Genomic DNA, 57,021 nt, shown 5'->3' on the forward strand with positions numbered 1-57,021 from the left:
GGCTGTGACCGCATCGTGCCGATCGACATCTACGTGCCCGGCTGCCCGCCCACGGCGGAAGCGCTGCTCTACGGCGTGCTGCTGCTGCAGAAGAAGATCCGCCGTATCGGCACTATTGAACGCTAAGGTTTCAGGTATGGACGACGGCAAGCTCGACGCCCTTGGGCAGACGATCGTGAGCGCGCTTCCGGGCGCGGCCACGGCGCACTCGGTCGCGTTCAATCAACTCACTATCGACGTCGAGATTGGCAGAATCGTGGACGTCGCCAGGTTTCTGCGTGACGATCCCGGCTGCCGTTTCGTCAACGTCACCGACGTCACCGCGGTCGACTATCCGAGCCGCGAGAAGCGCTTCGACGTCGTCTACCATCTGCTGTCGCCGACGCTGAACGCGCGCGTCCGTTTGCGCGGGCAGGCCGACGAGACCACGCAGGTGCCGTCGATCATCGGCGTCTTCCCGGGCGCCGACTGGTTCGAGCGCGAGACCTACGACCTCTATGGCGTGATCTTCACCGGCCATCCCGACATGCGCCGCCTGCTGACGGACTACGGCTTCGACGGCCATCCGCTGCGCAAGGATTTCCCGCTCACCGGCTTCGTCGAGGTCCGCTACGACGACCAGGAGAAGCGGGTGCTGTATGAGCCGGTCCGGCTCAACCAGGAATTCCGCAAGTTCGATTTCCTTTCGCCCTGGGAAGGCGCGGACTATCCGCTGCCCGGCGATGAGAAGGCCAAGGCGGAGCCGAAGCCATGAATGAACAACCGCAAAACCTTCGTAACTTCACCATCAACTTTGGGCCGCAGCATCCGGCGGCGCACGGCGTGCTTCGTCTTGTGCTGGAGCTTGACGGCGAAGTCGTCGAACGCGTCGATCCGCATATCGGCCTGCTTCACCGCGGCACCGAGAAGCTGATCGAGCACAAGACCTATCTGCAGGCGATTCCCTATTTCGACCGGCTCGACTATGTCGCGCCGATGAACCAGGAGCATGCGTTCTGCCTCGCGGCGGAAAAGCTGCTCGGCATTACGGTGCCGCGCCGCGGCCAGTTGATCCGCGTGCTCTATTGCGAGATCGGCCGCATCCTGTCGCATCTGCTCAACGTCACCACCCAGGCGATGGACGTCGGCGCGCTGACCCCGCCGCTGTGGGGCTTCGAAGAGCGCGAGAAGCTGATGGTGTTCTATGAGCGCGCCTCGGGCTCGCGCATGCACGCGGCGTTCTTCCGCGTCGGCGGCGTGCATCAGGACCTGCCGCCGAAGCTGATCGACGACATCGAGGCGTGGTGCGATCCGTTCCTCAAGGTCGTCGACGACCTCGATCGGCTGCTCACCGGCAATCGCATCTTCAAGCAGCGCAACGTCGATATCGGCGTGGTGCCGCTCAAGGAAGCCTGGGAGTGGGGCTTCTCCGGCGTGATGGTGCGCGGCTCGGGCGCGGCCTGGGACCTGCGCAAGTCGCAGCCCTACGAGTGCTACGCCGAGATGGATTTCGACATTCCGATCGGCAAGAACGGCGACTGCTACGACCGCTATCTGATCCGCATGGAAGAGATGCGCCAGTCGGTGCGCATCATGAAGCAGTGCATCCAGAAGCTCAAGGCACCCGACGGGCAGGGCCCGGTCGTGGTCGAGGACAATAAGATCGCGCCGCCGCGCCGCGGTGAGATGAAGCGCTCGATGGAAGCGCTGATCCATCACTTCAAGCTCTACACCGAAGGCGTGCACGTGCCGGCCGGCGAAATCTATGCCGCGGTCGAGGCGCCGAAGGGCGAGTTCGGCGTCTACCTCGTCGCCGACGGCACCAACAAGCCCTACAAGTGCAAGATCCGCGCGCCGGGCTTCGCCCATCTGCAGGCGATGGATCACATCTGCAGGGGCCATCTGCTGGCCGACGTTTCCGCCATCCTGGGCTCGCTGGACATCGTGTTCGGCGAAGTCGACCGGTGACGATGTCCGCATCCGAACCGCGCGCAATGAGAGTTTGATCGATGTCCGTCCGCCGCCTTGCCCCGAAGGAATTGCAGCCCGCGAGCTTCACGTTCACGGACGAGAATCTTGCCTGGGCCAAGAAGCAGATCGAGAAATATCCGCCGGGCCGTCAGGCCTCGGCCGCGATCGCGATCCTTTGGCGCGTGCAGGAGCAGCATGACGGCTGGGTTTCGGAAGCCGCGATCCGCGCCGTTGCCGACCTGCTCGAGATGCCGCATATCCGCATGCTGGAGATCGCGACCTTCTACACCATGTTCCAGCTCTCGCCGGTCGGCAAGAAGGCGCATGTGCAGGTGTGCGGCACCACGCCGTGCCGGCTGCGCGGCGCCGCCGACCTGATCGAGGTCTGCCAGCATCGCATCCATCACGATCCCTTCCAACTGTCGAAGGACGGCAACTTCTCCTGGGAAGAAGTGGAGTGCCTAGGGGCCTGCGTGAACGCGCCGATGGTACTGATCTGGAAGGACACCTATGAGGATCTGACCAAGGAAAGCTTCGGCAAGGTGCTCGACGGCTTTGCCGCCGGCAATCCGCCGAAGCCGGGCCCGCAGATCGACCGTCAGTTCTCGGCACCCGCGGGCGGGCCGACGACGCTGAAGGAAACCACCTGATGCTGAGCTTTCAGGTGCTGGCAAACGGGCAGGAAAACAAGGCAGGAAGGGGCGCTGCGATGAAGGCCTGGCGCACGATCGCCCTGCATACCGCTGTCGCGGCCGGCTTCATGTTCCTGCTGCAACGCTACGGCCTGAGCGCCACGCTGGAATCCAGCCTGTTGTGGGCCATCGTGTTCGGCGGCTGCGCCGCCGGGCTCGCTTATTCGCAAGCCAATCGGTGATGTTCGGAAAGTTTTGAGCATGCTCGACGACAAGGACCGCATCTTCAAGAACCTCTACGGCCTGCATGATTGGGGCCTCGAGGGCGCGCGCCGCAGAGGCGCCTGGGATGGCACCAAGGGGATCATCGACAAGGGTCGCGACTGGATCATCAACGAGATGAAGGCGTCGGGCCTGCGTGGCCGCGGCGGCGCCGGCTTCCCGACCGGCATGAAGTGGTCCTTCATGCCGAAGGAATCCAAGGACGGCCGTCCGAGCTACCTCGTCGTCAACGCCGACGAGTCGGAGCCCGGCACCTGCAAGGACCGCGAGATCATGCGGCACGATCCGCATCTTTTGGTCGAGGGCTGCCTGCTCGCGAGCTTCGCGATGGGCGCGCATGCCTGCTACGTCTATATCCGTGGCGAGTTCATCCGCGAGCGCGAGCGGCTGCAGGCGGCGATCGACCAGGCCTATGAGGCCAAGCTGGTCGGCAAGGACAATATCAACGGCTGGCCGTTCGACATCTATGTCGCGCACGGCGCCGGCGCCTACATCTGCGGCGAGGAGACCGCGCTGCTCGAGAGCCTTGAGGGCAAGAAGGGCCAGCCGCGGCTGAAGCCGCCGTTCCCGGCCAATGTCGGCCTCTACGGCTGCCCGACCACCGTCAACAACGTCGAGTCGATCGCGGTCGCGCCGGACATCCTGCGCCGCGGCGCCGCCTGGTTCGCCGGCATCGGCCGGCCGAACAATGTCGGCACCAAGCTGTTCTGCATCTCCGGCCACGTCGAGCGGCCCTGCAACGTCGAAGAGGCGATGGGGATTCCGTTCCGTGAGCTGATCGAGAAGCATTGCGGCGGCATCCGTGGCGGCTGGGGCAATCTGAAGGCCGTGATCCCCGGCGGCTCGTCGGTGCGCATGGTGCCGGCCGAGCAGATCATCGATACGCCGATGGATTTCGATTCTTTGAGCAAGCTGCGCTCGGGCCTCGGCACCGCTGCGGTGATCGTGATGGACAAGTCGACCGACCTGATCCGGGCGATCGCGCGCATCTCCTATTTCTACAAGCATGAGAGCTGCGGCCAGTGCACGCCGTGCCGCGAGGGCACGGGGTGGATGTGGCGCGTCTTGACCCGCATGGCCGAGGGCCGCGCCCACAAGCGCGAGATCGACATGCTGCTGGAGGTCACCAAGCAGGTCGAGGGCCACACCATCTGCGCGCTCGGCGACGCCGCCGCGTGGCCGATCCAGGGCCTGATCGCGCATTTCCGTCACGAGATCGAAGAGCGCATCGACCAGTATTCGCACAAGGCCGATCTCGACGATCAGGGCGTTCGCGATCCCATGCACATGGTAGCTGCGGAGTAATGCTGGCGATGACGCAACAGGCCGCATGGTGGCAGAAATACGGGACGCTTGCGCAGATGGCGCAGGCGACCGTAGCGCTGCTCGGCTTTGTTGCAATCCTGCTGCAGATCAACGAAATCCGCACCTCGAACCGCGCCTCCAGCGCGCGTTCGGCGTTTCTCGGCTACACCGATCTCGCATTCCAGAATCCGAAGTTCGCTCAGCCCGACTACGAGGCCATCAAGGCCGCCGGTCGCGAAGAGCGGTCCCAATATGAGAGTTTTGTCTCGTACTTCCTCTATGCCTGCGAGGAGACCTTTGCCGCCTTCGCGGACAAGCGCGAATGGCAGGCATCGTGTGACTACGACCTGAAACCGCATCTGCCGTTCCTCTGCGAGAAGAACCAGGCGCAGCCTGCCTACCTCGCGACCTACGGCGCCGACACCCAGCAATGGGTGAAGACCTCATTGAAAACCGCGAGCGTCGCACCGCCCGACTGCAAGCTCGGAAAGACTTGAGACAGACATGAGCAAGATCATCGTCGATGGCAAAGAGATCGATGTGCCGCCGGAGTACACGCTGCTGCAGGCGTGCGAGGCGGCCGGCGCAGAGATTCCGCGCTTCTGCTATCACGAGCGGCTGTCGATCGCCGGCAATTGCCGGATGTGCCTGGTCGAGGTGAAGGGCGGCCCGAAGCCGGTCGCGAGCTGCGCCTGGGCCGTGCGCGACTGCCGTCCGGGCCCGAAGGGCGAGCCGCCGGAGATCTCGACCCGTTCGCCGATGGTGAAGAAGGCGCGCGAAGGCGTGATGGAGTTCCTGCTGATCAACCATCCGCTGGACTGCCCGATCTGCGACCAGGGCGGCGAGTGTGATCTGCAGGACCAGGCGATGGGCTACGGCGTCGACACCAGCCGTTTCGCCGAGAACAAGCGCGCGGTCGAGGACAAGTATCTCGGCGCGCTGGTCAAGACCTCGATGAACCGCTGCATCCAGTGCACGCGCTGCGTCCGCTTCTCCGCCGAAGTCTGCGGCGCGCCGGAAATGGGCGCGACCGGCCGCGGCGAGGACATGGAGATCACCACCTATCTCGAGCAGGCGCTGAGCTCGGAGCTGCAGGGCAACCTGGTCGACATCTGCCCGGTCGGCGCGCTGACCTCGAAACCTTACGCCTTCGCGGCGCGGCCCTGGGAGCTTGGCAAGACCCAGTCGGTCGACGTCATGGACGGCGTCGGCTCCGCGATCCGCGTCGACACCCGCGGCCGCGAGGTGATGCGGATCCTGCCGCGCATCAACGAGGCGGTGAATGAGGAGTGGATCTCCGACAAGACCCGGCACGTCGTCGACGGCCTGCGCACGCAGCGCCTCGACCGGCCCTATGTGCGCGAGAACGGCCAGCTCAGGCCGGCGACATGGCAGGAAGCCTTTGCTGCCATCGCCGCCAAGGCCGGCCGCAGCGACGGCAAGCGGATCGGCGCGATCGCCGGCGATCTCGCCGCGGTCGACGAAATGTACGCGCTGAAGGAGCTGCTCGCGAAGTTCGGCTCGGTCAATCTGGCGGTGCAGGGCGGCGACGCGTTCGACGCCGAGGCGGGCCGTGGCTCCTACATCTTCAACCCGACCATCGCCGGCATCGACCAGGCCGACGCGATCCTGATCGTCGGCTCGCATCCGCGCAAGGAAGCCGCGGTGCTGAACGCGCGGATCCGCAAGCGCTGGCGCACCGGCGGGCTCAAGGTCGGCATGATCGGCGCCAAGGCCGATTTCACCTATGACCACGACTATCTCGGCGCGGGCACCGATACGCTGGCCGATCTCGTGGCGGGCAAGCACTCCTTTGCCGACGTGCTGAAGAATGCGCAGCACCCGATCATCCTGGTCGGCGCCGGCGCCTACACCAGGCATGACGGCGCCGCGGTGCTGGCGCAGGCCGCCAAGCTCGCCGTCAATGTCGGCGCGCTGAAGGACGGCTGGAACGGCTTTGCCGTGTTGCAGGATACTGCCTCGCGCGCCGGCGCGCTCGATATCGGCTTCTCGCCGGCGGCGGGCGGGCTGACCACGGCGCAGATGACGACCTTCGGCACGCTCGACGTGCTGTTCCTGCTCGGCGCCGACGAGATCAAGGCGCCGGACGGAACCTTCGTGGTCTATATCGGCACCCATGGCGACCAGGGCGCGCATCGTGCCGACGTCATCCTGCCGGGCGCGGCCTATACCGAGAAGTCCGGTATCTACGTCAACACCGAAGGCCGGGCGCAGATCGCCAACCGCGCCGCGTTCCCGCCGGGCGAGGCCCGCGAGGACTGGGCGATCATCCGCGCGCTGTCCGACGTGCTCGGCAAGAAGCTGCCGTTCGACTCGCTGCAGGCGCTGCGTCAGGCTATGTTCAAGGCCTACCCGCATCTGATGCGGCTCGACCAGATCGAGGCCGGCAAGCCTGACGACGTCAAGGCGCTGGCAGGCAAGGGCGGCAGCGTCGACAAGGCGGCATTCAAGCCGACCATCGAGGACTTCTATCTGACCAACCCGATCGCGCGGGCCTCTGCCGTGATGGCGGAATGCTCGCGGCTGGCGTCGGGCCGAATGCTGACGGCAGCGGAGTGAGCGTGACCTGATGGCTGAATTCTTCGCAAGCTCGTTCTGGACCGGCTTCCTTTGGCCGCTGATCATCATGGTCGCGGAGAGCCTGTTGCTGCTGGTCGTGCTCCTGATCGCGATCGCCTACATCCTGCTCGCCGACCGCAAGATCTGGGCGGCGGTGCAGATCCGCCGCGGCCCCAACGTGGTCGGGCCGTTCGGATTGCTGCAATCCTTCGCCGACCTCCTGAAATTCGTGCTGAAGGAGCCGGTGATTCCGTCCGGCTCCAACAAGGGCGTGTTCCTGCTCGCGCCGCTGGTGTCGTGCATCCTGGCGCTGGCTGCCTGGGCCGTGATCCCGTTCGATCTCGGCTGGGTGATCTCCGACATCAATGTCGGCGTTCTCTACATCTTCGCGATCTCGTCGCTGTCGATCTACGGCATCATCATGGCCGGCTGGTCGTCGAACTCGAAGTATCCGTTCCTGGCCGCACTGCGCTCGGCGGCGCAGATGGTGTCCTACGAGGTCTCGATCGGCTTCGTCATCATCACCGTGCTGCTCTGCGTCGGCTCGCTGAACCTTTCGGCGGTGGTCGAGGCGCAGAGCACCCGCGGGCTTGCGCACCTGATCGGCCTGCCGCAGCTCACCATCCTGAACTGGTATGTGTGGCCGCTGTTCCCGATGTTCGTCGTGTTCTACGTCTCGGCGCTCGCGGAAACCAATCGTCCGCCGTTCGACCTGGTCGAGGCCGAATCCGAACTGGTCGCCGGCTTCATGACCGAATACGGCTCGACCCCGTATCTCCTTTTCATGCTCGGCGAGTATGTCGCGATCACCACGATGTGCGCGCTGGCGTCGATCCTGTTCCTGGGCGGCTGGCTGCCGCCGGTCAACCTGCCGCCGTTCACCTGGATTCCGGGCATCGTCTGGTTCGCCCTGAAGGTGTTCTTCATGTTCTTCATGTTCGCGATGGCGAAGGCGATCGTGCCGCGCTACCGCTACGATCAACTGATGCGGCTCGGCTGGAAGGTGTTCCTGCCGCTGTCGCTGGCGATGGTGGTGATCGTGGCCGGCGTGCTGCAGTTCGCCTGCATCGCGCCGAAGTGAGGCCGTCATGAGTGTCAATGTCAACGCAACAGCCCGCTCGCTTCTGCTGTCGGAATTCGTCTCGGCGTTCTTCCTGGCGATGCGCTATTTCTTCCAGCCGAAGCCGACCCTGAACTATCCCTTCGAGAAGGGCCCGATCTCGCCGCGCTTCCGCGGCGAGCACGCGCTGCGCCGCTACCCGAACGGCGAGGAACGCTGCATCGCCTGCAAGCTGTGCGAGGCGATCTGCCCGGCGCAGGCGATCACGATCGAGGCCGGCCCGCGCCGCAACGACGGCACCCGCCGCACGGTGCGTTATGACATCGACATGGTGAAGTGCATCTATTGCGGCCTGTGCCAGGAGGCATGCCCGGTGGACGCCATCGTCGAGGGACCGAATTTCGAATTCGCGACCGAGACCCGCGAGGAACTGTACTATGACAAGGCCAAGCTGCTCGCCAATGGCGACCGCTGGGAGCGCGAGATCGCGAAGTCGATCGCGCTCGACGCGCCGTACCGGTGAGGTGAGGGCATGATCCTTCCGGCGCTGTTCTTCTACCTGTTTGCTGCGGCCTGCGTGGCCTCGGCGGTCATGGTGATTGTCTCGCGCAATCCCGTGCACTCCGTGCTGTTCCTGATCCTGGCCTTCGTCAATGCGGCCGGGCTGTTCATCCTGATGGGCGCCGAGTTCCTCGGGATGATGCTGATCGTGGTCTACGTCGGCGCCGTCGCGGTGCTGTTCCTGTTCGTGATCATGATGCTCGACGTCGACTTCGTCGAGCTGCGCGAGGGCTTCATCCAGTATCTGCCGATTGGCATCGTGATCGGCGGCATCTTCATGTTCGAGCTGCTGCTCGTCGTCGGCGCCTGGGTGATCAACCCGGCCGTGACCAAGACGATCACCGCGGCGATCCCGACCAATGTCAGCAACACCGAGGCGCTCGGCCTCGTGCTCTATACGAAGTACATCCATTACTTCCAGCTCGCTGGCATGGTGCTGCTGGTTGCGATGATCGGCGCCATCGTGCTGACGCTGCGCCACAAGGCCAAGGTCAAGCGGCAGAACATCAACGTGCAGAACGCGCGCACGCCCGAGATGGCGATGGCGATGCGCAAGGTGGCGTCGGGGCAGGGCCTGCAGGATGCCGACGCGGCGGAGTGGGTGAAATGACGATCGGGCTCGGACACTATCTCGCGGTCGCCGCGATCCTGTTCACGCTCGGGATCCTCGGCATCTTCCTCAACCGCAAGAACATCATCGTCATCCTGATGTCGATCGAGCTGATCCTGCTGTCGGTCAACATCAATCTGGTGGCGTTCTCGACCTTCCTCGGCGACATCGTCGGCCAGGTGTTCGCGCTCTTGGTGCTGACGGTGGCCGCCGCCGAGGCCGCGATCGGTCTCGCCGTGCTGGTGGTGTATTTCCGCAACCGCGGTTCGATCGCGGTTGAAGACGTCAATCTGATGAAGGGCTAGGCGCAGTTATGGTTCAGGCAATCGTATTCCTGCCTCTGCTGGGCGCCATCCTCGCAGGCATTATCTCGCTGGTCGGTGCCCACGCGCGCTGCCCGAGCGGCGATACCGTCGACCATCACGACGATGCGCATGGCGACGCCCATGCCTCCGCCGCCCATGACGATCACGGTCATGACGACCATGGCCATGACGATCACCATGTCTCCGAGCCGGCGGCCGCCGGCTCGCGCCTTGCCGAGCTGATCACCACGGGCCTCTTGTTCGTGTCGGCGGCGCTGTCCTGGTTCACGCTGGTCGATGTCGGCTTCATGCACCATGACGCGCGCGTCGTGCTGCTGCCCTGGATCAACTCGGGCGACCTGCAGGTGGCCTGGACGCTGCGGGTCGACACCCTGACCGCGGTGATGCTGGTCGTGGTCAACACGGTGTCGGCGCTCGTCCACCTCTACTCCATCGGCTACATGGACGAGGATCCGAACCGGCCGCGCTTCTTCGGCTATCTCAGCTTGTTCACCTTCGCGATGCTGATGCTGGTGACGTCAGACAACCTGGTGCAGCTGTTCTTCGGCTGGGAGGGCGTCGGCCTCGCGAGCTACCTCCTGATCGGCTTCTGGTATCAGAAGCCGTCGGCCAACGCCGCGGCGATCAAGGCCTTCGTGGTCAACCGCGTCGGCGACTTCGGCTTCGCGCTCGGCATCTTCGCGATCTTCGCACTGGTCGGCTCGACCGATTTCGAGACCATCTTCCATGCCGCGCCCGGTCTGACCGGCAAGACCATCAACTTCTTCGGCTGGCAGGCCGACGCGCTGACCTTGACCTGCCTGTTGCTGTTCATGGGCGCGATGGGCAAGTCGGCCCAGTTCCTGCTGCACACCTGGTTGCCGGACGCGATGGAAGGTCCGACCCCGGTGTCGGCACTGATCCATGCCGCGACCATGGTCACCGCCGGCGTGTTCATGGTGGCGCGGCTGTCGCCGCTGTTCGAGCTGTCGCCGACCGCGCAGGCGGTGGTGATGTTCTTCGGCGCGACCACGGCGTTCTTCGCCGCCACGATCGGCCTCGTGCAGAATGACATCAAGCGCATCGTCGCGTATTCGACCTGCTCGCAGCTCGGCTACATGTTCGTGGCGATGGGAGCGGGGGCCTATTCGGTCGGCATGTTCCACCTGTTCACGCACGCCTTCTTCAAGGCGCTGCTGTTCCTGGGCTCCGGCTCGGTGATCTACGCGATGCATCACGAGCAGGACATCCGCAACATGGGCGGGCTGTGGCGCAAGATCCCGTACACCTTCGCGGTGATGTGCATCGGCACCCTGGCGCTGACCGGCTTCCCGCTGTTCGCCGGCTACTTCTCCAAGGACGCAATCATCGAGGCGGCCTATGCGGCGCATAACCCGTTCGCGACCTACGCCTATCTCTTGACCATCGTGGCCGCCGGCCTGACCTCGTTCTACTCCTGGCGCCTGATCTTCAAGACGTTCTTCGGCGAGCCGCACGACCAGAAGCACTACGACGCGGCGCATGAGAGCCCGGTGTGGATGCTGGTGCCGATCGGCGTGCTCGCCGCCGGCTCGATCCTGGCCGGCCTGCCGTTCAAGGAGCTGTTCGTCAATCCGCACGGCGTGGAAGAGTTCTTCCGCGAATCCGTGAAGATGAACCCGCACATCCTCGAGGACATGGAGCACATGCCGGGCTGGCTTGCGCCGCTGCCCACCGTGATGATGGCGCTCGGCCTGTTCATCTCGTATCTGTTCTACATCCGCAGGCCGTACCTACCGGTCGAGCTCGCGCAGCAGCAGCCGATGCTGTACCAGTTCCTGCTCAACAAATGGTACTTCGACGAGCTGTACGACTGGATCTTCGTGCGCCCGGCGAAGTGGCTCGGCTACACGCTGTGGAAGAAGGGCGACGGCTTCATCATCGACGGCTTCGGTCCCGATGGCGTCTCCGCCCGCGTGCTCGACGTCACCCGCAACGTCGTGAAATTGCAGACCGGCTACCTCTATCACTACGCATTCGCGATGCTGATCGGGGCCGCTGGATTGATCACCTGGTTCATGTTCGGCTTGGGAGGCCAGTAAATGACAACCTGGCCCATCCTTTCGGTCACGACCTTCCTGCCGGCGGTCGGTGCGATCCTGGTCTATCTGCTGGCGCGGGGCGGTGACGAGACCGCGAGCCGCACGGCGCGCTGGATCGCGCTGTGGACCACGCTGATCACCTTCGCGATCTCGCTGATCCTGGTGGCGCGCTTCGATCCGGCCTCGACCGACTTCCAGTTCGTCGAGAAGGCGTCCTGGCTCGCCACCGGCATCACCTATCACATGGGCGTCGACGGCATCTCGCTGCCGCTGATCATCCTGACCACCGCGATCATGCCGCTCTGCATCATCGCGAGCTGGAAGTCGGTGACGCAGCGCGTCGGCGAATACATGATGGCGTTCCTGATCCTGGAAACGCTGATGGTCGGCACCTTCTCGGCGCTCGACCTCGTGCTGTTCTATTTGTTCTTCGAGGGCGGCCTGATCCCGATGTTCCTGATCATCGGCGTCTGGGGCGGCCCGCGCCGGGTCTATGCGTCGTTCAAGTTCTTCCTCTACACCTTCCTCGGCTCGGTCCTGATGCTGCTCGCCATCATGGCGCTGTACTGGAACGCCGGCACCACCGACATCCCGACCCTGATGCACACCGCGGTGCCGCGGTCGATGCAGACCTGGGCGTGGCTGGCGTTCTTCGCCTCGTTCGCGGTGAAGATGCCGATGTGGCCGGTGCACACCTGGCTGCCCGACGCGCACGTCGAGGCGCCGACGGCGGGCTCGGTGATCCTGGCCGCGATCCTGCTGAAGATGGGCGGCTACGGCTTCCTGCGCTTCTCGCTGCCGATGTTCCCGCTGGCCTCGCACGACTTCGCGCCGTTCGTGTTCACGCTGTCCGTCATCGCCATCATCTACACCTCGCTGGTGGCGATGATGCAGGAGGACATGAAGAAGCTGATCGCATATTCGTCCGTCGCGCATATGGGCTTCGTCACCATGGGCATCTTCGCGGTGACGACGCAGGGCGTCGCCGGCGGCATGTTCCAGATGGTCTCGCACGGCATCGTCTCCGGCGCGCTGTTCCTCTGCGTCGGCGTGGTCTACGACCGCATGCACACCCGCGAGATCGCGGCCTATGGCGGTCTCGTCAACCGGATGCCGCTCTACGCGCTGACCTTCATGGTCTTCACCATGGCCAATGTCGGTCTGCCGGGCACCAGCGGCTTCGTCGGCGAGTTCATGACGCTGCTCGGCACCTTCAAGATCTCGCTGCCGACGGCGTTCTTCGCCACCACCGGCGTGATCCTGTCGGCCTGCTACGCGCTCTGGCTCTACCGCAAGGTGGTGTTCGGGGCGCTGGTCAAGCCGTCGCTGATGTCGATCAAGGATCTCACCTTCCGCGAATGCGTGACGCTGTTCCCGCTGATCGCACTGACCATCCTGTTCGGCGTCTATCCGAAGCCGGTGCTCGACATGTCGGCGGCCTCGGTGCAGCAGCTCGTCAATAATTACCAGACCGCCGTGACTGCCGTGAAGGCAGCCGCGCTGGTTACGCAATAAGGCCGCCGTCATGAGCTTTTCCAGTGCAGGTTATCAGTTGCAGCCGGTGCTGCCGGAGCTGGTGCTCGCGGTCGGCGCCATGGTGCTGTTGATGATCGGAGCCTATCGCGGGCAGGGGACGACGCGGCTCGTCACGGCGCTGGCGATCTGTCTCCTGGTGCTGACCGGCGTGCTGGAGCTCTGGTTGCCGGCCGGCAAGCTCGTGACCTTCGGCGGCAGCTTCATCGTCGATGATTTCGCGCGCTTCCTGAAGGTCCTCGCGCTGATCGCCTCGGCGGCAACCCTGATCCTGTCGACGGAGTACCTGTCACAGCCGTCGAGCCGCAACTTCGAGTTCTCGATCCTGGTGCTGCTGTCGACGCTCGGCATGATGGTGCTGATCTCGGCCGGCGACCTGATCTCGCTCTATCTCGGCCTCGAGCTGATGAGCCTTGCGCTCTACGTCGTCGCCGCCAGCCAGCGCGACAACGCCAAGTCGAGCGAGGCGGGCCTGAAGTATTTCGTGCTCGGGGCGCTGTCGTCGGGCATGCTGCTCTACGGCGCCTCGCTGATCTACGGCTTCACCGGCACCGTCAGCTTCGCCGGCATCGCCGCGGCGGCAACCACCGGCAGCATTGGTATCGTGTTCGGCCTGGTGTTCCTGCTCGCCGGTCTCTGCTTCAAGGTGTCGGCGGTGCCGTTCCACATGTGGACGCCCGACGTCTATGAGGGCGCGCCGACGCCGGTGACGGCGTTCTTCGCCTCCGCCCCGAAGGTCGCGGCGCTCGCGGTGTTCACCCGCGCGACGCTGACCGCGTTCCCGGGCATCGTCACCCAGTGGCAGCAGATCCTGGTGTTCGTGGCGATCGCCTCGATGGCGCTGGGCTCATTCGCGGCGATCGGCCAGAGCAACATCAAGCGGCTGATGGCCTATTCCTCGATCGGCCATATGGGCTTTGCGCTGGTCGGCCTCGCCTCCGGCACGGTCGAGGGCGCCCAGGGCGTCCTGATCTACATCACGATCTACGTCGCGATGACACTCGGTTCCTTCAGCATCATCCTGGCGATGAAGCGCAACGGCCAAGCGCTGGAGCAGATCAGCGATTTCGCCGGCCTGTCCCGCACCAACCCGCTGCTCGCCTTCATCTTCGCGATGCTGCTGTTCTCGCTGGCCGGCGTGCCGCCGCTCGCCGGGTTCTTCGGCAAGTGGTACGTGTTCGTCGCCGCGATCAAGGCCAATCTGTTCACGCTCGCCGTGATCGGCGTGCTGACCAGCGTGGTGGGCGCGTTCTACTATCTGTCGATCGTCAAGGTGATGTATTTCGACCAGCCGCTCGGCAAGCTCGACCCGGTCCGCGTCGAGCTGCGCACCGTGCTGGCGGTCGCCGGCATCTTCAATATCTTCTACTTCGCCTATCCGGGCCCGCTGGTGAGTGTGGCCACGGCGGCGGCCAAATCACTATTTTGACGCGTGCGGTTCCGAAATCGGGATGCTGGCTTTCGGAACCAATCATGCGCATAACGCTGACATGACCTTCACGCTCGGGCCCCGGGCCATAGCGGCGGGCTACCGGCTCGCCGCCTTCGATCAGATCGGCTCGACCAATGCCGAGGCGATGCTGCGCGCCCGCGACGGCGAGCAGGGGCCGATGTGGTTCGTGACGCCGGAACAGACCGCGGGCCGCGGGCGGCGGCAGCGGGTCTGGGTCGCGCCGCGCGGCAATCTCGCCAGCACGATCCTCGAGGTGACGGACGTCCAGCCGGCAGTCGCCGCCACCCTCGGCTTTGCCGCCGGGCTGTCGCTCGAAGCCGCGCTGCGGAAGGTCAGCATCGAGGCGGCGCTGCGGCTCGGGCCGGACAGCCCGAAGTTCACCCTGAAATGGCCGAACGACGTGCTGGCCAACGGCAAGAAGCTCTCGGGCATCCTGCTGGAGGCCGAGGCCATCGGGAGCCGGCTGGCGGTCGTGGTCGGCATCGGCACCAATGTCGTCGCAGCACCCGAGGGGACGCCGACGCCGGCCGTATCGCTCGCGGGGCTCGGCATCCAGATCGGGGCGGAGGAGCTGTTTGCCGCGCTGTCGGACGCCTGGGTCGAGTTTCGCGGCATCTGGGACGACGGCCGCGGCTTCCCCGAGATCCGCAGGCTGTGGCTGGAGCGCGCGGCCGGGCTCGGTGAGAAGGTCGCGGTCCAGACCGGCTCGGCGACCCTTGAGGGCACGTTCGACACCATCGATGATACCGGCTGCCTGATCGTCCGCACCGCTGATGGCGAGCGCCTGCCCGTGACGGCGGGCGAGGTCTATTTCGGCTCCGCAGCCTCGGTGAGGGCGAACTGATGGCGCGTCCGGACGAGCTCACCTTTGCGCCGCTCGGCGGCGTCGGCGAGATCGGCATGAACCTGTCGATTTACGGCCTCGGCAACCGCCACCAGCGGTCCTTCCTCGCGGTCGATCTCGGCGTCTCCTTCGGCGATGAGGAGCATCTGCCGGGCATCGACCTGATCATGCCCGACGTCCGCTTCCTCGAGAAGGAGCGCGACAATCTGGTGGGCCTCGTGCTGACGCACGCCCATGAGGATCATTTCGGCGCCATCATCGATCTCTGGCCGAAGCTCGGCTGCAAGATCTACGCGACGCAATTCAGCGCGGCGCTGTTCGAGGCCAAATGCGCCGCCGAGCGCAACCCGCCAAAAATCCCGGTCACGGTGATCCCGTCGGGCGGGCGGGTCGATATCGGTCCGTTCAATGTCGAGTTCATCCCGGTCGCGCATTCGATTCCGGAATCGCACGCGCTGGCGATCAAGACCGATGTCGGCACCGTGCTGCACACCGGCGATTGGAAGATCGATCCGACCCCGATCATCGGCCAGCCGACCGACGAGCGGCGGCTGCGCGAGCTCGGCGATGAAGGCGTGCTGGCGCTGGTCGGCGACTCCACCAATGCGGTGCGCGACGGGCGCTCGCCGTCGGAGACCGAGGTCGCCGCCACCATCAAGAAGCTGGTCAAGGCGGCCAAGGGCCGGGTCGCGGTGACGACCTTCGCCTCCAATGTCGCCCGGGTGCGGGCGGTGGCGGACGCCGCCAACGCCGCCGACCGCGAGGTGGTCGTGGTCGGCCGCGCCATGGAGCGCGTGGTGCAGGTGGCGCGCGAATGCGGCTATCTCGACAGCTCGCATAAATTCCGCAGCGCCGACTACTACGGCCATTTCCCGGCCGACAAGGTGCTGGCGCTGTGCACCGGCAGCCAGGGCGAGCCGCGCGCGGCGCTGGCGCGGATCGCCAATGACGACCATCCGCAGGTCACCCTGAACAAGGGCGACACCGTGATCTTCTCCTCCCGCACCATTCCCGGCAACGAGAAGGCGGTCGGCTCGATCATCAACAACCTCGTCATGCAGGGCGTCGAGATCATCACCGACCGCGAGCATCTGGTGCACGTCTCCGGCCATCCGCGCCGCGACGAGCTGCGCGACATGATCTCCTGGGTGCGGCCGCAGCTCTTGATCCCCGTCCATGGCGAGGCGCTGCATCTGGCCGAACACGCCAAGCTGGCGCGCGCCGCCGGCGTGCCCAAGGTCTTGACCTGCCGCAACGGCGACCTCGTCAAGCTCGGGCCCGGCGAGCCCGGCATCATCGGCGAGGTGCCGGCGGGCCGGCTCTACAAGGACGGAACCATTCTGGAGGACGCCAAGTCGCGCGCCGTGGTGGAGCGGCGGCGGATGGGCTTTGCCGGCTGCGCCTTTGTCGCCATCGCCATGACCGAGCAGGGTGAGCTCGTCGACGATCCCGAGGTTGATCTGGTCGGCATGCCGGAGAACAATGCGGCGGGCGAACTGCTCGACGACATCGTGTTCGATGTGGTGGTATCGACGATCGAGGGCCTGCCGAAGCCGCGGCGGCGCGATCCGGACGCGCTGGGGGAATCGGTGCGGCGCGCGGTGCGAGCGGCGCTGAACGAGCAATGGGGCAAGAAGCCGATCTGCGTCGTGCACGTTCTGACGGTTTGAGCCTAAGCATGATCCGGAAAAGTGCGAAGCGGTTTTCCGAAAAGATCATGCTCAACTGAAGGGAGAGAGAGATGCTGGGCCGGCTCAATCACGTCGCGATCGCGGTCAAGGACGCCAAGCAGGCCGCGAAGATCTACGGCACCGCCTTCAATGCCGAGATTTCCGATGCGGTGCCGCTGCCGGAACATGGCGTCATCACCGTGTTCGTGACGCTGCCGAACACCAAGATCGAGTTCATCGAGCCGCTGGGCGATGCCTCGCCGATCGCGAAATTCGTCGAGCGCAATGCCGACGGCGGCATCCACCATGTCTGCTACGACGTGCCCGACATCATCGCGGCCCGTGACCGCATGATCGCCGAGGGTGCGCGGGTGCTGGGCGACGGCCAGCCGAAGATCGGCGCGCATGGCAAGCCGGTGCTGTTCTTCCACCCGAAGGACTTTTCCGGCGCGCTGGTCGAGATCGAACAGGCCTGAGGCCATATGGCGTACCAGATCTCCACAGGGCTAGCGATCTACTTCGTGCTTTGGTGGCTCGTGCTGTTCCTGACGCTGCCGTTCGGCATACGCAGTCAGCACGAGGACAATGTCGGCGCTCCCGGCACCGACCCCGGCGCGCCGATCCTGGCGCGGATGGGCCGCAAGCTGCTGTGGACCACGCTGATCTCGGCAGTGATCTTCGCGATCGCGATGTGGGCCTATCATTCCGGTTATCTCTCGATCGAGCGGTTGTCGAAACTGATGGGGATGCCGTTCTGATACGCAGAAGTAGCCCGCATGAGCGAAGCGACATGCGGGATCACTTTCCCGGGTATCGCTTCGCTCACCCGGGCTACGTACCGATGGGGATGCTGTTTTAGAAACGGATGCCAATGGAGTGGGGATCAACCTCGCCCTGGCAATGTGGAGGAGGCGACCACGATGAACCTGCAGTCCCAGCCGGGCTCCGGGCAGAGCGCATATCGAATCCTGCGGGAAGCCGATCTGCGGGATTATCTCGCGGGGCTGCCCGCCGTTGTCGCGCAGCTCGGCGGCGCGCCGGCGGACTGGTCGATCAGCGAGGTCGGCGACGGCAATCTCAACCTCGTCTTCATCGTCAAGGGCGGAAGCGGCGGCCTCGCGGTCAAGCAGGCGCTGCCCTATGTGCGCCTCGTCGGCGAGAGCTGGCCGCTGCCGCTGTCGCGGGCGCATTACGAGCACATGGCGCTAGTGCATCAGGCGCGGCTGGCGCCGATGCTCGTTCCGGCCGTGCTGCATCATGATGCGCCGCTCGCGCTCACCGCGATGGAGCTGCTCGAGCCGCACATCATCATGCGCAAGGGCCTGATCGAGGCCACGCGGTACCCGCGCTTTGTCGAGGATATCTCGACCTTCCTGGCGCAGACGCTGTTCTTCACGTCCGACCTTGCGTTGTCGGCCGCGGAGAAGAAGCAGGGGATCGCCGATTTCGCCGGCAACCACGCGCTGTGCAAGATCACCGAGGATCTGATCTTCACTGATCCTTATCGCATCGCCGAGCAGAACCGCTGGACTGCGCCCTATCTCGACGCAACCGCCGCGGCGTTCCGCGAGGACCTCGACCTGCATGTCGCGATCTCCAGGCTCAAGCTGAAATTCATGGCGAGCCCGCAGGCGCTGCTGCACGGCGACCTGCATACCGGCTCGATCATGGTTACAGACAGCGAGACCAGGGTGATCGATCCCGAGTTCGCCTTCTACGGCCCGATGGGCTTCGACATCGGCGCCGTCATCGGCAACCTCCTGATGGCCTACCTGGCCTCCGCCGGCCATGAGCGCGCGCCGGGTGAGCGGGCCTCGTTCGAGGCCTGGCTGCTCGCGACCATCGAAGGCGTCTGGAGCGAGTTTTCCCGCAAGTTCCTCGCGCTGTGGCGCAGCGAGGCGAAGGGCGACGGCTATCCGGTGTCGCTGTTCGTGGGCGAGGCAGGTGCCGCGCGGCTGGAGGCGGAGCGGCAGGCGTACATGGCGCGGCTGTTCGAGGACACCGTCGGCTTCGCCGCGGCCAAGACCATCCGGCGCATCCTTGGTCTCGCGCACAACATCGACTTCGAGTGGATCGCCGACGAGAAGCAGCGCGCGATCTGCGAGGCGCGGGCCCTCAAGCTCGCCCGCAACATGATGCTGGAGGCGCGGTCCTACACGACGATCGGCGCGGTCACCTACGCCGCCCGCGAGCTGCGCCACTGGCAGCCGGATTTTGCCAGGTAGCGGGGAAGCGTAGGATGGGTGGAGCGAAGCGGTACCCATCATTCTGACCGCGCGATAAGGGTTGATGGGTTTCGCTTCGCTCTACTCGTCCTACGCAGCGCGGCTTTCCTTGCGCCCTCTTCAACGCGAGGGCGGAACGAACAGCAAGCTCGGACAAATCATGTCGCGAGAATGCGGATGTTTGACTCACAAGCGATACACACTCGGCGTCGTCCCGGCGAAGGCCGGGACCCATAACCACCAATGATCATTGTTGAGCGACGCTGGAATGACGAGTCCCTTCAACAATACCCGCCGCGGCGTATGGGTCCCTGCTTTCGCAGGGACGACGAATGGAGAGAGCTGTGTGCTCAGCTCCTTCATCCTTAATCCGCCGCCTGTTCCCGCAGACGCTGCGCGTACACGTTGATAATCAGCGCCGCGAGCAGGATCAACCCGCGGATCAGGATCTTCAGGAAGCTGTCGATATTGACGTGGTCGAGGCCGTTGTTGAGCACGCCGAGCACGAACAGGCCGACGATGGTGTTGCCGATGCCGCCGCGGCCCCCGAACAGGCTGGTGCCGCCGACCACCACGGCCGCGATCGAATCCAAGAGATAAGTGTCGAATTCGTTCTGCTGCGCGCTGCCGAAATGGGCGACGCCGAGCATGCCGCCGATCCCGGAGCACACTGCCGAGATCACCATCACGCTGCCGAGGATGAGCTTGACGTTGAGGCCGGCAAATTCCGCGGCCTCGCGGTTGCCGCCGACCATGTAGACGTAGCGGCCGAACCGCGTGTAGGTCAGCACCAGATGGCCGCCGAGCAGCATCACCGCGGCGACGATCACGATCCAGGGGATGCCGCCGATCGAGCCGGAGCCGAGCGTCGTGATCAGGTCCGGCACCTTGTAGGCGATCTGGCCGCGCACCAGCAGCGCCGAGACGCCGGCCGCGATCTGCATCATGGCGAGCGTCATGATGAAGGAGGGGATGCCGATCATGGTCAGCCCGAGCGCGTTGACGAGGCCGAGCAGCGCGCACAGCGCCAGCGCCAGCAGGATCGCGACGATGCCCGGCATCGGGACATTGGCGATGTTGACGTAGGATTCCTGCAGCGTGAAGTACGCCACCGCAATGCCGGTGACGTTGGCGATGCTGGCGATCGACAGGTCGATCTCGGCGCACAGGATCACGAAGGTGAGGCCGACGGCGATGATGCCGGTGACCGACACTTGCGTGAGGATGTTGCCGACATTGTCGATGGTGGCAAACGACGGGCTCGCGATCGCGAAGAAGGCGCTGAGGAAGATCAGCGTCAGGAACGGCGCAATGTTGCGCATCTGCGAGCGCAGGAAGGGCGCCAGCCCGCGCGACCGCTGGTGATCCGCTCGCGCCGTGGCGCCGTCACTGCTTGCCATCATGTCTCTCCATCAAGCGCGATGAGGTGGTCATCGCGCTTTCTCTGTTTGTTTGAGCATCGGAAAACCGCTTCGCACTTTTCCGGATCATGCTCTACGCCGCCTCCAGCAGCCGGTCCTTGCTGACCGCTTCGCCCGCGAATTCGCGCACCACCGCGCCGCGCTTCAGCACCAGGATCCGGTCGGCCAGCGACAGCACCGTCTCCGGCTCGGTCGACAGCACGATGATCGCCAACCCCTTGGCGCGGAGATCGCGCACGATGTTGATCACGTCGTTCTTGGCGCCGACATCCATGCCGCGGGTCGGCTCGCACAGCACCAGCACGCGCGGCGGGTAGGCGAGCCATTTTGCCAGCGCCACCTTCTGCTGATTGCCGCCGGAAAGCATGCCGAGATCGAGGCCGACCACCGGCGGGCGGATCTGCAGTTGCTCGACCTGGCGCTGGGCGATCGCACGCTCGCGCACCGGCTTGAGCAGCAGCGCCGAGATCCGTTCGAGGATGCTGATCGAGATGTTCTTGTAGACCGGCTCCTGGTGGAACAGCATGGCGCGCCGGCTTTCCGGCACCAGGGCAACGCCGGCCCGTCGCGCCGCCGCGGTGCTGCGAAACGTCTTCGCTGCGCCGCCGACCGCAAGTGTTCCGCCGTCGGGTCGCAGCTTGCCGAACAGGATCCGCGACAGCTCCAGCTGCCCGCAGCCCATGAAGCCGTAGATGCCGAGCACTTCGCCGGAGCGGGCCTCGAACGAGACGTCCTGCAGGCTGCGGCGGAGCGAGAGCTGATCGACCTTCAGCACCGCCGCGCCTCCGCCCGGTTGCGGGAGCATCAGGTCATCGGTGTAGCTGTGTTCCAGCGCCTCGCCGCCGCGGCCGATCATGGCCTCGATCAGGGCGCCCTTGGTGGTGTCCGCGGACGCGGTCTTCGCGATCTTCCGCCCGTTGCGGAACACCGTCACCACGTCGGAGACCCGCAAAATGTCCTCGATGAAGTGCGAGATGAAGACGATGCTGGTGCCTTCGTCGCGCAGCCTGTGCAGCGTCGCAAAGAGGCGTTCGACCTCGGGCGGAGAGAGGGCGGAGGTCGGCTCGTCCAGGATGATGATGCGTGCGCCGGAAAACAGCACGCGAGCGATCTCGATCAGCTGCTGCAGGCCGATCGGCAAATCGCCGAGCCGCGTCATCGGGTTGACGTCGATGCCAAACCGGGCCAGCTGCTCGCCGGCCTCGCGCGCCATCCGCCGCCATTGCACGAAGCCGAGGCGGTTGGTCGGCTGGTTGCCGAGGAACACGTTCTCGGCGACCGTGAGATCAGGCGCGACGCTGAGCTCCTGATGCACCATGCCGATGCCGGCGGCGTGCGCGTCGCGGGTGGAGCGGAAGCGGGTCTCCTTGCCGTCCAGCATGAAGCGGCCGGAGAACTCCGGATGCACGCCGGCGATGATCTTCATCAGCGTGCTTTTTCCGGCGCCGTTCTCGCCGACGAGGCCGTGGATCTCGCCGGCGTGCAGCGCGAAGTCGACCCCACGAAGGGCTTCGACACCGCCGAAGGCCTTCGTGATCTGGTGCAACTCGAGGATCGCCGAGCGTCCCTGCGTCATGAGGCCCGCTCAGATCAGGAAATGATCCTCCATCCATTGCATGCCGGCGGCGTTGGCCTTGGTCACGACGGGACCGTCGGTCACGACATTCTTCGGAATGCCCTGGCCGCTCTTTTCGCCGCCGACCACGGCGGCGACGCCCGCGACGATCGCGCCGCCATGGATGCGGCAGGACGGATTGCGGACGGTCGCGAACATGCGGCCTTCGCTGACCGCCTGAATCGCCGGCGGCATGGCGTCGACACCGCCGATCAGGATGTTGGTGCGGTTGCGCGCCTTCATGATGTTGTAGGCGGCGAGCGCCATGTCGTCATTGTGGAAGAAGGCGGCGTCGATCTGCGAGTATTTGGTCAGATAGGTTTCCCAGAGCCGCGCGGTCTTGGAGACGTCCCAGTCGGCGGGCTGGGTGTCCAGCACCTCGATGTTCGGGAACTGCTTGATGACCGAGTTGAAGCCCTTGGCGCGGCCCTGCGCGCCGGTGTGGCCGAGCGCGCCCTGGGTCATGATGACCTTGCCCTTGCCGCCGATCGCGTTGCACAGCGCCTGGGTCACCGAGGCTCCCATGAACTCGTTGTCGGGCGCGAGGAACGAGTGGACGTTAATTTGATCGAGAGGAGCAATAAGCGTGTCCATGTCGATCACGGGGGTGCCGGCGTCGATCATCTTCTGCACCGGCTGGGTCAACGTGCCGATGCCGAACGCCTGGATCGCCACGAAGTCCCATTTCTGCGACGCCATGTTGTCGATTGCGGCGCGCTGCTTGACGGCATCGAGCTGGCCGTCGAACCAGGTCACTTCGACGTTGAACAGCTTGCCCCAGAACTCGGCGGCCTGCTTGCCTTGCGCACACCATGTCGCCTGCAGTCCGGCGTTGGAGAATGCCGCCTTCAACGGCTTTTCCGAGCGTCCCGTTTCGGCGGCGAGCGCGGACGTCGTCATGCCCATTCCGCCGAACAGGCCGGCCGCAGCTCCACCTGCCGCCGCCATCTGCAGAAGGTCGCGCCGCGTCGTCGACGCCTTGTCCATCCCCTTGTCGGTCCCTGGCATTGCTTGCTCCCTCTTCGTTTTTCTGACCGTCGGCGTCTATTGCACGCGCCGCGGATAAAGCGAGTGTGTCACAATCGGAACGGTGACGCTACGGCCTCTCGTCCACGAGATGTTTCTGCTGCAGCACGATGGCTTCGATGTCGCCGAGCAGCTTGTGCCACGCAGCATCGATCTCCGCAGACCATTGCTCGCCGAGAATGTCGCGCAGCGTATCGGCGATCACCGCGAAGAATGCCACGAACAGTTCGCGCGGCGTGCCGTAGGCGTCGTGCGAGAACACTTCCGATTCGATCAGGCGAAAATGTCCGCGGCGCTCGCCGGCGAAATCGAGGATGGCTTCGATCGTCAGCTGTAGCATCGAGCCTTTCACCGGCTCGCTGCCTTCGGTGCGAAACATCGCCTGCGTCTCGGGATGTTCGCGAAACAGGCGGCGATACACGAACGGTGTCAGATCATCGCAAGCCGCTGCTGCGAGTTCAAAGCTGCGTTCGATCGGATTCAATGATGGAGCCATAGCGGATTGCGATCATCACATAAAAAAAGAGCAGGGCTCAAAGCCCTGCTCCAAAAATTGTGTCGACCCTATTTGCCCCAAAAATTCGATTTGATCTTGATTGATGGGGTGACGCTGCTTGTGCGCGTCGGGCTCCTCCCGAGACTTGGACCACCAGGACACACCTCGCGGCTGGCCTGAGCCCGAATTGGTAGACTATCTTTCCAGGCTTGTCATCATTTTCGGCAACGATTGTTCAATTTTCGAGCAATTTGCGAAATGATTGGGATGGCGCCACTGCCGGTTGTGACGGGAGATGCAAAACACGTTGCAGGGTAAGGGGATACGACTGATTTCGGAGTTGCCGTGATGCAAGTGCCACGCTCGGCTATTTCCGTCGGCTGGAAGAAACCGGACGCGTCGGCGATCTCGACTTCCGGCGTCCATGGTGGTTAGTTCCGTCCCGGATGGTTTTGCGATGCGCCGGCGGCTGAAGAATTTTCTGCCCATCGTCCTGGTTGCCCTGCTGGTGCAGATTCTTGCGCCGATCGGGGCCTGCTGGGCGGCGAGCCTTGCCGCGTCCGATCCGCTCGCGGCCGCCACCATCTGCCACGGCGATGCCGGCTCCGGAGCCGGGCAGGGCGACCAGACCGGTCACGACGCCCATGACGGCTGCTGCTCGGCGTGCAGCGTGCTGCAGACCGGTGCGCCCGTTGATGGCCCGCAAGTTACGGCCCAGGCCGTCGAACGCCTGCCGAGGCGGATCGCCTGGCTTGATTTCGCCTCCGAGTTCGATCGTTCGCGCGCCGGCCTCTCGGCGCAAGCCCGCGCGCCGCCGTTGTTTTCCTGACGACCTTGTCGCTGCCGGTGCGTCCCGCGCCGGCAAGTGCCCTTAAGCAAGCCGGCCGAAGTGCCGGTGTCAGGATTCATCCATGTTTCGCTATCACCCGCTGGAGGCGGCAAGCGTGCTCGCGCTGGGCGCGACGCTTTGCGCATTGCCGTCCGCTGCCGAAGCCCAGGCGCCCAGCACAGAGCTGCCCTCCGTCACCGTCGAGGCGCCCCGGACGGCGGCGCGCGCCAAGCCGGCGGCGCAGAAGCCGCGCGTTCGTGCCGCGTCCGTGCGGCGGCCGCCGAAGCCGGCGACAGCGCCAGCCGTGACGGCGGCCCCAGCGGACGGCGCGAGGCCGGGGGAGACGCTTGCCGCGACCCGCGACGGTTTGAACCGGGCGCCGACAGGCCAAACGCAGACGACCATCGACCGCAGCCAGTTCGACAACCGACCGGCGTTCTCCGTCGCCGATGTGCTGCGCGACAGCCCAGGCATCTCGATCAAGCAGGGTAACGGCCCGCGTGATTTCGGCATCTCGATCCGCGGGTCGAATGCGCGGAACGGCTTCGGCATCCGCAACCTCGTCATCTTCGACGACGGTTTCCCGGTGACCCAGCCGGACGGCCTGTCGCGCAGCGACCTGATTGATCCGCATGCCTATGGCGCCATCGACGTGGTCCGCGGGCCGTCATCGGCGCTCTACGGCAATTATGCGACCGGCGGGGCGCTGAATTTCCGGACCCGGCCGGGCGGCACGATCGACGGCGTCGAGTATGGCGTCGACGGCGGCAGCTTCGGTTACCTCAACAACTATCTCGCCGCGGGCAAGAAGATCGGCAATTTCGAGGGCTCGCTGTTCGCGAGCGACGCGCGCGGTGACGGCTACATCGGCAATAGCTGGTTCAACACCCAGACCGTCAATTTCCTCGGCACGCTGCAGGTCACGCCGGACGACCGCTTCACGGTGAAGCTGATCAATAATGACCTGACGACGCGCTTGCCGATCCGCTCCTCGCTGAACCAGTTCTACCAGAACCCGTTCCAGCAGGGTTGCACGACCGGCGCGACGGCCGCGCCGGGATGCGCCACCGTGACGCTGTTCAACAATGGGTTCAACGCGGCGGCCGGGACCGACAGGGAGACCGCGCTTCAGGCGGGCCTTGGGCGCGACGACCGCCGTACCATCGTCGGCGGCCGCTGGGAGCACGACTTCGACAACCGGACCACCTGGCGCAACCAGTTCGTGTTCGACGACCGCAACATCAACCAGCCGACGGGATCGACGAGCGCGATCGGCGACTTCCCGTCCTACAACTACATGAGCGACGTCGTCAGACGCGGCGATGTGTTCGGACTGGATTCGACCACCTATTTCGGCGGCTTCTACAATACGCTCACCGCCTCGAGCGATACGCGCAATGTGATGCCGGGCGGAAATGCGACGCTCGGAAGCCTGTCGAGCAATTTGTTCAGCACGACGACAAATTACGGTGTTCGCGCACGCGAGGAACTGAAGCTCACACCTGCGCTGACCGCCGTTGCCGGCATTGGCTGGGAGACCACCAGTCTGACGGGGCGAAACACCGCCTATAGCTATGCCGGCGCGGCCGGGACCACGACCACGGCGATCACGACGGCGGACCGGCAATTCCAGAATACCGCGCCCGAGCTCGCATTGCTGTACCGGCTGAGCAGCGAGTGGCAAGTCCGTGGGCGAGTGGCAACCGGATACGGCACGCCGCAGGTCGGCAATCTGTTCGTCCTGCCGAGTGGCGCCTCGGGCAACAACACCCAGCTGCGGACGCAAAGGAATCTCGGTTACGATGTCGGTGCCGACTGGACACCGAACAACGCGCTCAAGCTCAGCGTCACCGGCTTCTACGAGTTCTTCAAGGACGAGCTCGTTTCTCAGGCCACGCCGCTTGCGGGCATCTCCTACACGTTCAACGCGCCGCGATCGGAGCATCGCGGCGTCGAGCTGGCCGCCGACTGGAAATTCCTGCCGGGCTGGCGCTTCTCGGCGGCCTACACCTATCTAGACGAGATCTACACGGAGTACGTCGAGAACATCACGAACGGCGCGGTGTTCAGCTTCAATCGCGCCGGCAACAAGATCCCCGGCATCTCACCAAACGAGCTCACGGCGCGGTTGGGCTACGACCAGTTGTCGGGTCCGTTCCAGGGACTTGGCGGGTTCGTCGAAGTGCAGTGGAAGGACAGCTTCTACATGGACAACGCCAACCTCTTGAAGGCGCCGGGCTATGAGCTGGTCAACCTCAATCTGCACTACAAGACCGATCTCGTCTCCGATTGTTTCAAGGCGCTGAACCTCTACATCGAGGTGAGGAACGTCTTCGACCGGACGTACGTGGCGTCGGCGAACAACATCTCAAATTCGGTGACCGCGGCAGGCATTCAAAATCCCGCGAGCGTACTGGCGAACTCGACCAACTCGATCTATGCCGGATCGCCGCGCGCCGTCGTGGCGGGCATGAAGATTGCGTTCAAATGAGGAGCGCATCGATGACCTATCGCAAACCGGTCGCCCTGACGCTGCTCGCAACGCTCATGCTCGCGGCCTTGCCGAACCTTGCCGTCGCGCAGATGAGCCATCAGCACGCCTCCGAAGCGGCTTGCGAAGCGACGGACCTGCGCTGCGCGACCAAGGTCACGCCCGCCTTTGGGCGGGATGGGACATTGTGGCTGGCGTGGATGGCCGGAGGTCAGATCTCCGTCGCGAGCTCAAAAGACCAGGGCAAGAGCTTTTCCACACCGGTGCAGGTCACCCGGGAGCGGCTCAATCTCGATTGGGGACCGGATGCGCGGCCGAAGCTTGCGATCGATGCCAAGGGCAACATCGCTGTGGCCTTCTCGATCTTCCGCGATCAGAATTTCAACGGTCAGGTGCTGACCACGCGATCGACCGATGGCGGGCGCAGCTTCGAGGCGCCGAAGCCGATCACCGCGAGCAATGAGAGCCAACGGTTCGAGGCGATCGGCTTCGATCCTGCGGGGGCGGTGTTTGCCGCGTGGCTCGACAAGCGTAACCGCGTTCCGGCGCAGCAGCGCGGCCAGAAATATGATGGTGCCGGATTGTTTTTCGCGTCATCCGGAGATGGCGGAGCAACCTATTCCGACGCGCGGCTCGTCGCCGACAACACCTGCGAGTGCTGCCGCCTCGCGCTGGCATTCGATGGCGCGGGCCGTCCGGTGGTCGTGTTCCGGAACATCTTTGAGGGCGGCGTGCGCGACCATGCGATCGTGACGTTCTCCGACCTGGCTACGCCCGGCGAGATCCATCGGGTGAGCCGCGACGACTGGCAGATCGCGGCCTGTCCGCATCACGGTCCGAGCCTGACCATATCGCCCGAAGGAACCTACCACGTGACGTGGTACACCAACGGCAAGGCGCGCAAGGGATTGTTCTATGCGCGATCGCGCGACGGCGGCAAAACCTTCTCTGACCCGCTTCCGGTCGGTCAGCCGAACCGCAGCCCTTCACGGCCGCAGATTGTCGCGGGGCCGCAGGGGCTCGTGATGGCATGGAAGGAATTCGACGGGCAGAAGACGACAGTCGACCTCATGACGTCGCACGATGATGGAGCGACATGGTCGAAGCCGACGGTGATCGCGGACACCGCCGACAGTTCCGACCATCCGCTGCTCGTCTCGGACAGCCGTCAGACCTATCTGTCGTGGATGACGAAGGCCGACGGCTACCATTTTCAGGCGATCGAGGGCGAACCATGAAGCGTTATCTGCTCGCGGCGCTGGTCCTGCTCGCAACGCTGACGTCCGCATTGGCGGCGGGAGAGGGCGCGCCAAAGCCGTTCGAACGCGGCAGCTGGCAGAAGCTGCTGCATGCGCATGCCGGTCGTCCGACCCTGGTGCACTTCTGGGGAGTGACCTGCGGACCATGCAAGGTCGAGCTGCCGGAGCTTGGCCAGTTCATGAAGGATCATCCCGGAATCGATGTCGTCACAATCAGCGCGGATCTGGTTCCCAACCTTCCGGAGGCGACGCGATCGATGCTGGATCGCGCCGGCCTCGGCGCGGCCGAAAACTGGATTTTCGACGACGGCTTTGCCGAGCGGTTGAGATTTGAGATCGATCCGGCCTGGCAAGGCGATATCCCGCGAACCATGCTGATTTCCCGGGATGGAACGATCACGACGATCGAAGGGTCGGCCGAAATCGCCGATCTGAACAAATGGTCCAGCGCCCAGTCGGCAGCAACCCGATGACACTTGAATTTCAACTTGAAAGGAAATCCGTCGCCATGAAGACGCTCCCCCGCATCCTTGCCCTCGCAGGGCTGACCGCTGCACTCGTCTCGACGTCCGCGCGCGCCGAGGACGTCAAGGCCGGCGACCTCGTGATCACGCAGGCCTGGACGCGCGCAACGCCGAACGGCGCCAAGATCGGCGGCGGCTACCTGACGATCGAGAACAAGGGGACGACGCCCGACCGGCTGGTGTCAGGCACCGGCGATGTTGCCGGCAAGATCGAAGTCCACGAGATGTCGATGGACAATGGCGTGATGAAGATGCGTGCGCTCGACAAGGGCCTCACCATCGAGCCCGGCAAGACCGTGAAGCTCGCGCCGGGCGGCTATCACCTGATGATGTTCGATCTGAAGAATCCGCTGAAGCAGGGCGACAAGGTGCCGGTCACGCTCGAGTTCGAAAAGGCCGGCAAGGTCTCGGTCTCGCTGGACGTGCAGGCCGTCGGCGCGCAGGGGCCGGGCGGCGGTCATTCCGGCCATGGCGACCATTCAGGTCACATGGACATGAAGAAGATGTGAGGGAGCCATGCGATCACAGACGCTCCTCGTTGCCACGGCGGCGCTGCTCGCAGCGCAGCCGGCGATCGCGCATATCACGCTCGAAGGAAAGCAGGCGGCGGTCGGATCGTATTACAAGGCGGTGTTCGCCGTGCCGCATGGCTGCGCGGGCTCGGCGACGATCAAGATCCGGGTGCAGATTCCGGAGGGCGTGATCGGAGTGAAGCCGATGCCGAAGGCGGGCTGGACTCTCGATGCGGTCACCGGCAAATACGCCGCCCAATACGACTATCACGGCGCCAAGCTTTCCGAGGGCGTCAAGGAAGTCGCCTGGAGCGGTGGCAAGCTTGCGGACCAGAACTACGACGAGTTCGTGATGCAGACGTTTCTCACCGATACCTTGAAGCCCAACACCACGTTGTACTTTCCGGTCGTGCAGGAGTGCGAGCAGGGCGTCAGCCGCTGGATCGATACCCCAGCCGAGGGGCAGGGCGGCGGGCACGACCATGGCAGCAAGACACCAGCTCCCGGCGTCAAGCTGCTGCCGAAGTCGTAAGCGATGCGGCTGGTCGCAAACCTCGCAGCGCTGCTCGTGGCGCTGTGCCTTGCGACCTCAGCCCATGCGCATGCCGTCCTGATCGGCGCCGAACCGGCCGACGGCAGCGTGGTGGCTGAAGCACCCAGGACGGTGGTGCTCCGCTTCAACGAAGCGGTGGCGCCGACGGCGGTCAGCCTGCTCGACGCCGCGGGCAAGCCGCGCGACGTCGCGATCCGCGCCGTCGACCAGTCGGTGGTGGTGACGCTGCCGGCGGGCCTGCCGCAGGGCACGCAGGTGGTCAGCTATCGCGTGGTGTCGCAGGACGGCCATCCGGTCGCCGGCTCGCTGCTGTTCTCGATCGGCGTCGTCACCGGCTCGGCGGCGCCGTCAAGCGACGGCGTGCTCCATGCACTGATCTGGCTGGCGCGGCTCGGGCTCTATCTGGGCTTGTTTGTCGGCGTCGGCGGCGTGTTCTTTGCCGCCTGGATCGGGCAGGGCCCGGCCGGCGAACGATTGATCATGTGGTCGCTGAAGATCGGCCTTGTCGGCGCGATCGCGTCGCTTGGATTACAGGGCGTCGACCTCTTGAACCTGCCGCTCTCCGGCATCGTGACGTGGGCGGCGTGGGCCAGCGCCACCGGCACCAGCCTGTTTCCCGCGCTGCTGCTCGCGATTGCCGCAATGCTGATCGCGGCGATCGCCTGGCGCAGCCCGTCGTTCGGTGCAGCCTTCACCCGCACCGCGATCGCAATGATCTGTGTCGGGCTGTCGTTTGCGGTCAGCGGCCATGCCGCCACCGCCTCGCCGCAATGGCTGACGCGGACCGCGCTGTTCATCCACGGCATTGGCGTGGCGTTCTGGATGGGCGCGCTGGCGCCGCTGGCTGTACTTGCCTGGCAGCGCAAGGATTCATTGTTGCGGGTGCTGCGGCATTTTTCGACGCTCGCGGTGCCGGTCGTCGTCTTGATCGCCTTGTCGGGCCTGGCACTCGCCGTCGTCCAGCTCGAGAGCTTTCACGCGCTGATCGACACCGGGTACGGCAACATCCTGCTTGCGAAACTGGTGCTGGTGGTGCTGCTGCTCGGGCTCGCTGCGCTGAACCGGTTGGTGTTCACGCCGGCCATCGCGCGCGAGTTTCGTCGGACACGGCCGCTGCAGCGCTCGATCGCGCTCGAATTCGTGCTGATGATCGCCATTCTGGGCCTCGTCGCACTCTGGCGCTTCACGCCGCCGCCGCGCGTGCTGGCGATGTCGGCCGATGTTCCGCTCGCGGTCCACATCCACACTGATGCCGCGATGTTCCAGGTGCTGATCGCGCCGGGCAAGGTCGGGCCGAACGACTTCGTGCTGCAGCTGATGAACGGCGATGCCAGCCCGTTCGCGGCCAAGGAGGCGACGCTGACGCTGAGCCTGCCCGAGCGCGGCATCGAACCGATGGAACGCGTCGCCGCGCGCGGTGCCGATGGCTATTGGCACGTGCGCAAGGTGCCGCTGCCGGTGCCGGGCCGCTGGCACATGCAGATCGACGCCCTGGTGACCGATTTCAAGAAAGTGACACTGGAAGACGATTTCGAGGTCAGGTAAAGCCGCGGTCGGCGCGCTCGGTGCTTCGACGGCACGCAATTCGTTCAAATGGCCGAAAATCGCCTGATTTGAAGGGTTTTTCTTATTTGGCGGCCTTGTGTTTTCACAGCCGATCCGGTTTCACTGCAGCTCTTCCCACGCTTTCCTGATTCCCGAGTAACGCCATGCGATTGTCGCGGTTTTTCCTGCCCATCCTGAAAGAAAACCCGAAAGAGGCGGAGATCGTCTCGCATCGGCTGATGCTGCGCGCGGGCATGATGCGGCAGGAGGCTGCCGGCATTTATGCCTGGCTGCCGCTCGGCTTCCGGGTGCTGAAGAAGATCGAGCAGATCGTTCGCGAGGAACAGGACCGCGCCGGCGCGCTCGAGCTCTTGATGCCGACGCTGCAACTCGCCGATCTCTGGCGCGAAAGCGGCCGCTACGACGCCTATGGCCCGGAGATGCTGCGCATCCTCGATCGTCACAAGCGCGAGCTGTTGTACGGGCCGACCAACGAGGAAATGATCACGGAGATTTTCCGCTCCTACATCAAGTCCTACAAGAACCTGCCGCTCAACCTCTACCACATCCAGTGGAAATTCCGCGACGAGCAGCGTCCGCGCTTCGGCGTGATGCGCGGCCGCGAGTTCCTGATGAAGGACGCCTATTCGTTCGACCTCGACGAGGCCGGCGCGCGGCGCTCCTACAACAAGATGTTCGTGGCCTATTTGCGCACCTTTGCGCGGATGGGCCTCAAGGCGATCCCGATGCGGGCCGAGACCGGCCCGATCGGCGGCGACCTTAGCCACGAATTCATCGTGCTCGCGGAGACCGGCGAATCCGGCGTCTACATCAACCGCGATGTGCTGGACCTGCCGGTGCCGGGCGCGGACGTCGATTATGACAGTGATCTGACGCCGATCATCAAGCAGTGGACTTCGGTCTACGCCGCGACCGAGGACGTCCACGAGGCTGCGCGCTTCGAACAGGAAGTGCCTGAGGCAAAGCGGCTGAACACCCGCGGCATCGAGGTCGGTCAGATCTTCTATTTCGGCACCAAATATTCCGAGACCATGAAGGCGATGGTGGCCGGTCCCGACGGCGTCGACGTGCCGATCCATGGCGGCTCCTACGGCGTCGGCGTGTCGCGTCTGGTCGGCGCGATCATCGAAGCGTGTCACGATGACGCCGGCATCAAATGGCCCGAGGCCGTCGCGCCGTTCCGCGCCGCGATCCTCAATCTGAAGCAGGGCGATGCCGCGGTCGATGGCGCCTGCGAGCAGCTTTATCGCGAGCTCTCGGCGAAGGGCGTCGACGTGCTCTACGACGACACCGACCAGCGTGCCGGCGCCAAGTTCGCCGCGGCCGATCTGATCGGCATCCCGTGGCAGATTCTGGTCGGACCCAAGGGGCTTGCGGACGGCAAGGTCGAAGTGAAGCGTCGCAGCGACGGCTCACGCGACAACATGAGCCCCGCCGACGTGGTCGCGAAGCTCGCGGGTTAAAGTTTATTCACGCCGCGCTGATCGGCGGGGTAATCCGGCCACATTTGGCCCGAATCATGGGATTATCGACAGATGGATGAGACCATGAGCGAGCCAGTCCGTACCCCGCCCTTTGCGCCATTCGAATGGCTGCTGTCCGGACGCTATCTGCGCGCGCGCCGCAAGGAAGGCTTCATTTCGGTCATCGCCGGCTTTTCGTTCCTCGGCATCATGCTCGGCGTCGCCACGCTGATCGTGGTGATGGCGGTCATGAACGGCTTCCGCAAGGAATTGCTGGACAAGATCCTCGGCCTCAACGGACACATTCTGGTGCAGCCGCTGGAATCGCCGCTGACCGACTGGAAGGATGTCGCCGACCGCATCAGCCAGGTGCAGGGCATCCGCCTCGCCGCACCGGTGGTCGACGGGCAGGGGCTCGGCTCATCGCCGTTCAACGCCGCCGGCGTCTTCATCCGCGGCATCCGCGCCGACGATCTCAACAACCTCACCTCGATCGCCAAGAACATCAAGCAAGGCTCGCTCGAGGGCTTTGATGAGGGGCAGGGCGTCGCGATCGGTCGCCGCCTCGCCGACCAGCTTTCGCTGCATGCCGGCGACATGATCACGCTGGTCTCGCCGAAGGGCGCAGTGACGCCGATGGGCACCACGCCGCGCATCAAGCCCTACAAGATCACTGCGGTGTTCGAGATCGGCATGTCGGAATATGATTCGACCTTCGTGTTCATGCCGCTGACCGAGGCGCAGGCCTATTTCAACCGCAACAACGACGTGTCCTCGATCGAGGTGTTCACCACCAATCCGGACAAGATCGAAACCTATCGCAAGCTGGTGACCGAGGCGGCCGGCCGGCCGGTGTTCCTGGTCGACTGGCGGCAGCGCAATTCGACCTTCTTCAACGCGCTTCAGGTCGAACGCAACGTGATGTTCCTGATCCTGACCATGATCGTGCTGGTCGCGGCGCTCAATATCGTCTCGGGACTGATCATGCTGGTGAAGGACAAGGGCCAGGACATCGCGATCCTGCGGACCATGGGTGCCTCGCAGGGTTCGATCATGCGGATATTCCTGATCACCGGCGCATCGATCGGCGTCGTCGGCACGCTGGTCGGTCTGCTGGTCGGCTTGCTGATCTGCTTCAACATCGAAACCATCAGGCAATTCCTGTCGTGGCTCACCAACACGGAACTGTTCGATCCCACGCTGTATTTCCTGTCGAAGCTGCCTGCTGAAATCGATTTTGGCGAGACGCTCGCCGTCGTGATCATGGCTCTGACGCTGTCCTTCCTTGCGACGCTCTACCCGTCGTGGCGCGCCGCGCGCCTCGATCCGGTCGACGCGCTCCGGTACGAATAAGGAGCGCACATGGCGGAGGGGGCGGAAGACACACCGGTCGTCTATCTTCATGACATCAAGCGGGAATACCGGCAGGGCGAAGCGACGCTGACGGTCCTGAACGGCGCCAATCTCGCGCTGTGGCCCGGTCAATCGGTGGCGCTGGTGGCGCCGTCGGGATCCGGCAAGTCGACATTGCTGCACATTGCGGGCCTGCTGGAGACCCCTGATGACGGCGAAGTCTATGTCGCGGGCACGCCGACCTCGCAAATGTCCGACGTCGACCGCACCCAGATTCGCCGTTCCGATATCGGCTTCGTCTATCAATCGCATCGGCTGCTGCCGGAGTTCTCGGCGCTCGAGAACGTCATGCTGCCGCAGATGATTCGCGGCCTCAAGCGCTCCGAAACCGTGAAACGGTCGACCGAGATTCTCTCCTATCTCGGGCTCGGCGATCGCATCACCCATCGCCCGGCCGAGCTCTCGGGTGGCGAGCAGCAGCGTGTCGCGATCGCGCGCGCGGTTGCCAACGCGCCCCGGGTGCTGTTCGCGGACGAGCCGACCGGCAATCTCGATCCCGGCACGGCTGACCACGTCTTCAACGCGCTGATGCAACTCGTGAAGGCGACCCGTGTCGCGATGCTGATCGCGACTCACAATCTCGATCTCGCCGCGCGAATGGATCGCCGGGTGTCGCTGTCGAACGGACAGGTTGTCGAGCTCGAATAGTGCGCCATCGCGTGAACTGGCTAGCGATACGCGTGAAGAAGCCGCGCTAAGGTAAGAGAATCCAAAGCCTTTTTCCGTTTCGCTTCGATCGGAACGAAATGCTTCCGGCTCTCAATAAGCGGGGCGAGGCCGTCTGCCGGGTGCTCGCGGCCGCCCGTCGATCGGCGGCCCGGCATAATAGGGATTGTTGATGCAGATCGCCGCGAGGCCGGACGCCGAGGCCTGGCACTGCGCGATCGACGTGTAGCCGCAGTCGGTATCCTCACCGCCCCATCGGTAGTTGGTTTTGCAGACCGGCGAGGTCGAATCGTATTTCTGGGCGCTGGCCGGCGCGGCTGCCAAGGCCAAGAGTGCCGGCAAGAGTGCCAGGATCAGACTGCGCATCAGAAATCTCCTCGTCGGCCCGGCGCCGGCAATGCTGATGCCGAGCGCGCGCGAATAGGCACCTGCGCGCAGCGCCGGATCAACTCACATTCCCGCGCCGGTGTTTGCTGGATCGGGCATCAGTGGATGAACAGGTCGAAGAAATTGCCCTCACGGCGGTCCCGCGGGGACACGTGAAGATACGAGCGCGGGTCGTTGTCGCCGGCATAATAGGGGTTGGCGATGCATTTCTGCCCGATGCCCGAAGCGGTGGCCAGGCACGCCTCATACGATGGATAGGAGCAGTTGCTCAGGCCGGGATAGCGGTCGCCCTGAATGCAGAACGGGTAACGCACGCCGACGGCATACGCGGGCGCAGTCCCCAGCGTTGCGAATGCGACCACAGACGCCGCAGCAGCAAGAATCATCGTCCGCATCTGCATTCCTTTTGCTGCGAAGATTCGACCTTGGCGACGATCCAAATCGGACAAGCCGGTTCCGGTCAACGATCTTGCGCGCAGCTACGCACGCAGATCCGGATTGTGAAGTTTGTGCGGCAACTATGTGGCAAAAGTTCCAGGAAGTGCCCGTAATACAGTATTAACTTCAAATTTGAGGGAAGTCGTTTGGCCCTGCCTGTTGCCGCGAAGTTACAGCAATTCCGCCGGGGGCTGCTATGACGGTGTCTCGCGGCCTTGGGGGCCTGTAGAAAAAGTTGGAACGGGAAAATGAAAAAGATTTTGCTTGTCACCGCCAGCATGCTCGCGCTCAGCGCGACTGCTGCTTCCGCGGCTGACCTCGCGGCTCGCCCTTACACCAAGGCTCCGCCGCCCATGGTTGCCGCTGTTTATGATTGGACTGGCTTCTACATTGGTATCAACGGTGGTTGGGGCCAGAGCCACGACAACCGTTCGGTCGACGGCTTCGGCGGCGTCGGAAGCTTCGACGCCAACGGCGGCACCGTCGGTGGCCAGATCGGCTACCGCTGGCAGGCCGGCGGCTGGGTGTTCGGTCTGGAAGCTCAGGGCAACTGGGCTGACTTCTCCGGCAGCACCGGCAACCTGGTCGTCCCGGGCGGCATCGTTCGCTCGAAGACCGATGCGTTCGGCCTGTTCACCGGTCAGATCGGCTACGCCTGGAACAACGTCCTGTTGTACGCCAAGGGCGGTGCTGCGGTCACCGATCGCAACTTCCAGTTCCTCAACGCGGCCGGCAATCTGGCCTCCGAGACCGGCTTCGACACCCGTTGGAGCCCGACGGTGGGCGTTGGCCTCGAATTCGCCTTCTCGCAGGGCTGGTCGCTCGGCGTCGAGTACAACCACATCTTCGAAGACACCCATGGCGCGACCTTCGTGACCCCGGCCGGTGTTGCCGTGACCGGCTTCCACACCGGTGGCGACACCGACATGGTCCTCGGCCGTCTGAACTACAAGTTCGGTGGCCCGGTCATCGCGAAGTACTGATCGCTCGCTTAATTCAAGCGGCATCGAAAACCCCGGGCTTCGGCCCGGGGTTTTTTGTTGGCCTGGCGGCGCCGCCCCGTCGGCCAGGAGCACGGGACGGGCTTTGCCCGTCCGCTCCGGGATTGGGGTCGGGTTTGATTGGAGGAGGCCTTCCAACCGAACGGTCATCGCCGCATATTCCCGGCATGACGGACCTGCAGCTGACCTCCCAACTGACGTGCCCATCCTGCGGCCATGTCTCCATCGAGACGATGCCGACCGACGCCTGCCAGTTCTTCTATGATTGCAAGGGCTGCGGCACTCGCCTGAAACCGAAAGCAGGAGATTGCTGCGTGTTTTGCTCATACGGAACGGTCCCGTGCCCGCCCAAGCAGGCGGGGGGCTGTTGTGGTAGCTAGCTCCCCGGAGCCTCAAGACACGCTCGTCATCGGATCATTGATGGCGCCGAGACGTCGGCCGGCCGGGAATTAACCACGGAGGTCACTTCTCGAACCGGGTCGCCGGCGTTGCTTGACTCCTAGAACAAAAAAGGAACAATGTTCTGCATACGTTCCAGTTCAGGGAGAGCGGCCATGTTGAAGATTTTCGTGCAGGAAGCTGCAGCGCTGGCATCGATCACGCTGTTCGTCGGGATGATCGCGGTGTGGGCCCAGCTGATCACCCAATTCTGAAAATGCGCCCGCGGGGACAGGGGCATCGCCGGCGGCATGGTCTGCCCCCTGGGGAAAAGCAGGAGGACTTGCCGCCACGCCGCGTTCGGCGTGGACTTGGCAGGGGTCAGGCCCCACCATGGGATTGCGAGTCGGGTCTGACACTTTCGAGTTCCGGCCCTGGCGCTCGCTCCATCCCTGACCCAAGAGATTCCGTAAGCAGCCATGCCGAATGCCGGATTCGTTCACCTTCACGTTCATTCCGCCTATTCGCTGCTGAAGGGCTCGATCAAGATCGCCAAGCTGGGCGAGCTCGCGAAGGCCGACCGCCAGCCGGCGCTGGCGTTGACCGATACCGACAACATGTTCGGCGCGCTGGAATTCTCGGATAAGATGGCCGGCTACGGCATCCAGCCGATCGTCGGCTGCGAGCTGGCGGTGGATTTCGGCGACGTCGATCCGAATACGCGGAGCATCCTTGCGACGACGGGCCCGGCGCGAATCGTGCTGCTGGCGGCGCGCGAGCGCGGCTACCGCAGCCTGATGCGGCTGAACTCGCGGGCGTTCCTGGAGACGCCTGTCAACCAGACCCCGCACATCAAGTTCGATTGGCTCATCGACGACGCCGAGGACCTGATCGCGCTGACCGGCGGCCCCGACGGCCCGATCGCGCTGGCGCTCCGGGCCGAGCAGGCGGCGCTGGCGACCACCCGCTGCGAACGCCTGGCCGGCCTGTTCGGCGATCGCCTCTACATCGAATTGCAGCGCCACGGCGCCGACAAGGAACGCCGCACCGAGGGCGGCCTGATCGATCTCGCCTACAGCAAGGGCCTGCCGCTGGTCGCGACCAACGAGCCGTATTTCGCCAGCAATGACGACTACGAATCGCATGACGCGCTGCTCTGCATCGCCGGCGGCCATCTGATTGCCGAGACCAACCGCGAGCAACTGACCCCGGATCACCGCTTCAAGACCCGCGCCGAAATGGCGGTGCTGTTCGCCGACATCCCGGAGGCGCTGGCCTCGACGGTGGAGATCGCCGAGCGCTGCTCGTTCCGGCCGAAGACCCGCAAGCCGATCCTGCCGTTCTTCACGGTCGGTGCCGCCGCCAGCGCCGATGCCGCCGCCGACGAGGCCGCAGAGCTGAAGCGCCAGGCCGAGGAGGGGCTCGCGAATCGCCTGCGGGTACACGGTCTCTCGCCGCGAATGACCGAAGAGGACTACAGCAAGCGGCTTGCCTTCGAGCTCGACGTCATCACCCGCATGAAATACGCGGGCTACTTCCTGATCGTCTCCGACTTCATCAAATGGGCGAAGGCACAGGGCATTCCGGTCGGACCGGGCCGCGGCTCCGGCGCGGGCTCGCTGGTCGCCTGGGTGCTCACCATCACCGACCTCGATCCGATGCGGTTTGCGCTGCTGTTCGAGCGCTTCCTCAATCCCGAACGCGTCTCGATGCCGGACTTCGACATCGACTTCTGCCAGGACCGCCGCGGCGAGGTGATCCAGTACGTGCAGGAGCGCTACGGCCGCGACCAGGTGGCGCAGATCATCACCTTCGGTACGCTGCAGGCGCGCGGCGTGCTGCGCGACGTCGGGCGCGTGCTGCAGATGCCCTATGGGCAGGTCGACAAGCTGACCAAGCTGGTGCCGCAGAATCCCGCAGCACCGGTGACGCTGGCGCAGGCGATCGAGGGCGAGCCCAAGCTGCAGGCGTTCCGCGACGAGGATCCGGTGGTGGCGCGTGCGTTCGATATCGCGCAGCGTCTCGAAGGCCTGACGCGCCATGCCTCGACGCATGCCGCCGGTATCGTGATCGGCGACCGGCCGCTGAGCGAGCTGGTGCCGCTCTACCGCGATCCGAAATCCGACATGCCGGTCACCCAATTCAACATGAAATGGGTCGAGCCGGCGGGCCTCGTGAAATTCGACTTCCTCGGTCTGAAGACGCTGACCGTGCTGGACGTCGCGGTGAAGCTGCTCAAGCAGCGCAACGTTCATGTCGATCTCGCGACGCTGCCGATCGACGATGAGCCGAGCTATCAGATGCTGGCGCGCGGCGATGTCGTCGGCGTGTTCCAGGTGGAAAGCCAGGGCATGCGGCGCGCGCTGATCGACATGCGGCCGGACCGCTTCGAGGACATCATCGCGCTGGTGGCGCTGTATCGCCCGGGCCCGATGGCGAACATCCCGACCTATTGCGCGCGCAAGCACGGCGACGAGGAATCGGAATATCTGCATCCGATCCTGGAGCCGATCCTGAAGGAGACCTTCGGCGTCATCATCTATCAGGAACAGGTGATGCAGATCGCGCAGCAGATGGCGGGCTACTCGCTCGGCCAGGCCGACCTGCTGCGCCGCGCGATGGGCAAGAAGATCCGCGCCGAGATGGACAAGCAGCGCGACATCTTCGTCGCCGGTGCGATGAAGAACGGCGTGGCGAAGGGCCAGGCCGAGACGATCTTCGAGCTGCTCGCCAAGTTCGCCGACTACGGCTTCAACAAGAGCCACGCGGCCGCCTATGCGCTGGTGTCCTACCACACCGCCTATATGAAGGCGCATTACCCGGTTGAGTTTTTGGCGGCGTCGATGACGCTCGAACTCAACAACACCGACAAGCTGTCCGAATTCCGTTCCGAGGCGCAGCGGCTCGGCATCAAGGTCGAAGCGCCCAACATCAATCGCTCCGGCGCGACCTTCGAGGTCAGCGAGAACACGATCTACTACGCGCTCGCCGCGCTGAAGGGCGTCGGCATCCAGGCGGTCGAGCAGATCATCGAGGAGCGCAACAAGAAGGGGGCCTTCACCTCGCTCGCCGATTTCGCCGCGCGGGTGAGCCCGCGCGCCGTCAACAAGCGGATCATCGAGAGCCTTGCGGCGGCCGGCGCCTTCGACACGCTGGAGCCGAACCGCGCGCGCGTCTTCGCCGGCGCCGATGCGATCCTCGCCGCCTGCCAGCGCAGCCATGAGGCGGCGACCTCGGGCCAGAACGACATGTTCGGCGGCGCGGCGGATGCGCCGAGCATCATGCTGCCGCAGATCGAGCCGTGGCTGCCGGCGGACCGGCTGCGGCGCGAATACGACGCCATCGGCTTCTTCCTGTCGGGCCATCCGCTCGACGACTACGCGACCGCGCTGAAGCGGCTGCGCGTGCAGTCCTGGGCGGAATTCTCGCGCGCGGTGAAGACCGGCGCCACGGCGGGCAAGGTCGCGGCAACCGTGGTGTCGCGCATGGAGCGGCGCACCAAGACCGGCAACAAGATGGGCATCATGGGCCTGTCGGACCCGACCGGCCATTTCGAAGCGGTGCTGTTCTCGGAGGGCCTTGCGCAATACCGCGACGTGCTCGAGCCGGGCGCGGCCGTGCTGTTGCAGCTCGGCGCCGAATTGCAGGGCGAGGACGTGCGGGCGAGGGTGCTGCACGCCGAGCCGCTGGATCACGCCGCGGCCAAGACGCAGAAGGGCCTGCGGATATTCGTGCGCGACACCAAGCCGCTGGAGTCGATCGCCCGCCGGCTCAACATGCCGGAAGCCGCGCTCGCCCCGGGCGGCGCCGCAAAGGCACCGGCCGTGAAGCCGGCCGCCGCGCCGCCACCGGCGGCGGGGGGCGATGGCGACGTCTCGCTGGTGATGATGCTGGACCTCGAGACCGAGGTGGAGATGAAGCTGCCCGGCCGCTACAAGGTCTCGCCGCAGATCGCCGGCGCGATCAAGGCGGTGGCGGGCGTGGTCGACGTGCAGACGCTGTAAAGGGGGCCTCCGGGCCGCCAAACAGGGCCGTTTCGGCACGATTTTGGGCCGTCCGGCCGGTGCAACCGGCCGTATTTCCTTGCTTCTGGCGCAAATCGCGCTATACAGCGCGCCATCTCACACGGAAACATGGCTCAAAAGGCCGTCCGGTGGCAGCCGGGCCATAAGGCGCGTCTGCTCACACGTTTCCGGAGGAACCAACCGGAGAATTATCACTATGTCGCTACCCGATTTTTCTATGCGTCAGTTGCTTGAAGCTGGCGTTCACTTTGGCCACCAGGCCCACCGCTGGAATCCGAAGATGCAGGATTACATCTTCGGCGCCCGCAACAACATCCACATCATCGACCTCGCGCAGACCGTGCCGATGCTGCACCGTGCCCTGCAGGCGGTCAGCGATACCGTCGCCAAGGGCGGCCGCATCCTGTTCGTCGGCACCAAGCGCTCGGCCCAGGACGGCGTTGCCGACGCTGCCAAGCGTTCGGCGCAGTACTTCGTCAACTCGCGCTGGCTCGGCGGCACGCTGACCAACTGGAAGACGATCTCGGCCTCGATCAAGCGCCTGCGTCATCTCGACGACGTGCTGTCGTCGGGCGAAGCCAACTCCTACACCAAGAAGGAGCGGCTGACGCTGCAGCGCGAGCGCGACAAGCTCGACCGTTCGCTCGGCGGCATCAAGGACATGGGCGGTCTTCCCGACATGATCTTCGTGATCGACACCAACAAGGAAGACATCGCGATCCAGGAAGCCCAGCGGCTCAACATCCCGGTCGCGGCGATCGTCGACACCAATTCGGACCCGAAGGGCATCACCTATGTGGTGCCGGGCAATGACGACGCCGGCCGCGCGATCTCGCTGTATTGCGATCTCGTGGCGCGCGCCGCCATCGATGGCATCTCGCGCGCTCAGGGCGATTCCGGAATCGACATCGGTGCGTCGGCGACGCCCGTGCAGGAAGACCTTCCGGCGGCTGCGCCGTCCGGCTTCCAGGGCCTCGCCGGCCCGCGCGGCACCGCCGACAACCTCAAGAAGCTCACCGGCGTGTCCGGTGCGATCGAGAAGAAGCTCAACGACCTCGGCATCTTCCACTACTGGCAGCTCGCCGAGCTCGACCACGACACCGCACACAAGATCGGCGAAGAAGTCGGTCTGCCGAGCCGTGCTGACGCCTGGGTCGCCCAGGCCAAGACGCTCGCCGAAGCGGAATAAAGGCTACGCGGCGTGGCCGGGTCTCGCCCGGCCGCCGCTTCTATTCCACGAACAACGATCTCCCTGTCGCAGACAGCGGCGCCATCGGGCGCCGCGGTTTCTGTACAGGCAAGAAGGACATTGAACGATGGCAACGATCACAGCAGCGATGGTCAAGGAGCTCCGCGAGTCGACTGGCGCGGGCATGATGGATTGCAAGGCGGCGCTGACCGAGAACAACGGCGACATGCAGGAAGCGCAGGATTGGCTGCGCAAGAAGGGCCTCTCCAAGGCCGCCAAGAAGGCCGGCCGCGTCGCCGCCGAGGGCCTGATCGGCGCGCTGACCTCCGGCACCAAGGGCGTGCTGGTCGAGGTCAATTCCGAGACCGACTTCGTTGCGCGCAATGAGCAGTTCCAGGGCTTGGTCAAGATGATCGCCCAGGTCGCGCTGCACAACAGCGCTGACGTCGAGAAGATCAAGGCGGCCAAGGTCGGCGACGTCACCGTCGAGACTGCGATCTCCGACGCGATCGCGACCATCGGCGAGAACATGACGCTGCGCCGCGCCGCCTCGCTCGAGGTGAGCAAGGGCGTGGTGTCGAGCTACGTCCACAACGCGGTCGTCGAGGGCGCCGGCAAGATCGGCGTGATCGTGGCGCTGGAGTCCACCGGCAAGGCCGACGAGCTCGCGGTGCTCGGCCGCCAGCTCGCCATGCACGTGGCGGCGGCCAAGCCGCTGGCGCTCGACCCGGCCGGGCTCGATCCGGAGACCGTCAAGCGCGAGAAGGACGTGCTGGCCGACAAGTACCGCCAGCAGGGCAAACCGGAGAACGTCATCGAGAAGATCGTCGATTCCGGCCTGAAGACCTACTACAAGGAGGTCTGCCTGCTCGATCAGGCCTTCATCCACGACAGCGGCAAGTCGGTTGCCCAGGCGGTGAAGGAAGCTGAGGGTAAGGTCGGCGGGCCGATCAAAATCGCTGGCTTTGTGAACTATGCTCTCGGTGAGGGAATCGAGAAGCAGGAAAGTGACTTCGCCGCCGAAGTCGCGGCCGCCAGCGGCAAGAAGTAACCGCTGACACCAGGGCGTCCGGCGCTCTGCGCCGGAGGCCTGCCTGCGCGGGATAAGAAAGCGATCGCATCATGGCTGAGCCGATCTATCGTCGCGTGGTGATCAAGCTGTCCGGCGAATATCTGGCCGGCTCCCACGGGTTCGGTATCGATCAACCGACGGTCGATCGCATCGCCGACGACCTGATCGCGGCCCGCAAGCTCGGTATCGAGGTCGCCGTCGTGATCGGCGGCGGCAACATCGTCCGTGGCGTCGAGGTGTCCTCGCGCGGCGTCTCCCGGCCGACCGGCGACACCATGGGCATGCTTGCCACCATGATGAACTGCCTCGCGCTGGAGGCGGCGATCGAGCGCAAGGGAACCCCGGCGCGGACCTTGTCGGCATTCGTGATGCCGGAGATTTCCGAGCTGTTCACCCGTAGTGCAACGCACAAATATCTCGCCGAGGGACGCATCGTCCTGCTCGGCGGTGGAACCGGCAACCCGTTCTTCACGACCGACACCACCGCCGTGCTCCGCGCGGCCGAAATCGGTGCGCAGGCGGTGCTGAAGGCCACCAATGTCGACGGCGTCTACAGCGCCGATCCGAAGAAGGACCCCAAAGCCAAGCGCTTCGACCGCCTGACCCATTCGCAGGCGATCGAGGGCGGCTACAAGGTCATGGACGCGACCGCTTTCGCACTTGCCCGCGAGACGTCGCTGCCTATCATCGTGTTCTCTATCGCGGAGCCCGGTTCGATCGGTGCGATTCTGCGCGGTACCGGACACGGCACCGTCGTCGCCGGCTGATTGTCGCGCCTCCGGGTCCAGATTTTGGACCCGAGGGCGTCGACAGCCGGTTTCTAGTGAAAGGGAGAAACGTCATGGCCGCAGCTGGTTTTGACATCAACGACGTGAAGCGCCGCATGCAGGGCGCCACGCAATCGCTCAAGCACGAGCTTGGCGGCCTGCGCACCGGCCGTGCCGCGGCCTCTATGTTGGAGCCGGTCCAGGTCGAGGCTTACGGCTCGCATATGCCGCTCAACCAGGTTGCCACCATCAGCGTGCCCGAGCCGCGCCTGCTCTCGGTACAGGTCTGGGACAAGACGATGGTCAAGGCCGTGGAGAAGGCAATCGTCGACTCCAACCTCGGCCTGTCGCCGGCGACCGAAGGACAGGTGCTGCGCTTGCGGATTCCCGAACTCAACGAGGAGCGCCGCAAGGAGCTCGTCAAGGTCGCGCACAAATACGCGGAAGCGGCGAAGGTCGCGGTACGCCACGTGCGCCGCGACGGCCTCGACGTGATCAAGAAGCTCGAGAAGAATCACGAGATCTCCGAGGACGATCAGGAGCGCCTGTCGAACGAGGTGCAGAAGGCGACCGACGGCGTGATCGCCGAAGTCGACCAGCTGCTCGCCGCCAAGGAAAAGGAAATCCTGACGGTCTGAAGGCGCTACGGGAACGAGCCGATGTCGAACGCCGCCGCCCCAGCAACTGACGGACCGGATCGCTCCGGCAGTCCGTTGCATGTGGCCATCATCATGGACGGCAACGGGCGCTGGGCCGCTTCGCGTGGCCTGCCGCGCGTCGAGGGCCATCGCCGCGGCGTCGAAGCGCTGCGCCGCGTGGTGCGCGCGGCCCATGAACTCGGCATCGTCTATCTCACCATTTTTTCTTTCAGCTCGGAAAACTGGTCGCGGCCCGCGAGCGAGATCGGCGATCTGTTCGGCCTGTTGCGCCGCTTCATCCGCAACGATCTTGCGACGCTGCATCGTGACGGGGTGCGGGTGCGCGTGATCGGCGAGCGTGACGGGCTTGACGCCGACATCTGCGCGCTGCTCAACGAGGCAGAGGAGCTGACGAAGAACAACGTCAAGCTCAACCTTGTGGTCGCCTTCAACTATGGTTCGCGGGCGGAGATCGCCGCCGCGGCGAGGCGCCTCGCGCGCGAGGTTGCCGAAGGCAGGCGCGACGCCAACTCCATCGATGCCGACACGCTCGGGCAATATCTCGATGCGCCCGACATTCCGGATCCGGATCTGATTATCCGCACCAGCGGCGAGCAGCGTCTGTCCAACTTCCTGATGTGGCAGGCCGCCTATAGCGAACTCGTGTTCGTGCCGATTCACTGGCCGGATTTCGATAAGGCGGCGCTCGAAGGCGCGATTGCGGAATACGGCAAGCGCGAGCGCCGGTTCGGCGGGCTCGCTGCGAAAACCGGATCGTGACCGAGGGCGAGGCCGCGCCGGCGGCAGCAAACGAGCAGGGGTCGCGCAATCTCGCGATGCGCGTGATTGCGGCGCTGGTGCTGGCGCCGGTTGCGATCGCGCTGGCCTATATGGGGGGCGTCGCCTGGTCGCTCCTCGTGACATTGGCGGCGGCCGGATTGTTCGCGGAATGGCTTGTTGTCACCGGACTCGGACGCGAGCTCCGTGTCGTGGTGCCCGGCGTGGTCGCGTTGCTGCTCGCCGGACTGTGCCTGATGGCCGGCCGTATCGATGCGGCCCTGATCGTACTCGCCGCCGGTGCGGTTGTTGTGGCGCTGACGTCCGGCGCGCGGCGCAACTGGGCCATTGCGGGATTGCTCTATGCGGCAGGGGCCGAGATCGCGTCGGTCCTGCTGCGCCTCGACACGGCGAAGGGCTTTGCCGCGCTGATGTTCGTGTTGCTGATCGTGTGGGTCACCGATATCGGCGGCTACTTCGCGGGCCGCGGCATCGGCGGGCCGAAGCTCTGGGTGCGGGTCAGCCCGAAGAAGACATGGGCGGGCGCGGTTGGCGGCTTCGTGGCGAGCCTGCTGGTCGCTGCCGGCTTTGCCGCCCTTAAGATCGGCTCGACCGGTCCGCTCTTGATGCTCGGCGCCGTGTTGTCGGTGGTCTCGCAACTTGGCGATCTGTTCGAATCCGCGGTGAAGCGGCGGTTCGGCGTGAAGGATTCGAGTCACATCATTCCCGGTCACGGCGGCCTCCTGGACCGCCTGGACGGATTTGTCGCGGCCGTCATTGTGGCGGCGATTTTCGGCTTTCTCCGTGGTGGCGCCGATGGCGTCGGGCGCGGTCTTATGGTTTGGTGATGAGATGAGCGCAGTTCCGTTGCGTAACAACAAGGCCGCGGCGGCATCCGCCCTGCGGACTGTAACCGTCCTCGGTGCCACCGGCTCGATCGGCGACAGCACCATGGATCTGCTGCGCGGCGCGCGCGACCGCTACCGGGTCGAGGCGCTGACCGCGAACAGCAATGTCGAGGGCCTCGCCAAGCTGGCCAAGGAATTCGGCGCGCGGTTCGCAGCCATTGCCGATCCGGCGAAGCTTTCGGAACTGAAGGACGCGCTGGCCGGAACCCGGACCGAATGCGGGGCCGGGGAGAGCGCGATTATCGAAGCGGCCGCGCGGCCGGCCGATTGGGTGATGGCGGCGGTCAGCGGCGCGGCCGGGCTGAAGCCCGCGCTTGCCGCGGTCGATCGTGGCGCCACCGTCGCGCTGGCCAACAAGGAATGCTTGGTCTGCGCCGGCGATATCTTCATGGAGCGGGCCAGGAAGGCCGGCGCCTGCATCCTGCCGGCGGACTCCGAGCACAATGCGCTATTCCAGGCGCTGGCTTCCGGCAACCGCGAGGAACTGACGCGGGTGATCATCACCGCGTCCGGCGGGCCGTTCCGCACCTGGGCGCCCGCCGACATCGAGCAGGCGACGCTGGAACAGGCTCTGAAGCATCCCAATTGGAGCATGGGGCAGAAGATCACGATCGATTCCGCCTCGATGATGAACAAGGGTCTCGAGGTGATCGAGGCGTCCTATCTGTTCGCGCTGACGCCCGACGAAATCGACGTGCTGGTGCACCCGCAGTCGATCATCCACGGCATGGTCGAGTTCTCCGATCGCTCGGTGGTCGCCCAGCTCGGCACGCCCGACATGCGGATCCCGATCGCGCATTGCCTCGGCTGGCCCGACCGCGTCGTCGGCCCGTCCGCCAAGCTCGACCTCGCCAAGATCGGACAGCTCACCTTCGAGGCGCCGGACTTTGAACGCTTCCCGGGGCTGCGGCTGGCCTACGAGGCGCTGCGGATGGGGCATGGCGCGACGACGGTCTACAACGCCGCGAACGAGATCGCGGTCGCCGCGTTTATCGCCGGCAAGATCAAGTTCGGCGCGATCGCCCGGCTGGTCGAGGCGACGATGAACGATTGGATCAAGTCAGGGAATCAGCCACCACTGCACTCGGCGGATGATGCGATTTCCGTTGACCATATCGCGCGAAATAAAGCTGCCGCCCTATTGCCTCAAATTGCCTTAAAGGCAACCTAGAGGGTTGGGGACGGAGCCTTTGGCTCTTGTCGAGGGAAAATCGAATGCCCGAGTATTTTATTCATAGTATCAATGCGTTGAGTCATGGGCTTCTCGGTACCATCGTTCCCTTCCTCTTCGTCCTGACCATCGTCGTCTTCTTCCATGAGCTCGGCCACTTCCTGGTCGCGCGCTGGGCCGGCGTGAAGGTGTTGACGTTCTCGCTGGGCTTCGGTCCGGAGCTCGCCGGCTTCAACGACCGGCATGGCACGCGCTGGAAGATCTCGGCGATTCCGCTCGGCGGCTACGTCAAATTCTTCGGCGACGACAGCGAGGCTTCGACGCCGTCCACCGAGACGCTCGCCGCCATGACGGCGGAAGAGCGTGAAGGCAGCTTCCATCACAAATCGGTCGGAAAGCGCACCGCCATCGTTGCGGCCGGCCCGGTGGCGAACTTCATTCTCGGCGCCCTGATTTTCGCGGGCATGGCGCTCTACTACGGCAAGCCGAGCACGATTGCCCGGGTCGACGGCTTGGTGGCCGAAAGCGTCGCCGCGAACGCCGGCTTCAAGGTCGGCGATGTCGTCGTGGATATCGACGGCAGCGCGATCCAGAGCTTCGCCGACATGCAGCGGATTGTAGCTTCGAATGCTGGTTCAGAGCTTGGATTCAAGGTGAAGCGCGATGGTGCGATTGTCGCGCTCAAGGCGACGCCGGCGCTCAGGGAGGTCAAGGACCCCTTCGGCAATGCCCACCGAATCGGCGTGCTCGGAATCGAGCACAAGGCTCAGGTCGGCGAGGCGACCAGCGCCTCGGTCGGCGTGCTGGAGGCCCTCAAGATCGGCGTCGAGCAGGTTTGGTACATCATTTCCAGCACGTTCAAGTTCCTGGGCTCGCTGTTTGTTGGAACCGGCAATCCGGCCGAGGTGAGCGGCGTCATTGGAATCGCGAAGCTGTCGGGGCAGGCCGCGAGCGCCGGGTTCCAGTTCGTGATCAACCTTTGCGCCATCCTGTCGGTCTCTATCGGTCTGCTGAACCTGTTTCCGATCCCGCTTTTGGATGGCGGACACCTGCTTTTCTATAGCGCGGAGGCGCTGCGGGGACGCCCGCTGTCGGAGCGGACACAGGAGGTGGGTTTCCGAATCGGGCTGGGTCTGGTCCTGATGTTGATGGTGTTTGCGACGTATAACGACATCCTCAGGATCGCCGGGTCCTGAAACGGGCTTTTTTGTGGCGTTGCCAATGGGCAACGTCTTGGAACGAAAATGGAAATGTTCAGCTCTAGTAAGTTTGCCCCCTTGGCAAATTTGGTTACAAGCTGAGCGGCAGGTTGGGAATCTGTCGGGTCGTTGGGGAACGATCTGGCATCGTTAAGATAAGGGCGCATTGCGCATGATGTTTGGAATGCGAGTGAGGGGGGGGCTGTTCGCCGCCTTGGTCATGTTCGCCGCGCCGGTGGTTGCCACCTTGGCGACCGTAGCTGTGTCTGTGCCTGCGTCGGCGCAGACCGTCGATTCGATCACGGTGGAGGGGAACCGCCGTGTCGAGCTTGAAACCATCCGCTCCTACTTCCATCCCGGACCGGGCGGTCGGCTGGCCCAGGCCCAGATCGACGACGGTCTGAAGGCGCTGATCGAGACCGGCCTGTTTCAGGACGTCCACATCGACCAGCGGGGCGGGCGCCTCGTCGTGGTCGTGGTCGAGAACCCGGTGATCGGCCGTGTTGCCTTCGAGGGCAACAAGAAGATCAAGGACGAACAGCTCACCGCTGAAGTGCAGTCCAAGCCGCGCGGCACGTTCTCGCGCCCGATGGTCCAGTCGGACGCCCTGCGCATCGCCGAAATCTACCGTCGGTCCGGCCGCTACGACGTGCGGGTCAATCCGCAGATCATCGAGCAGCCGAACAACCGCGTCGACCTGATCTTCGAGGTCAATGAAGGCGTGAAGACCGGCGTCCGGTCGATCGAGTTCATCGGCAACAGCGCCTATTCGGCGTCCCGTCTGCGCGACGTCATCAAGACCCGCGAATCGAACATCCTGAGCTTCCTCGGCGGCAACGACGTCTACGATCCCGACCGGGTCGAGGCCGACCGTGACCTGCTGCGTCGCTTCTATCTCAAGAACGGCTATGCCGACGTCCAGGTCGTGGCCGCGCTGACCGAATACGATCCCGAGAAGAAGGGCTTCCTGGTTACCTTCAAGATCGAGGAAGGCCAGCAGTACCGCGTCGCGTCCGTCAACTATACGTCGTCGATCGCAACGCTCGATCCGAACGCGCTGCGCACCTACTCGCGCGTCAATGTCGGCTCGCTCTACAACGCCGAGGCGCTGGAGAAATCGGTCGAGGAGATGCAGATCGAGGCATCGCGCCGCGGCTACGCCTTCGCGGTGGTCCGGCCGCGCGGCGATCGCAACTTCGACAATCACACGGTGTCGATCACCTTCGCGATCGACGAAGGTCCGCGCACCTATATCGAGCGCATCAACATCCGCGGCAACAGCCGTACCCGCGACTACGTGATCCGCCGCGAGTTCGATATCTCGGAAGGCGACGCCTACAACCGTGCGCTGGTCGACCGTGCCGAGCGCCGGCTGAAGAACCTCGACTTCTTCAAGACGGTGAAGATCACCACCGAGCCGGGCTCCTCCAGCGATCGCGTCATCCTGATCGTCGATCTCGAGGAGAAGTCGACCGGCGACTTCTCGGTGTCGGGCGGTTACTCGACCACCGACGGCGCGCTGGCCGAAGTCAGCGTCTCCGAGCGCAACCTGCTCGGCCGCGGCCTGTACGCGAAGGCGTCGGTGACCTACGGCCAGTATGCCCGCGGCTACTCGCTGTCGTTCGTCGAGCCCTATCTGCTCGACTACCGCGTCGCGCTCGGCCTCGACCTCTATCAGCGCCAGCAGCTGTCCAACAGCTACATCGCCTACGGCACCAAGACGCTGGGCTTCAGCCCGCGGCTCGGCTTCAGCCTGCGGGAAGATCTCTCGCTGCAGCTGCGCTACTCGATCTACCAGCAGGAAATCACCCTGCCGTCGACGCTGAACAACTGTAACAACGTGCCGTTCCTGCCGGATGGAACGCCCAACCCCGCGTTCAATCCGAGCCCGGCCTATGCGAACCTGAACGGGATCAGCCTGGTGTCGACCAATGGTCTCGGCTGCTTCTTTGACGGCGAAGCCTCGTTGCCGGTCCGCAAGGAGCTGGCGGGCGGCAAGACCCTCACGTCGGCGCTGGGTTACACGCTCAACTACAACACGCTCGACAACAACAAGAACCCGACCGACGGTCTGATCGTCGACTTCAAGCAGGACTTCGCCGGTGTTGGCGGTGACGTCAGCTACATCAAGACCGCGATCGACGCGAAGTACTACACCCCGCTGGTCTCCGACATCGTCGGCGTGATCCACGCCCAGGGCGGCATCCTGAACAAGCTCGGGACCTCGGATCTGCGCATGCTCGATCACTTCCAGATGGGCCCGAACCTGGTCCGCGGCTTTGCGCCGAACGGTATCGGTCCGCGTGACATCAACCCGTACGGCACCATGGACGCCATCGGCGGCACCAAGTACTGGGGCGTGTCGGCGGAACTGCAGATGCCGTTCTGGTTCCTGCCGAAGGAAGTCGGGCTCAAGGGCGCGGTCTATGCCGACGCCGGCGGCCTGTACGACTACCAGGGCCCGACCTCGTGGGCGGCGACCGGCGAAGTCAACGTGCCTGGCTGTGTCAGGCCGACGAACAATCCGCCGTCTCCGGGTACGTGCCTTGGCCTGAGCTACGATGACAGCAAGGTTGTCCGTACCTCGGTCGGTGTCGGCCTGATCTGGCAGTCACCGTTCGGTCCGCTGCGCTTCGACTACGCGGTGCCGCTGACCAAGGGTGCGTTTGACCGCACGCAAGAATTCCGGTTTGGCGGCGGTACGACGTTCTAAGACCGATTGCCAACCGGACTGCGACGGATGGAATGGCGCAGCCGATCTTCTACAAGAGTCCTCCTTCGTCATCGCTGGCTGAAATAGCCGCGCTGACGAAGGCGCAACTGGTCGACCCCGAAAGGGGCGCGCTTCAGATCAGGGGGCTGGCCTCGCTCGACGAGGCCGGTCCGATGCATCTCGCCTTTTTCGACAATCTGAAATACGCCGACCAGCTTGCTGCGACCAAGGCCGGCGCGTGTCTGGTCAGCCCGCGCTTCGAGGCACAGGTGCCGAAGGGCACCGCCATGCTGCGGGCGGCGAAGCCGTTCCAGGCGTTCGTCGAGCTCGCCCGGCAATGGCACGCCGATGCCCTGCGGCCGCAATCCTGGTTCGACACCGAGGGCATCGCGCCGTCGGCGATCATCGATCCCACCGCGCGCCTCGAGGACGGCGTCATCGTCGATCCGCTGGTCGTGATCGGCCCGCGGGTCGAGATCGGCTCAGGCACCATCATCGGCGCCGGCGCGGTGATCGGGGCCGACGTCAAGATCGGCCGCGACTGCAATGTCGGCGCCAAGACCACCATTCAGTTCGCGCTGATCGGCAACAACGTCCTGATCCATCCCGGCTGCAATGTCGGCCAGGACGGCTACGGCTTCATCTTCTTCGGGCCGGCCGGCCACGTGAAGGTGCCGCAGACCGGCCGCGTGGTGATCCAGAACAATGTCGAGGTCGGCGCCGCCTCGACCATCGACCGGGGTTCCCTGCGCGACACCGTGATCGGCGAGGGCACCAAAATCGACAATCAGGTCCAGATCGGCCACAATGTGACGATCGGCCGGCACTGCCTGCTGGCGGCCCAGATCGGGCTCGCCGGCAGCCTGACCATCGGCGACAATGTCGCGCTCGGCGCCAAGGTGGGCATCAACAACCACCTCAAGATCGGCGACGGCGCCCAGGTGACGGCAATGAGCGCGGTCAAGGACGACATCCCGGCCAACGGTCGGTGGGGCGGGCATTTCGCCAAGCCGACCAAGCAGTGGTTCAGGGAAATTATCGCAGTGGAGCGTCTGGTGCGCGACAACGAAGCCAAAGGTGAGGGGCAGGAGTGATGGAGGAGGCACCGGTCAAATTCGAGCTGGTGGATATCAACGATATCCTGAAGACGCTTCCGCATCGCTTTCCGATGTTGCTGATCGACCGGGTGATCAATATCCGCACCGACTACAGCGGCATCGGCATCAAGAACGTCACCTTCAACGAGCCGCCGTTCCAGGGCCACTTCCCGGACCGCCCGGTCTACCCCGGCGTGATGATGATCGAGGCGATGGCCCAGACCGCCGGCGTCATCGGCATCAAGTCGGTCGAGGGCACCGAGAAGCCGCGCGCGGTGTATTTCCTCACCATCGACAAGTGCAAGTTCAGGAAGCCGGTGATGCCCGGCGACACCATCGAGTATCACATGCGCTCGCTCGGCCGGCGCAAGACGATGTGGTGGTTTCACGGCGACGCCAAGGTCAACGGCCAGGTCGTCGCCGAGGCCGACGTCGGTGCGATGCTGACGGATTAGGCCGCGCCGGTCTCACGACGTTGTGCAGGTGTAGCGGCCGTCCGCGCCCGCGATCCGCAGGACGCGATTGAGGAAGATGCCCATCGACGGCGCGTTCATCAGCGCGTCGTAGGTTTCGGCAGGGACGCCGCAATAATGCTGGTAGCTGCCTCTGACCGCGACCAGCAGCGCGCGTTGATCCGTGCTGTAGCAGACCCGCTGGACGATCGTGCTGCGGTTGATGTCGTGGCATTCGAAGCTCGAGAGATCGACCGCCGTGCTGTTGCCGAGATCGACCGTCTCCGGGCCGATTGGCGCAGAGAGCAGGCTGAGGATCAGCGCGGCGGCCCGGACCATGGTTCGGTTGCGACCTTCTCTTGCAACAGGCCGTCATCATACGTCACTGGACAGGGCGGGCAAAGTCGCGCTAACGACCGCCCCAATCGACAGCTTGGCGCCTCGATAGCACCTTGGCGCCATTAACGAATTCCGGACCGAAACTTCATGAGCATGATCGACCCGACTGCGCGGATTGCCGATGGCGCTGTGATCGGGGCCGGCACCGAGATCGGTCCGTACTGCATCGTCGGCCCCAATGTCGTGCTCGGCGAGAACTGCAAGCTGATCGCGCATGTCACGATCAGCGGGCATACCAGGATCGGCGCCGGCTGCATCATCTCGCCGTTCGCAGCGCTCGGCGGGCCGCCGCAGGATCTCAGCTATCGCGGCGAGCCGACCCGCCTCGAAGTCGGCGAAGCCTGCACCATCCGCGAGGGCGTGACGATGAATGTCGGCACGGTCAAGGGCGGCGGGCTCACGCGCGTCGGCGATCGCGGCTTCTTCATGAACAACAGCCATGTCGGCCATGACTGCATGGTCGGGAATGGCGTGATCTTCGCGACGTCGGCGACGCTCGGCGGCCACTGCGAGATCGGCGACTTCGTCTATATCGGCGGCCTGTCGGCTGTGCACCAGTTCACCCGCGTCGGCTCGCAGGTGATGATCGGTGGCGTCTGCGGCGTGCGCGGCGACATCATCCCGTTCGGCCTCGCCAACGGTCAGTACGCGGTTCTCGAAGGACTCAACATCATCGGCATGCGGCGCCGCCAGTTCACCAAGGCGCGGCTGGCGACGGTGCGCGCGTTCTATCAAAAGCTGTTCCACGGTCCCGGCATCTTCGCCGAGCGGCTGGCCTCGGTGCAGCCGCTGGCGGGCGAGGATCCCGCGATTGCGGAAATCCTGGCCTTCATCGAGGGCGGCAAGCTGCGCCCGCTCTGCCTTCCCGCCGATACCAATTGAGCAGGGGATGGCCGCCAGCATGACGTCAGCGGCTCCCTCGCTTTCCTCGCCGGTCGGCGTCATCGCCGGCGGCGGCGCCATGCCGTTCGCGGTCGCCGACTCCCTGGTTGCGCGCGGCATCACACCGGTGCTGTTCGCGCTGCGCGGCGCCTGCGATCCGGCGCGCGCGCAGCGGTTTCGTCACCGCTGGATCTCGGTCGGCCAGCTCGGGCGGGCGACCCGGCTGTTCCGCGACGAAGGCTGCCGCGATCTGATCTTCATCGGCACCCTGGTGCGGCCCGCGCTGTCGGAGATCCGGCTCGACTGGGGCACGCTGCGCCTGCTCGGCCACGTCGTGCGCGCATTTCGCGGCGGCGACGATCATTTGCTGTCGAGCGTTGGTCGCATCCTCGAGCAGCAGGGCTTCCGCATGGTCGGGATCAAGGATGTCGCGCCCGATCTCTTGATGCCGGAGGGCGCCGTGACGCGCGCGGCGCCCGACAGCACGGCGCTCGCCGACATCGCGCGCGGACGCGGCGTGCTCGACGTGCTCGGCCCGTTCGACATCGGTCAGGCGGCCGTGGTGATCGACGGTCATGTGGTAGCGGTCGAGGATATCGAGGGTACCGACGGGCTGCTCGCGCGCGTCGCGCGGCTGCGCGCCGAGGGTCGCATTCGCGCCAAGGCCGGCCGCGGCGTGCTGGTGAAGGCTCCGAAGAGCCGGCAGGATCTGCGCTTCGATCTGCCGACCATCGGCCCGCGGACGGTCGAGGGCGCGGCAGCAGCCGGTATCGCCGGCATCGCCGTGATCGCCGGCAATACGCTGGCCGCCGAGCCGCAGGCCCTGGTCGAGGCCGCCGACGCCAAGGGGCTGTTTGTCATCGGGCTGGCGGGCTGATGCAGGTGCGCAGCCCCAGCACCGCTCGCAAGATCTTCCTCATCGCGACCGAGGAATCCGGCGACCGCCTCGGCGCGGCACTGATGCAGGTGCTGCGCCAGCGGCTCGGCGATGCCGTGCAGTTTTCCGGCGTCGGCGGCCGGGCGATGACTGCTCAGGGAATCGCCCCGCTGTTTCCGATCGAAGAGCTCTCGATCATGGGCTTTGCCGCCGTCGTGAAGCAATTGCCGAAAATCCTGCGATTGATCCGGCGCACCGCCGATGCCGTGCTTGCCGACGCGCCTGACATGCTCGTCATCATCGACAGCCCCGATTTCACCCACCGCGTCGCCCGTCGCGTCCGCGCCCGCAACCCGAACATTCCGATCGTCGATTACGTGTCGCCATCGGTCTGGGCCTGGCGGCCGGGCAGGGCGCGCGCGATGCGGGGCTATGTCGACCACGTGCTCGCGCTGCTGCCGTTCGAGCCGGAGGAATATCGCAAGCTGCAGGGACCGCCGTGCAGCTATGTCGGCCACCCCCTGACCGAGCAGCTCGCCTCGCTGCGCCCGAACGAGGACGAGCAGAAGCGGCGCGATGGGCAGCCTCCGGTGCTGCTGGTGCTGCCCGGAAGCCGGCGCAGCGAGATCAGGTATCATCTGGCGCTGTTCGGCGCGGCGCTCGGCCAGCTCAACAAGCAAACGCCGTTCGAGCTCGTGCTCCCCACCATGCCGCACCTCGAGGCGATGGTGCGCGAAGGCGTCGCGTCGTGGCCGGTGGTGCCGCGGCTCGCGATCGGCGAGACCGAGAAGCGCGCCGCGTTCCGTGTCGCCCGCGCTGCGCTTGCGAAGTCGGGTACGGTGACGCTGGAGCTCGCGTTGTCAGGGATTCCCATGGTGACGGCCTATCGCGTCGGCGCCGCCGAGGCGTTCATCCTGCGCCGCGCGATCCGGGTCTCCTCGGTGATCCTCGCCAATCTCGTGATCGGCAGCGATATCATTCCCGAGTTCCTGCAGGAGGACTGCACGCCGGACAAGCTCGCAGCGGCGCTGGGTGACGTGCTTGCGGATACACCCGATCGTCTGCGGCAGCTCGTGGGATTCGCGACGATGGACGGGAAGATGTCGACCGGCGACCAGCCGCCGAGCGTCCGCGCCGCCGACATCGTGCTGGCGGAAATGGGCCGCCGCTCGGCCTAGCCAATCGATCGTGTCCTCGTTCAGTGGCGACATCCCGCCGCAACGACCCGCTTGCGCTGAATATTTAGACCGTACTAATATTAGCAATAGCTAATATTGGTACGGAGCCTGCCATGAAGATCGACCCGGTCGCCTATGTTGGAGCCGTCATTCGCGAAGTCGCCTTCCGGGAACGCGACGGCAAGCCGGCGCGGGCGGTGATCGCGACCCGCAGCTACGACACCGATATCGCCGATCTCTGGGATGTGCTGACCAACCCCGAACGCATTCCGCGCTGGTTCCTGCCGATCTCGGGCGACCTGAGGCTTGGCGGCCGCTATCAGTTCCAGGGCCATGCGGGCGGCGAGATCACGGCGTGTGAGCCGCCGCGCCGGCTTGCCGTCACGTGGGAGTCCATGGGCACGGTCAGCTGGGTTACCGTGACGCTGGCCGAGAACGGTCCGGACGCCACGCGCCTGGAATTGGAACACCTCTCGGTGATCGAGGGCGACTTCTGGGACCGCTACGGGGCCGGTGCGGTCGGCGTCGGCTGGGATCTCGCGCTGCTA

General features: G+C 64.9%; 55 protein-coding genes (2 of these 55 cut by a window edge). 48 read left to right on the top strand and 7 right to left on the bottom strand.

The annotated features are described in order from the left end of the window. The 20 genes from QA635_RS20935 to mtnK form a co-directional block, all read left to right on the top strand. On the top strand, window positions 1-126 hold the end of the coding sequence (locus QA635_RS20935; RefSeq protein WP_018271859.1) for a NuoB/complex I 20 kDa subunit family protein. Its footprint begins 420 nt before the window's first position; 126 of the gene's 546 nt are visible here — the last part of the coding sequence; its start codon lies beyond the left edge, outside the window; its stop codon occupies window positions 124-126. A 10-nt stretch (window positions 127-136) separates the two neighbouring features. After that, window positions 137-754, top strand: coding sequence for an NADH-quinone oxidoreductase subunit C (locus QA635_RS20940; protein WP_168855901.1), 618 nt, complete (start codon window positions 137-139; stop codon window positions 752-754). Then, the gene (locus QA635_RS20945; RefSeq protein WP_092077512.1) at window positions 751-1,947 is read left to right on the top strand and encodes an NADH-quinone oxidoreductase subunit D; all 1,197 of its coding nucleotides are present in this window, start codon (window positions 751-753) and stop codon (window positions 1,945-1,947) included. Before QA635_RS20940 ends, QA635_RS20945 begins: the two co-directional genes overlap by 4 nt. Before the next feature lie 41 nt (window positions 1,948-1,988). Further along, window positions 1,989-2,600 (top strand): NADH-quinone oxidoreductase subunit NuoE, encoded by a 612-nt coding sequence (nuoE, locus tag QA635_RS20950; RefSeq protein ID WP_016847752.1) that lies wholly within the window; start codon window positions 1,989-1,991, stop codon window positions 2,598-2,600. Further along, a complete protein-coding gene (locus QA635_RS20955) occupies window positions 2,600-2,824 on the top strand; it encodes a hypothetical protein (RefSeq protein ID WP_283071432.1) in 225 nt (74 codons plus the stop codon). Before nuoE ends, QA635_RS20955 begins: the two co-directional genes overlap by 1 nt. Window positions 2,825-2,843: 19 nt before the next feature. Beyond that, window positions 2,844-4,169 carry an NADH-quinone oxidoreductase subunit NuoF gene (nuoF, locus tag QA635_RS20960; protein ID WP_069276819.1) on the top strand — a complete coding sequence of 442 codons (1,326 nt, stop codon included), beginning with the start codon at window positions 2,844-2,846 and terminating at the stop codon, window positions 4,167-4,169. Between the two features lie 8 nt (window positions 4,170-4,177). Further along, window positions 4,178-4,666, top strand: coding sequence for a hypothetical protein (locus QA635_RS20965; protein WP_137477838.1), 489 nt, complete (start codon window positions 4,178-4,180; stop codon window positions 4,664-4,666). A 7-nt stretch (window positions 4,667-4,673) separates the two neighbouring features. Continuing rightward, complete coding sequence (gene nuoG, locus QA635_RS20970) at window positions 4,674-6,749, top strand: NADH-quinone oxidoreductase subunit NuoG (protein ID WP_283071433.1); 2,076 nt, start codon at window positions 4,674-4,676, stop codon at window positions 6,747-6,749. Between the two features lie 10 nt (window positions 6,750-6,759). After that, complete coding sequence (gene nuoH / locus QA635_RS20975) at window positions 6,760-7,830, top strand: NADH-quinone oxidoreductase subunit NuoH (protein ID WP_283071434.1); 1,071 nt, start codon at window positions 6,760-6,762, stop codon at window positions 7,828-7,830. Between the two features lie 7 nt (window positions 7,831-7,837). Next, window positions 7,838-8,332, top strand: a complete 495-nt coding sequence (nuoI, locus tag QA635_RS20980) for an NADH-quinone oxidoreductase subunit NuoI (protein ID WP_018271854.1) — start codon at window positions 7,838-7,840, stop codon at window positions 8,330-8,332. A gap of 9 nt (window positions 8,333-8,341) precedes the next feature. After that, a complete protein-coding gene (locus QA635_RS20985) occupies window positions 8,342-8,980 on the top strand; it encodes an NADH-quinone oxidoreductase subunit J (protein ID WP_028333975.1) in 639 nt (212 codons plus the stop codon). Further along, window positions 8,977-9,285, top strand: a complete 309-nt coding sequence (gene nuoK / locus QA635_RS20990) for an NADH-quinone oxidoreductase subunit NuoK (RefSeq protein ID WP_016841823.1) — start codon at window positions 8,977-8,979, stop codon at window positions 9,283-9,285. Before QA635_RS20985 ends, nuoK begins: the two co-directional genes overlap by 4 nt. An 8-nt stretch (window positions 9,286-9,293) precedes the next feature. Further along, window positions 9,294-11,366, top strand: coding sequence for an NADH-quinone oxidoreductase subunit L (nuoL, locus tag QA635_RS20995; RefSeq protein ID WP_283071436.1), 2,073 nt, complete (start codon window positions 9,294-9,296; stop codon window positions 11,364-11,366). Then, complete coding sequence (locus tag QA635_RS21000; RefSeq protein WP_283071437.1) at window positions 11,367-12,881, top strand: NADH-quinone oxidoreductase subunit M; 1,515 nt, start codon at window positions 11,367-11,369, stop codon at window positions 12,879-12,881. Window positions 12,882-12,891: 10 nt separating this feature from the next. Next, complete coding sequence (nuoN, locus tag QA635_RS21005; RefSeq protein ID WP_283071438.1) at window positions 12,892-14,328, top strand: NADH-quinone oxidoreductase subunit NuoN; 1,437 nt, start codon at window positions 12,892-12,894, stop codon at window positions 14,326-14,328. Window positions 14,329-14,389: 61 nt separating this feature from the next. Then, the gene (locus QA635_RS21010) at window positions 14,390-15,196 is read left to right on the top strand and encodes a biotin--[acetyl-CoA-carboxylase] ligase (protein WP_283071738.1); all 807 of its coding nucleotides are present in this window, start codon (window positions 14,390-14,392) and stop codon (window positions 15,194-15,196) included. Further along, a complete protein-coding gene (locus QA635_RS21015; RefSeq protein WP_283071440.1) occupies window positions 15,196-16,866 on the top strand; it encodes a ribonuclease J in 1,671 nt (556 codons plus the stop codon). The genes QA635_RS21010 and QA635_RS21015 overlap by 1 nt, the downstream gene beginning before the upstream one ends. A 71-nt stretch (window positions 16,867-16,937) precedes the next feature. Then, window positions 16,938-17,342, top strand: coding sequence for a methylmalonyl-CoA epimerase (gene mce, locus QA635_RS21020; protein ID WP_024583489.1), 405 nt, complete (start codon window positions 16,938-16,940; stop codon window positions 17,340-17,342). Between the two features lie 6 nt (window positions 17,343-17,348). Beyond that, the gene (locus QA635_RS21025) at window positions 17,349-17,624 is read left to right on the top strand and encodes a DUF1467 family protein (RefSeq protein WP_283071443.1); all 276 of its coding nucleotides are present in this window, start codon (window positions 17,349-17,351) and stop codon (window positions 17,622-17,624) included. A 162-nt stretch (window positions 17,625-17,786) separates the two neighbouring features. Then, window positions 17,787-19,091, top strand: a complete 1,305-nt coding sequence (gene mtnK, locus QA635_RS21030) for an S-methyl-5-thioribose kinase (protein WP_283071445.1) — start codon at window positions 17,787-17,789, stop codon at window positions 19,089-19,091. Window positions 19,092-19,456: 365 nt separating this feature from the next. Here the strand turns inward: mtnK and QA635_RS21035 are convergent, their stop codons facing one another. The 4 genes from QA635_RS21035 to QA635_RS21050 all read right to left on the bottom strand — a co-directional run bounded on the left by QA635_RS21035 (window position 19,457) and on the right by QA635_RS21050 (window position 23,649). Beyond that, window positions 19,457-20,491 carry an ABC transporter permease gene (locus QA635_RS21035; RefSeq protein ID WP_038385101.1) on the bottom strand — a complete coding sequence of 345 codons (1,035 nt, stop codon included), beginning with the start codon at window positions 20,489-20,491 and terminating at the stop codon, window positions 19,457-19,459. Window positions 20,492-20,585: 94 nt separating this feature from the next. Then, window positions 20,586-22,088 (bottom strand): sugar ABC transporter ATP-binding protein, encoded by a 1,503-nt coding sequence (locus QA635_RS21040; RefSeq protein ID WP_283071447.1) that lies wholly within the window; start codon window positions 22,086-22,088, stop codon window positions 20,586-20,588. A gap of 9 nt (window positions 22,089-22,097) precedes the next feature. Beyond that, a complete protein-coding gene (locus tag QA635_RS21045; protein WP_057016480.1) occupies window positions 22,098-23,135 on the bottom strand; it encodes a sugar ABC transporter substrate-binding protein in 1,038 nt (345 codons plus the stop codon). Window positions 23,136-23,223: 88 nt separating this feature from the next. Beyond that, window positions 23,224-23,649 (bottom strand): globin, encoded by a 426-nt coding sequence (locus tag QA635_RS21050; protein WP_283071449.1) that lies wholly within the window; start codon window positions 23,647-23,649, stop codon window positions 23,224-23,226. Between the two features lie 457 nt (window positions 23,650-24,106). Here QA635_RS21050 and QA635_RS21055 point away from each other — a divergent pair, with 457 nt between their 5' ends. From QA635_RS21055 to QA635_RS21100, 10 genes are all read left to right on the top strand, one after another. Beyond that, on the top strand, window positions 24,107-24,478 hold the full coding sequence (locus QA635_RS21055) for a DUF2946 domain-containing protein (protein WP_283071450.1): 372 nt from the start codon (window positions 24,107-24,109) through the stop codon (window positions 24,476-24,478). An 82-nt stretch (window positions 24,479-24,560) separates the two neighbouring features. Continuing rightward, window positions 24,561-26,969 carry a TonB-dependent receptor family protein gene (locus tag QA635_RS21060; RefSeq protein ID WP_283071451.1) on the top strand — a complete coding sequence of 803 codons (2,409 nt, stop codon included), beginning with the start codon at window positions 24,561-24,563 and terminating at the stop codon, window positions 26,967-26,969. Window positions 26,970-26,980: 11 nt separating this feature from the next. Then, window positions 26,981-28,207 (top strand): sialidase family protein, encoded by a 1,227-nt coding sequence (locus QA635_RS21065; protein ID WP_283071453.1) that lies wholly within the window; start codon window positions 26,981-26,983, stop codon window positions 28,205-28,207. Beyond that, window positions 28,204-28,701, top strand: coding sequence for a TlpA family protein disulfide reductase (locus QA635_RS21070; protein WP_283071455.1), 498 nt, complete (start codon window positions 28,204-28,206; stop codon window positions 28,699-28,701). The genes QA635_RS21065 and QA635_RS21070 overlap by 4 nt, the downstream gene beginning before the upstream one ends. A 35-nt stretch (window positions 28,702-28,736) precedes the next feature. Further along, window positions 28,737-29,261 carry a copper chaperone PCu(A)C gene (locus QA635_RS21075; protein ID WP_168855893.1) on the top strand — a complete coding sequence of 175 codons (525 nt, stop codon included), beginning with the start codon at window positions 28,737-28,739 and terminating at the stop codon, window positions 29,259-29,261. Between the two features lie 7 nt (window positions 29,262-29,268). Continuing rightward, on the top strand, window positions 29,269-29,796 hold the full coding sequence (locus QA635_RS21080) for a YcnI family copper-binding membrane protein (protein WP_283071457.1): 528 nt from the start codon (window positions 29,269-29,271) through the stop codon (window positions 29,794-29,796). Between the two features lie 3 nt (window positions 29,797-29,799). Continuing rightward, window positions 29,800-31,362, top strand: a complete 1,563-nt coding sequence (locus QA635_RS21085; RefSeq protein WP_283071459.1) for a copper resistance CopC/CopD family protein — start codon at window positions 29,800-29,802, stop codon at window positions 31,360-31,362. A 164-nt stretch (window positions 31,363-31,526) separates the two neighbouring features. Beyond that, a complete protein-coding gene (gene proS, locus QA635_RS21090) occupies window positions 31,527-32,846 on the top strand; it encodes a proline--tRNA ligase (RefSeq protein WP_225159004.1) in 1,320 nt (439 codons plus the stop codon). A gap of 72 nt (window positions 32,847-32,918) precedes the next feature. Beyond that, on the top strand, window positions 32,919-34,199 hold the full coding sequence (locus QA635_RS21095; protein ID WP_028339647.1) for a lipoprotein-releasing ABC transporter permease subunit: 1,281 nt from the start codon (window positions 32,919-32,921) through the stop codon (window positions 34,197-34,199). Window positions 34,200-34,208: 9 nt separating this feature from the next. After that, window positions 34,209-34,907: an ABC transporter ATP-binding protein gene (locus QA635_RS21100; protein WP_016840545.1), complete on the top strand. Its 699-nt coding sequence runs from the start codon at window positions 34,209-34,211 to the stop codon at window positions 34,905-34,907. Between the two features lie 111 nt (window positions 34,908-35,018). Here QA635_RS21100 and QA635_RS21105 read toward each other — a convergent pair whose 3' ends face one another. Both QA635_RS21105 and QA635_RS21110 read right to left on the bottom strand, forming a co-directional pair. After that, window positions 35,019-35,291 carry a DUF3551 domain-containing protein gene (locus QA635_RS21105; RefSeq protein ID WP_283061281.1) on the bottom strand — a complete coding sequence of 91 codons (273 nt, stop codon included), beginning with the start codon at window positions 35,289-35,291 and terminating at the stop codon, window positions 35,019-35,021. Window positions 35,292-35,410: 119 nt separating this feature from the next. Beyond that, on the bottom strand, window positions 35,411-35,761 hold the full coding sequence (locus QA635_RS21110; protein ID WP_283061283.1) for a DUF3551 domain-containing protein: 351 nt from the start codon (window positions 35,759-35,761) through the stop codon (window positions 35,411-35,413). Between the two features lie 237 nt (window positions 35,762-35,998). On the opposite strand from QA635_RS21110, the gene QA635_RS21115 reads away from it, so the two are divergent. The 14 genes from QA635_RS21115 (at window position 35,999) to fabZ (ending at window position 53,140) form a co-directional block, all read left to right on the top strand. After that, window positions 35,999-36,733 (top strand): outer membrane protein, encoded by a 735-nt coding sequence (locus QA635_RS21115; protein WP_028333998.1) that lies wholly within the window; start codon window positions 35,999-36,001, stop codon window positions 36,731-36,733. Between the two features lie 185 nt (window positions 36,734-36,918). Continuing rightward, complete coding sequence (locus tag QA635_RS21120; RefSeq protein WP_376708575.1) at window positions 36,919-37,131, top strand: GDCCVxC domain-containing (seleno)protein; 213 nt, start codon at window positions 36,919-36,921, stop codon at window positions 37,129-37,131. A 477-nt stretch (window positions 37,132-37,608) separates the two neighbouring features. After that, entirely contained in the window at window positions 37,609-41,133 is a 3,525-nt protein-coding gene (gene dnaE / locus QA635_RS21125; RefSeq protein ID WP_283061285.1) for a DNA polymerase III subunit alpha, read from the top strand. 217 nt (window positions 41,134-41,350) lie between these two features. Then, window positions 41,351-42,343 carry a 30S ribosomal protein S2 gene (locus QA635_RS21130; RefSeq protein WP_057016493.1) on the top strand — a complete coding sequence of 331 codons (993 nt, stop codon included), beginning with the start codon at window positions 41,351-41,353 and terminating at the stop codon, window positions 42,341-42,343. Between the two features lie 127 nt (window positions 42,344-42,470). Continuing rightward, a complete protein-coding gene (gene tsf, locus QA635_RS21135; protein ID WP_283061288.1) occupies window positions 42,471-43,394 on the top strand; it encodes a translation elongation factor Ts in 924 nt (307 codons plus the stop codon). A gap of 71 nt (window positions 43,395-43,465) precedes the next feature. Beyond that, window positions 43,466-44,182, top strand: a complete 717-nt coding sequence (pyrH, locus tag QA635_RS21140; RefSeq protein ID WP_028334006.1) for a UMP kinase — start codon at window positions 43,466-43,468, stop codon at window positions 44,180-44,182. A gap of 74 nt (window positions 44,183-44,256) precedes the next feature. Next, window positions 44,257-44,820 (top strand): ribosome recycling factor, encoded by a 564-nt coding sequence (gene frr / locus QA635_RS21145; RefSeq protein ID WP_028334007.1) that lies wholly within the window; start codon window positions 44,257-44,259, stop codon window positions 44,818-44,820. A 21-nt stretch (window positions 44,821-44,841) separates the two neighbouring features. Beyond that, window positions 44,842-45,600 (top strand): isoprenyl transferase, encoded by a 759-nt coding sequence (locus QA635_RS21150; protein WP_253608473.1) that lies wholly within the window; start codon window positions 44,842-44,844, stop codon window positions 45,598-45,600. Beyond that, entirely contained in the window at window positions 45,597-46,445 is an 849-nt protein-coding gene (locus QA635_RS21155; protein WP_283061289.1) for a phosphatidate cytidylyltransferase, read from the top strand. Before QA635_RS21150 ends, QA635_RS21155 begins: the two co-directional genes overlap by 4 nt. Before the next feature lie 4 nt (window positions 46,446-46,449). Next, entirely contained in the window at window positions 46,450-47,676 is a 1,227-nt protein-coding gene (gene dxr / locus QA635_RS21160) for a 1-deoxy-D-xylulose-5-phosphate reductoisomerase (protein WP_225159012.1), read from the top strand. 44 nt (window positions 47,677-47,720) lie between these two features. Continuing rightward, on the top strand, window positions 47,721-48,872 hold the full coding sequence (gene rseP, locus QA635_RS21165; RefSeq protein ID WP_028339659.1) for an RIP metalloprotease RseP: 1,152 nt from the start codon (window positions 47,721-47,723) through the stop codon (window positions 48,870-48,872). A gap of 175 nt (window positions 48,873-49,047) precedes the next feature. Further along, a complete protein-coding gene (gene bamA, locus QA635_RS21170; RefSeq protein ID WP_283061290.1) occupies window positions 49,048-51,588 on the top strand; it encodes an outer membrane protein assembly factor BamA in 2,541 nt (846 codons plus the stop codon). Between the two features lie 32 nt (window positions 51,589-51,620). Then, the gene (gene lpxD, locus QA635_RS21175; RefSeq protein WP_283061291.1) at window positions 51,621-52,682 is read left to right on the top strand and encodes a UDP-3-O-(3-hydroxymyristoyl)glucosamine N-acyltransferase; all 1,062 of its coding nucleotides are present in this window, start codon (window positions 51,621-51,623) and stop codon (window positions 52,680-52,682) included. Further along, window positions 52,682-53,140 carry a 3-hydroxyacyl-ACP dehydratase FabZ gene (gene fabZ, locus QA635_RS21180; RefSeq protein ID WP_076857667.1) on the top strand — a complete coding sequence of 153 codons (459 nt, stop codon included), beginning with the start codon at window positions 52,682-52,684 and terminating at the stop codon, window positions 53,138-53,140. Before lpxD ends, fabZ begins: the two co-directional genes overlap by 1 nt. 12 nt (window positions 53,141-53,152) lie before the next feature. On the opposite strand, the gene QA635_RS21185 is transcribed toward fabZ, so the two are convergent. Then, window positions 53,153-53,476, bottom strand: coding sequence for a KTSC domain-containing protein (locus tag QA635_RS21185; RefSeq protein ID WP_141342145.1), 324 nt, complete (start codon window positions 53,474-53,476; stop codon window positions 53,153-53,155). Window positions 53,477-53,623: 147 nt separating this feature from the next. Here QA635_RS21185 and lpxA point away from each other — a divergent pair, with 147 nt between their 5' ends. The 4 genes from lpxA to QA635_RS21205 all read left to right on the top strand — a co-directional run. Then, window positions 53,624-54,418, top strand: coding sequence for an acyl-ACP--UDP-N-acetylglucosamine O-acyltransferase (lpxA, locus tag QA635_RS21190; RefSeq protein ID WP_028334015.1), 795 nt, complete (start codon window positions 53,624-53,626; stop codon window positions 54,416-54,418). A gap of 19 nt (window positions 54,419-54,437) precedes the next feature. Beyond that, window positions 54,438-55,295, top strand: coding sequence for an LpxI family protein (locus QA635_RS21195; protein ID WP_283061292.1), 858 nt, complete (start codon window positions 54,438-54,440; stop codon window positions 55,293-55,295). After that, window positions 55,295-56,473, top strand: a complete 1,179-nt coding sequence (gene lpxB / locus QA635_RS21200) for a lipid-A-disaccharide synthase (protein WP_283061293.1) — start codon at window positions 55,295-55,297, stop codon at window positions 56,471-56,473. Before QA635_RS21195 ends, lpxB begins: the two co-directional genes overlap by 1 nt. A gap of 113 nt (window positions 56,474-56,586) precedes the next feature. Next, on the top strand, window positions 56,587-57,021 hold the 5' portion of the coding sequence (locus QA635_RS21205; protein WP_283061294.1) for an SRPBCC family protein. 225 nt of this gene lie beyond the right edge of the window; 435 of the gene's 660 nt are visible here — the first part of the coding sequence; it begins with the start codon at window positions 56,587-56,589; the stop codon falls past the right edge of the window.

The sequence above is a fragment of the Bradyrhizobium brasilense genome (assembly GCF_029714345.1).
Taxonomy (GTDB): domain Bacteria; phylum Pseudomonadota; class Alphaproteobacteria; order Rhizobiales; family Xanthobacteraceae; genus Bradyrhizobium; species Bradyrhizobium australafricanum.

Bases quoted from the DNA above. Each gene is read 5' to 3' on its own strand.
- nuoK (WP_016841823.1), top strand. From the start codon at position 8,977: ATGACGATCGGGCTCGGACACTATCTCGCGGTCGCCGCGATCCTGTTC.
- lpxA (WP_028334015.1), top strand. From the start codon at position 53,624: ATGAGCATGATCGACCCGACTGCGCGGATTGCCGATGGCGCTGTGATC.
- bamA (WP_283061290.1), top strand. From the start codon at position 49,048: ATGATGTTTGGAATGCGAGTGAGGGGGGGGCTGTTCGCCGCCTTGGTC.
- QA635_RS20955 (WP_283071432.1), top strand. From the start codon at position 2,600: ATGCTGAGCTTTCAGGTGCTGGCAAACGGGCAGGAAAACAAGGCAGGA.
- QA635_RS21130 (WP_057016493.1), top strand. From the start codon at position 41,351: ATGTCGCTACCCGATTTTTCTATGCGTCAGTTGCTTGAAGCTGGCGTT.
- nuoL (WP_283071436.1), top strand. From the start codon at position 9,294: ATGGTTCAGGCAATCGTATTCCTGCCTCTGCTGGGCGCCATCCTCGCA.
- QA635_RS21050 (WP_283071449.1), bottom strand. From the start codon at position 23,649: ATGGCTCCATCATTGAATCCGATCGAACGCAGCTTTGAACTCGCAGCA.
- lpxD (WP_283061291.1), top strand. From the start codon at position 51,621: ATGGCGCAGCCGATCTTCTACAAGAGTCCTCCTTCGTCATCGCTGGCT.
- tsf (WP_283061288.1), top strand. From the start codon at position 42,471: ATGGCAACGATCACAGCAGCGATGGTCAAGGAGCTCCGCGAGTCGACT.
- mtnK (WP_283071445.1), top strand. From the start codon at position 17,787: ATGAACCTGCAGTCCCAGCCGGGCTCCGGGCAGAGCGCATATCGAATC.
- mce (WP_024583489.1), top strand. From the start codon at position 16,938: ATGCTGGGCCGGCTCAATCACGTCGCGATCGCGGTCAAGGACGCCAAG.
- nuoG (WP_283071433.1), top strand. From the start codon at position 4,674: ATGAGCAAGATCATCGTCGATGGCAAAGAGATCGATGTGCCGCCGGAG.
- QA635_RS21045 (WP_057016480.1), bottom strand. From the start codon at position 23,135: ATGCCAGGGACCGACAAGGGGATGGACAAGGCGTCGACGACGCGGCGC.
- fabZ (WP_076857667.1), top strand. From the start codon at position 52,682: ATGGAGGAGGCACCGGTCAAATTCGAGCTGGTGGATATCAACGATATC.
- QA635_RS21105 (WP_283061281.1), bottom strand. From the start codon at position 35,291: ATGCGCAGTCTGATCCTGGCACTCTTGCCGGCACTCTTGGCCTTGGCA.
- QA635_RS21120 (WP_376708575.1), top strand. From the start codon at position 36,919: ATGACGGACCTGCAGCTGACCTCCCAACTGACGTGCCCATCCTGCGGC.
- QA635_RS21070 (WP_283071455.1), top strand. From the start codon at position 28,204: ATGAAGCGTTATCTGCTCGCGGCGCTGGTCCTGCTCGCAACGCTGACG.
- QA635_RS21040 (WP_283071447.1), bottom strand. From the start codon at position 22,088: ATGACGCAGGGACGCTCGGCGATCCTCGAGTTGCACCAGATCACGAAG.
- proS (WP_225159004.1), top strand. From the start codon at position 31,527: ATGCGATTGTCGCGGTTTTTCCTGCCCATCCTGAAAGAAAACCCGAAA.
- QA635_RS21080 (WP_283071457.1), top strand. From the start codon at position 29,269: ATGCGATCACAGACGCTCCTCGTTGCCACGGCGGCGCTGCTCGCAGCG.
- QA635_RS20965 (WP_137477838.1), top strand. From the start codon at position 4,178: ATGACGCAACAGGCCGCATGGTGGCAGAAATACGGGACGCTTGCGCAG.
- QA635_RS21015 (WP_283071440.1), top strand. From the start codon at position 15,196: ATGGCGCGTCCGGACGAGCTCACCTTTGCGCCGCTCGGCGGCGTCGGC.
- pyrH (WP_028334006.1), top strand. From the start codon at position 43,466: ATGGCTGAGCCGATCTATCGTCGCGTGGTGATCAAGCTGTCCGGCGAA.
- QA635_RS20985 (WP_028333975.1), top strand. From the start codon at position 8,342: ATGATCCTTCCGGCGCTGTTCTTCTACCTGTTTGCTGCGGCCTGCGTG.
- QA635_RS21185 (WP_141342145.1), bottom strand. From the start codon at position 53,476: ATGGTCCGGGCCGCCGCGCTGATCCTCAGCCTGCTCTCTGCGCCAATC.
- QA635_RS21025 (WP_283071443.1), top strand. From the start codon at position 17,349: ATGGCGTACCAGATCTCCACAGGGCTAGCGATCTACTTCGTGCTTTGG.
- QA635_RS21035 (WP_038385101.1), bottom strand. From the start codon at position 20,491: ATGGCAAGCAGTGACGGCGCCACGGCGCGAGCGGATCACCAGCGGTCG.
- dnaE (WP_283061285.1), top strand. From the start codon at position 37,609: ATGCCGAATGCCGGATTCGTTCACCTTCACGTTCATTCCGCCTATTCG.
- QA635_RS21100 (WP_016840545.1), top strand. From the start codon at position 34,209: ATGGCGGAGGGGGCGGAAGACACACCGGTCGTCTATCTTCATGACATC.
- QA635_RS20940 (WP_168855901.1), top strand. From the start codon at position 137: ATGGACGACGGCAAGCTCGACGCCCTTGGGCAGACGATCGTGAGCGCG.
- QA635_RS21075 (WP_168855893.1), top strand. From the start codon at position 28,737: ATGAAGACGCTCCCCCGCATCCTTGCCCTCGCAGGGCTGACCGCTGCA.
- QA635_RS21115 (WP_028333998.1), top strand. From the start codon at position 35,999: ATGAAAAAGATTTTGCTTGTCACCGCCAGCATGCTCGCGCTCAGCGCG.
- lpxB (WP_283061293.1), top strand. From the start codon at position 55,295: ATGCAGGTGCGCAGCCCCAGCACCGCTCGCAAGATCTTCCTCATCGCG.
- nuoF (WP_069276819.1), top strand. From the start codon at position 2,844: ATGCTCGACGACAAGGACCGCATCTTCAAGAACCTCTACGGCCTGCAT.
- QA635_RS21095 (WP_028339647.1), top strand. From the start codon at position 32,919: ATGGATGAGACCATGAGCGAGCCAGTCCGTACCCCGCCCTTTGCGCCA.
- nuoN (WP_283071438.1), top strand. From the start codon at position 12,892: ATGAGCTTTTCCAGTGCAGGTTATCAGTTGCAGCCGGTGCTGCCGGAG.
- QA635_RS20945 (WP_092077512.1), top strand. From the start codon at position 751: ATGAATGAACAACCGCAAAACCTTCGTAACTTCACCATCAACTTTGGG.
- rseP (WP_028339659.1), top strand. From the start codon at position 47,721: ATGCCCGAGTATTTTATTCATAGTATCAATGCGTTGAGTCATGGGCTT.
- QA635_RS21195 (WP_283061292.1), top strand. From the start codon at position 54,438: ATGACGTCAGCGGCTCCCTCGCTTTCCTCGCCGGTCGGCGTCATCGCC.
- nuoI (WP_018271854.1), top strand. From the start codon at position 7,838: ATGAGTGTCAATGTCAACGCAACAGCCCGCTCGCTTCTGCTGTCGGAA.
- dxr (WP_225159012.1), top strand. From the start codon at position 46,450: ATGAGCGCAGTTCCGTTGCGTAACAACAAGGCCGCGGCGGCATCCGCC.
- QA635_RS21010 (WP_283071738.1), top strand. From the start codon at position 14,390: ATGACCTTCACGCTCGGGCCCCGGGCCATAGCGGCGGGCTACCGGCTC.
- nuoE (WP_016847752.1), top strand. From the start codon at position 1,989: ATGTCCGTCCGCCGCCTTGCCCCGAAGGAATTGCAGCCCGCGAGCTTC.
- frr (WP_028334007.1), top strand. From the start codon at position 44,257: ATGGCCGCAGCTGGTTTTGACATCAACGACGTGAAGCGCCGCATGCAG.
- nuoH (WP_283071434.1), top strand. From the start codon at position 6,760: ATGGCTGAATTCTTCGCAAGCTCGTTCTGGACCGGCTTCCTTTGGCCG.
- QA635_RS21085 (WP_283071459.1), top strand. From the start codon at position 29,800: ATGCGGCTGGTCGCAAACCTCGCAGCGCTGCTCGTGGCGCTGTGCCTT.
- QA635_RS21055 (WP_283071450.1), top strand. From the start codon at position 24,107: ATGCGCCGGCGGCTGAAGAATTTTCTGCCCATCGTCCTGGTTGCCCTG.
- QA635_RS21000 (WP_283071437.1), top strand. From the start codon at position 11,367: ATGACAACCTGGCCCATCCTTTCGGTCACGACCTTCCTGCCGGCGGTC.
- QA635_RS21150 (WP_253608473.1), top strand. From the start codon at position 44,842: ATGTCGAACGCCGCCGCCCCAGCAACTGACGGACCGGATCGCTCCGGC.
- QA635_RS21065 (WP_283071453.1), top strand. From the start codon at position 26,981: ATGACCTATCGCAAACCGGTCGCCCTGACGCTGCTCGCAACGCTCATG.
- QA635_RS21060 (WP_283071451.1), top strand. From the start codon at position 24,561: ATGTTTCGCTATCACCCGCTGGAGGCGGCAAGCGTGCTCGCGCTGGGC.